The 57,671-nt window shown below is 40.9% G+C and carries 56 protein-coding genes and 2 pseudogenes; 14 read left to right on the plus strand and 44 right to left on the minus strand.

Translation table 11 applies throughout. The annotated features are described in order from the left end of the window. Positions 1-116: 116 nt before the first annotated feature. A complete protein-coding gene (locus RCG24_RS12130; protein WP_308077082.1) occupies positions 117-725 on the minus strand; it encodes an exonuclease domain-containing protein in 609 nt (202 codons plus the stop codon). Between the two features lie 381 nt (positions 726-1,106). Here RCG24_RS12130 and RCG24_RS12135 point away from each other — a divergent pair, with 381 nt between their 5' ends. From RCG24_RS12135 to RCG24_RS12155, 5 genes are all read left to right on the plus strand, one after another. Beyond that, positions 1,107-1,616, plus strand: a complete 510-nt coding sequence (locus RCG24_RS12135) for a DoxX family protein (protein WP_202652797.1) — start codon at positions 1,107-1,109, stop codon at positions 1,614-1,616. Positions 1,617-1,840: 224 nt separating this feature from the next. After that, the gene (locus tag RCG24_RS12140) at positions 1,841-2,950 is read left to right on the plus strand and encodes an ABC transporter ATP-binding protein (RefSeq protein WP_308077083.1); all 1,110 of its coding nucleotides are present in this window, start codon (positions 1,841-1,843) and stop codon (positions 2,948-2,950) included. Next, complete coding sequence (locus RCG24_RS12145; protein WP_202652799.1) at positions 2,940-3,743, plus strand: ABC transporter permease; 804 nt, start codon at positions 2,940-2,942, stop codon at positions 3,741-3,743. The genes RCG24_RS12140 and RCG24_RS12145 overlap by 11 nt, the downstream gene beginning before the upstream one ends. A 1-nt stretch (position 3,744) precedes the next feature. Continuing rightward, positions 3,745-4,551, plus strand: coding sequence for an ABC transporter permease (locus RCG24_RS12150; protein ID WP_308077084.1), 807 nt, complete (start codon positions 3,745-3,747; stop codon positions 4,549-4,551). Continuing rightward, positions 4,548-5,621: an ABC transporter substrate-binding protein gene (locus tag RCG24_RS12155; protein ID WP_308077085.1), complete on the plus strand. Its 1,074-nt coding sequence runs from the start codon at positions 4,548-4,550 to the stop codon at positions 5,619-5,621. The genes RCG24_RS12150 and RCG24_RS12155 overlap by 4 nt, the downstream gene beginning before the upstream one ends. Positions 5,622-5,833: 212 nt before the next feature. Here the strand turns inward: RCG24_RS12155 and RCG24_RS12160 are convergent, their stop codons facing one another. The 9 genes and pseudogenes from RCG24_RS12160 to RCG24_RS12200 form a co-directional block, all read right to left on the minus strand. Then, complete coding sequence (locus RCG24_RS12160) at positions 5,834-6,055, minus strand: hypothetical protein (protein ID WP_308077086.1); 222 nt, start codon at positions 6,053-6,055, stop codon at positions 5,834-5,836. Between the two features lie 269 nt (positions 6,056-6,324). Beyond that, positions 6,325-7,095 (minus strand): energy-coupling factor ABC transporter ATP-binding protein, encoded by a 771-nt coding sequence (locus tag RCG24_RS12165; RefSeq protein ID WP_308077087.1) that lies wholly within the window; start codon positions 7,093-7,095, stop codon positions 6,325-6,327. Continuing rightward, positions 7,092-7,937: an energy-coupling factor ABC transporter ATP-binding protein gene (locus tag RCG24_RS12170; RefSeq protein WP_308077088.1), complete on the minus strand. Its 846-nt coding sequence runs from the start codon at positions 7,935-7,937 to the stop codon at positions 7,092-7,094. Before RCG24_RS12170 ends, RCG24_RS12165 begins: the two co-directional genes overlap by 4 nt. Next, positions 7,934-8,701: an energy-coupling factor transporter transmembrane component T family protein gene (locus tag RCG24_RS12175; protein WP_202652805.1), complete on the minus strand. Its 768-nt coding sequence runs from the start codon at positions 8,699-8,701 to the stop codon at positions 7,934-7,936. The genes RCG24_RS12170 and RCG24_RS12175 overlap by 4 nt, the downstream gene beginning before the upstream one ends. Positions 8,702-8,892: 191 nt before the next feature. After that, entirely contained in the window at positions 8,893-9,495 is a 603-nt protein-coding gene (locus RCG24_RS12180; RefSeq protein ID WP_202652806.1) for an ECF transporter S component, read from the minus strand. 217 nt (positions 9,496-9,712) lie between these two features. Continuing rightward, positions 9,713-10,327: pseudogene (locus RCG24_RS12185) on the minus strand (DUF5643 domain-containing protein); the annotation flags it as partial. A gap of 78 nt (positions 10,328-10,405) precedes the next feature. Continuing rightward, positions 10,406-11,125 carry a LutC/YkgG family protein gene (locus tag RCG24_RS12190; RefSeq protein WP_308077089.1) on the minus strand — a complete coding sequence of 240 codons (720 nt, stop codon included), beginning with the start codon at positions 11,123-11,125 and terminating at the stop codon, positions 10,406-10,408. 2 nt (positions 11,126-11,127) lie between these two features. Then, positions 11,128-12,555, minus strand: coding sequence for a LutB/LldF family L-lactate oxidation iron-sulfur protein (locus RCG24_RS12195; RefSeq protein WP_308077090.1), 1,428 nt, complete (start codon positions 12,553-12,555; stop codon positions 11,128-11,130). Between the two features lie 162 nt (positions 12,556-12,717). After that, positions 12,718-13,434, minus strand: coding sequence for a (Fe-S)-binding protein (locus RCG24_RS12200; RefSeq protein WP_308077091.1), 717 nt, complete (start codon positions 13,432-13,434; stop codon positions 12,718-12,720). Between the two features lie 192 nt (positions 13,435-13,626). On the opposite strand from RCG24_RS12200, the gene RCG24_RS12205 reads away from it, so the two are divergent. Then, positions 13,627-14,784 (plus strand): pyridoxal-phosphate-dependent aminotransferase family protein, encoded by a 1,158-nt coding sequence (locus RCG24_RS12205; protein ID WP_308077092.1) that lies wholly within the window; start codon positions 13,627-13,629, stop codon positions 14,782-14,784. 239 nt (positions 14,785-15,023) lie between these two features. On the opposite strand, the gene bioB is transcribed toward RCG24_RS12205, so the two are convergent. From bioB to lepB, 3 genes are all read right to left on the minus strand, one after another. Then, positions 15,024-16,031: a biotin synthase BioB gene (bioB, locus tag RCG24_RS12210; RefSeq protein WP_308079167.1), complete on the minus strand. Its 1,008-nt coding sequence runs from the start codon at positions 16,029-16,031 to the stop codon at positions 15,024-15,026. An 875-nt stretch (positions 16,032-16,906) separates the two neighbouring features. Then, positions 16,907-17,617, minus strand: coding sequence for a Type 1 glutamine amidotransferase-like domain-containing protein (locus RCG24_RS12215; RefSeq protein ID WP_308077093.1), 711 nt, complete (start codon positions 17,615-17,617; stop codon positions 16,907-16,909). 18 nt (positions 17,618-17,635) lie between these two features. Continuing rightward, a complete protein-coding gene (gene lepB / locus RCG24_RS12220) occupies positions 17,636-18,157 on the minus strand; it encodes a signal peptidase I (RefSeq protein WP_308077094.1) in 522 nt (173 codons plus the stop codon). Positions 18,158-18,329: 172 nt separating this feature from the next. On the opposite strand from lepB, the gene RCG24_RS12225 reads away from it, so the two are divergent. After that, the gene (locus RCG24_RS12225; protein ID WP_308077095.1) at positions 18,330-18,509 is read left to right on the plus strand and encodes a hypothetical protein; all 180 of its coding nucleotides are present in this window, start codon (positions 18,330-18,332) and stop codon (positions 18,507-18,509) included. A gap of 34 nt (positions 18,510-18,543) precedes the next feature. Here the strand turns inward: RCG24_RS12225 and RCG24_RS12230 are convergent, their stop codons facing one another. The 12 genes from RCG24_RS12230 to RCG24_RS12285 all read right to left on the minus strand — a co-directional run bounded on the left by RCG24_RS12230 (position 18,544) and on the right by RCG24_RS12285 (position 30,017). Beyond that, on the minus strand, positions 18,544-18,948 hold the full coding sequence (locus tag RCG24_RS12230) for a hypothetical protein (RefSeq protein ID WP_308077096.1): 405 nt from the start codon (positions 18,946-18,948) through the stop codon (positions 18,544-18,546). A 113-nt stretch (positions 18,949-19,061) separates the two neighbouring features. Next, positions 19,062-19,472 carry a vWA domain-containing protein gene (locus RCG24_RS12235; RefSeq protein ID WP_308077097.1) on the minus strand — a complete coding sequence of 137 codons (411 nt, stop codon included), beginning with the start codon at positions 19,470-19,472 and terminating at the stop codon, positions 19,062-19,064. Between the two features lie 160 nt (positions 19,473-19,632). Beyond that, the gene (locus tag RCG24_RS12240; protein ID WP_308077098.1) at positions 19,633-21,018 is read right to left on the minus strand and encodes a sensor histidine kinase; all 1,386 of its coding nucleotides are present in this window, start codon (positions 21,016-21,018) and stop codon (positions 19,633-19,635) included. Then, entirely contained in the window at positions 21,015-21,695 is a 681-nt protein-coding gene (locus RCG24_RS12245) for a response regulator transcription factor (protein WP_308077099.1), read from the minus strand. The genes RCG24_RS12240 and RCG24_RS12245 overlap by 4 nt, the downstream gene beginning before the upstream one ends. Positions 21,696-21,735: 40 nt before the next feature. After that, positions 21,736-22,410: an ABC transporter ATP-binding protein gene (locus RCG24_RS12250; protein WP_308077100.1), complete on the minus strand. Its 675-nt coding sequence runs from the start codon at positions 22,408-22,410 to the stop codon at positions 21,736-21,738. Between the two features lies 1 nt (position 22,411). Further along, positions 22,412-23,446: an ABC transporter permease gene (locus RCG24_RS12255; protein ID WP_308077101.1), complete on the minus strand. Its 1,035-nt coding sequence runs from the start codon at positions 23,444-23,446 to the stop codon at positions 22,412-22,414. Between the two features lie 161 nt (positions 23,447-23,607). Then, positions 23,608-24,861, minus strand: a complete 1,254-nt coding sequence (locus RCG24_RS12260; RefSeq protein WP_308077102.1) for a cation:dicarboxylate symporter family transporter — start codon at positions 24,859-24,861, stop codon at positions 23,608-23,610. A gap of 447 nt (positions 24,862-25,308) precedes the next feature. Continuing rightward, positions 25,309-25,878 carry a PepSY domain-containing protein gene (locus tag RCG24_RS12265; RefSeq protein WP_308077103.1) on the minus strand — a complete coding sequence of 190 codons (570 nt, stop codon included), beginning with the start codon at positions 25,876-25,878 and terminating at the stop codon, positions 25,309-25,311. Between the two features lie 70 nt (positions 25,879-25,948). Beyond that, positions 25,949-27,310: a sensor histidine kinase gene (locus tag RCG24_RS12270; protein ID WP_308077104.1), complete on the minus strand. Its 1,362-nt coding sequence runs from the start codon at positions 27,308-27,310 to the stop codon at positions 25,949-25,951. Then, positions 27,307-28,002, minus strand: a complete 696-nt coding sequence (locus RCG24_RS12275; protein WP_308077105.1) for a response regulator transcription factor — start codon at positions 28,000-28,002, stop codon at positions 27,307-27,309. The genes RCG24_RS12270 and RCG24_RS12275 overlap by 4 nt, the downstream gene beginning before the upstream one ends. A gap of 157 nt (positions 28,003-28,159) precedes the next feature. Beyond that, the gene (locus RCG24_RS12280) at positions 28,160-28,612 is read right to left on the minus strand and encodes a DUF2269 family protein (protein WP_202652818.1); all 453 of its coding nucleotides are present in this window, start codon (positions 28,610-28,612) and stop codon (positions 28,160-28,162) included. Positions 28,613-28,772: 160 nt separating this feature from the next. Then, the gene (locus RCG24_RS12285; RefSeq protein ID WP_308077106.1) at positions 28,773-30,017 is read right to left on the minus strand and encodes an MFS transporter; all 1,245 of its coding nucleotides are present in this window, start codon (positions 30,015-30,017) and stop codon (positions 28,773-28,775) included. 413 nt (positions 30,018-30,430) lie between these two features. On the opposite strand from RCG24_RS12285, the gene RCG24_RS12290 reads away from it, so the two are divergent. Further along, the gene (locus RCG24_RS12290; protein WP_202652820.1) at positions 30,431-30,664 is read left to right on the plus strand and encodes a hypothetical protein; all 234 of its coding nucleotides are present in this window, start codon (positions 30,431-30,433) and stop codon (positions 30,662-30,664) included. Positions 30,665-30,798: 134 nt separating this feature from the next. Here the strand turns inward: RCG24_RS12290 and RCG24_RS12295 are convergent, their stop codons facing one another. From RCG24_RS12295 to RCG24_RS12310, 4 genes are all read right to left on the minus strand, one after another. Further along, a complete protein-coding gene (locus RCG24_RS12295) occupies positions 30,799-32,223 on the minus strand; it encodes a sensor histidine kinase (protein ID WP_308077107.1) in 1,425 nt (474 codons plus the stop codon). Continuing rightward, on the minus strand, positions 32,193-32,867 hold the full coding sequence (locus RCG24_RS12300) for a response regulator transcription factor (RefSeq protein ID WP_308077108.1): 675 nt from the start codon (positions 32,865-32,867) through the stop codon (positions 32,193-32,195). Before RCG24_RS12300 ends, RCG24_RS12295 begins: the two co-directional genes overlap by 31 nt. Further along, entirely contained in the window at positions 32,860-33,837 is a 978-nt protein-coding gene (locus RCG24_RS12305) for a YncE family protein (protein WP_308077109.1), read from the minus strand. Before RCG24_RS12305 ends, RCG24_RS12300 begins: the two co-directional genes overlap by 8 nt. Before the next feature lie 123 nt (positions 33,838-33,960). Next, a complete protein-coding gene (locus RCG24_RS12310; RefSeq protein WP_308077110.1) occupies positions 33,961-34,392 on the minus strand; it encodes a FixH family protein in 432 nt (143 codons plus the stop codon). Positions 34,393-34,770: 378 nt separating this feature from the next. Here RCG24_RS12310 and RCG24_RS12315 point away from each other — a divergent pair, with 378 nt between their 5' ends. Both RCG24_RS12315 and RCG24_RS12320 read left to right on the plus strand, forming a co-directional pair. After that, positions 34,771-35,151: a GntR family transcriptional regulator gene (locus RCG24_RS12315; RefSeq protein ID WP_202652824.1), complete on the plus strand. Its 381-nt coding sequence runs from the start codon at positions 34,771-34,773 to the stop codon at positions 35,149-35,151. Between the two features lie 14 nt (positions 35,152-35,165). Next, positions 35,166-36,269, plus strand: a complete 1,104-nt coding sequence (locus RCG24_RS12320) for a DUF1648 domain-containing protein (protein WP_308077111.1) — start codon at positions 35,166-35,168, stop codon at positions 36,267-36,269. Between the two features lie 365 nt (positions 36,270-36,634). Here the strand turns inward: RCG24_RS12320 and RCG24_RS12325 are convergent, their stop codons facing one another. From RCG24_RS12325 to RCG24_RS12340, 4 genes are all read right to left on the minus strand, one after another. Further along, the gene (locus RCG24_RS12325) at positions 36,635-37,351 is read right to left on the minus strand and encodes a YjjG family noncanonical pyrimidine nucleotidase (protein ID WP_308077112.1); all 717 of its coding nucleotides are present in this window, start codon (positions 37,349-37,351) and stop codon (positions 36,635-36,637) included. Positions 37,352-37,463: 112 nt separating this feature from the next. Next, positions 37,464-37,952, minus strand: coding sequence for a prolyl-tRNA synthetase associated domain-containing protein (locus tag RCG24_RS12330; protein ID WP_308077113.1), 489 nt, complete (start codon positions 37,950-37,952; stop codon positions 37,464-37,466). A 209-nt stretch (positions 37,953-38,161) separates the two neighbouring features. Next, positions 38,162-39,526 carry an FAD-binding oxidoreductase gene (locus RCG24_RS12335; protein WP_308079168.1) on the minus strand — a complete coding sequence of 455 codons (1,365 nt, stop codon included), beginning with the start codon at positions 39,524-39,526 and terminating at the stop codon, positions 38,162-38,164. A gap of 172 nt (positions 39,527-39,698) precedes the next feature. Then, the gene (locus tag RCG24_RS12340) at positions 39,699-40,406 is read right to left on the minus strand and encodes an MOSC domain-containing protein (protein WP_308077114.1); all 708 of its coding nucleotides are present in this window, start codon (positions 40,404-40,406) and stop codon (positions 39,699-39,701) included. 271 nt (positions 40,407-40,677) lie between these two features. On the opposite strand from RCG24_RS12340, the gene RCG24_RS12345 reads away from it, so the two are divergent. Further along, positions 40,678-41,226, plus strand: coding sequence for a M15 family metallopeptidase (locus RCG24_RS12345; RefSeq protein WP_308077115.1), 549 nt, complete (start codon positions 40,678-40,680; stop codon positions 41,224-41,226). A 154-nt stretch (positions 41,227-41,380) separates the two neighbouring features. Next, positions 41,381-41,971 carry a guanylate kinase gene (locus tag RCG24_RS12350; RefSeq protein WP_308077116.1) on the plus strand — a complete coding sequence of 197 codons (591 nt, stop codon included), beginning with the start codon at positions 41,381-41,383 and terminating at the stop codon, positions 41,969-41,971. Between the two features lie 353 nt (positions 41,972-42,324). On the opposite strand, the gene RCG24_RS12355 is transcribed toward RCG24_RS12350, so the two are convergent. From RCG24_RS12355 to RCG24_RS12385, 7 genes and pseudogenes are all read right to left on the minus strand, one after another. Next, entirely contained in the window at positions 42,325-43,155 is an 831-nt protein-coding gene (locus RCG24_RS12355) for a pentapeptide repeat-containing protein (protein WP_308077117.1), read from the minus strand. 81 nt (positions 43,156-43,236) lie between these two features. Beyond that, entirely contained in the window at positions 43,237-46,425 is a 3,189-nt protein-coding gene (locus tag RCG24_RS12360) for an SNF2 helicase associated domain-containing protein (RefSeq protein WP_308077118.1), read from the minus strand. A 243-nt stretch (positions 46,426-46,668) separates the two neighbouring features. Beyond that, positions 46,669-46,953 (minus strand): RpnC/YadD family protein, encoded by a 285-nt coding sequence (locus tag RCG24_RS12365; protein ID WP_308077119.1) that lies wholly within the window; start codon positions 46,951-46,953, stop codon positions 46,669-46,671. Between the two features lie 19 nt (positions 46,954-46,972). Beyond that, complete coding sequence (locus tag RCG24_RS12370) at positions 46,973-47,629, minus strand: RpnC/YadD family protein (protein WP_308077120.1); 657 nt, start codon at positions 47,627-47,629, stop codon at positions 46,973-46,975. A gap of 284 nt (positions 47,630-47,913) precedes the next feature. Continuing rightward, positions 47,914-49,330, minus strand: a pseudogene (locus RCG24_RS12375) (NAD-dependent succinate-semialdehyde dehydrogenase). A 34-nt stretch (positions 49,331-49,364) separates the two neighbouring features. Next, positions 49,365-50,732: a 4-aminobutyrate--2-oxoglutarate transaminase gene (gabT, locus tag RCG24_RS12380; RefSeq protein ID WP_308077121.1), complete on the minus strand. Its 1,368-nt coding sequence runs from the start codon at positions 50,730-50,732 to the stop codon at positions 49,365-49,367. A 25-nt stretch (positions 50,733-50,757) separates the two neighbouring features. Next, the gene (locus RCG24_RS12385) at positions 50,758-52,134 is read right to left on the minus strand and encodes an amino acid permease (RefSeq protein WP_308079169.1); all 1,377 of its coding nucleotides are present in this window, start codon (positions 52,132-52,134) and stop codon (positions 50,758-50,760) included. A gap of 516 nt (positions 52,135-52,650) precedes the next feature. On the opposite strand from RCG24_RS12385, the gene RCG24_RS12390 reads away from it, so the two are divergent. Then, a complete protein-coding gene (locus RCG24_RS12390; RefSeq protein WP_308077122.1) occupies positions 52,651-53,709 on the plus strand; it encodes a sigma-54 interaction domain-containing protein in 1,059 nt (352 codons plus the stop codon). A gap of 38 nt (positions 53,710-53,747) precedes the next feature. After that, positions 53,748-54,047, plus strand: a complete 300-nt coding sequence (locus RCG24_RS12395; protein WP_308077123.1) for a helix-turn-helix domain-containing protein — start codon at positions 53,748-53,750, stop codon at positions 54,045-54,047. A 58-nt stretch (positions 54,048-54,105) separates the two neighbouring features. Here RCG24_RS12395 and glaH read toward each other — a convergent pair whose 3' ends face one another. The 4 genes from glaH to RCG24_RS12415 form a co-directional block, all read right to left on the minus strand. Beyond that, positions 54,106-55,044, minus strand: coding sequence for a glutarate dioxygenase GlaH (glaH, locus tag RCG24_RS12400; protein ID WP_308077124.1), 939 nt, complete (start codon positions 55,042-55,044; stop codon positions 54,106-54,108). A gap of 364 nt (positions 55,045-55,408) precedes the next feature. Next, positions 55,409-55,735 carry a DUF3870 domain-containing protein gene (locus tag RCG24_RS12405; protein WP_308077125.1) on the minus strand — a complete coding sequence of 109 codons (327 nt, stop codon included), beginning with the start codon at positions 55,733-55,735 and terminating at the stop codon, positions 55,409-55,411. 29 nt (positions 55,736-55,764) lie between these two features. Next, a complete protein-coding gene (gene lhgO, locus RCG24_RS12410; RefSeq protein WP_308077126.1) occupies positions 55,765-56,982 on the minus strand; it encodes an L-2-hydroxyglutarate oxidase in 1,218 nt (405 codons plus the stop codon). Positions 56,983-56,996: 14 nt separating this feature from the next. Continuing rightward, positions 56,997-57,656 carry a GntR family transcriptional regulator gene (locus RCG24_RS12415; RefSeq protein ID WP_308077127.1) on the minus strand — a complete coding sequence of 220 codons (660 nt, stop codon included), beginning with the start codon at positions 57,654-57,656 and terminating at the stop codon, positions 56,997-56,999. Between the last annotated feature and the right edge of the window lie 15 nt (positions 57,657-57,671).

Consider the following 57,671-nt stretch of genomic DNA (forward strand, 5'->3'; position numbering starts at 1 on the left):
AAATAATTTTACAAAAATCAGGTGCTTTTTTACATTACTCACACACATTTTTACACAATCCCGTCTCTTTTTTACAAAGTCTGGAACAATTTGGATCGTAGCAACTATACAAAATGTTAACCCAGCCTTGATTGTGAGGCGGCCGGTTGATATTTTCTCATCGGTCCGTAGTCCAGAACCTCTTGCAGATAAAGATTTCCCTTCGGACTTGTCTTCTTCAGCAGTTCCATCAAATATGTAATATCGTCCATCGCCCTATGTGTTTGGAAGTTTGTTATATTGTGCCCCTCTAAAAGAGTGATCAGTTTACCATTGGGAAACCCGTATTGTTTCCATGGAATATTCCTCATCGTACAAAACCAATTTAGCTCATTCACTTCCGGGTACATCTGATATAGGAAACTGCGATCAAAGGAAGCATTGTGAGCAAGCACCGCATCAGCATGATGAAAATACTTTTTGACCCTCATATCATAAAAACTTTTTCCTCGTACGGCTTCATAAGGAATCCCATGAACTTTAAATGCCCGGTTATAATTCCTGCGGGCCGAATTCGACAGCGGCTCGCGTAAAAAAGAGTCTTCCTCCAACACCTCAATAACCTCACCAGTATCTGACCGAAAGGAAAATAACTTCAAAGCCAGTTCAATCACTTCATCCGTTTTAGGTCCCAATCCAGTTGTCTCAACGTCCAGCAGCAATCCCAATTTCTTCTCAATATGCAAAGAGATCATCCTTTAAAAAGTGATATTTTCCTTCATTATAGCAAAATTGGACAAACTAAGTGCATAGCAAATTAACGATTGCCATTCCAAATTTACCAGAAAGGTCAATTAAAGTAAGTATTCACTGGTAGAACCGGCAGTATTAATTTCGCCCTACCAAGTCTCCTTCTTTTATGAATACTTTGGCCCTCGTTGTGAAATTTTTCAATGTCTTTCCATTTTTTATAAAGAACCTTTCCAACATCCCTATGTAACAAATCGTTCATATCTTTTTTACGGAAATGTGAATTCATGAACAAACCACTCCCATAAAAAAATAATCCTGCTATATTAAGAGTGTAATAATTATTTTAATCATATTTAACTAGGGAGTGGTTTTAAATGTTTTCAAAATGGTTAAGGGAAAATAAAGTTGCTGCAGGAATTTTAACCGTTTTACGTTTATATCTTGGTTATACTTTCTTTACTGCAGGATTACACAAACTTACAGGTGGATTTGATGCTTCTGGTTTCTTAAAAGGCGCAATTGCCCATCCTGTAACAGGTCCAACTGGTGCTACAGAGTATGGCTGGTATGTATCTTTCCTAAAAGGCTTTGCCCTTCCAAACGTGGATATTTTCAATGTTGTTGTTCCAACTGGTGAAGTACTGATTGGTTTAGGCTTAATCCTTGGCTGCCTAACAACAGCAGCTGTATTCTTTGCCTTAGTAATGAACTTTTCTTTCATGTTTGCTGGTACCGTCTCAAGTAACCCATTAGATATTTTATTAGGCACCATTATCCTAACTGCAGGTTATAACGCTGGTCACTTCGGCCTTGACCGCTGGGTGATCCCATTCATCCGCCGTACTGCTTTTAAAGGAAATAATGCTATCAAACAAAATGGATAATAGATAAACATGGGCGCCTCACTTTTTCTTAAAAGTGGGGTGTTATTTTTTTGTAGAAATTTAAACAATTATTGAATTTTCCGGTGCATCCTGTATAATTGTTCCCGAATCATCGAAAGCGGAAGTTAACGGTATTGTACCGACAGGACTGAACCCTGGTGATGACAACACTTTATCAACAATTTTGATAACATTTTTATACTACTAAGATGGGGGAGGTTGCTATGGAAAATAACACCATTATTCAGTTCAAACATGTGACAAAACAATTCGATAACGATCCACCTGTTCTTGACGATGTCAGCTTCGAGATTGAGCGTGGAAAGTTTTACACACTCCTTGGTCCTTCAGGCTGCGGCAAAACGACAATCTTAAGACTGATTGCCGGATTTACCGAACCGTCAAAAGGAGAGATTTTTTTTAATGGAAAAAAAATCAATGATTTACCGGCAAATAAGCGGCAGGTAAATACAGTTTTCCAGGATTATGCCCTCTTTCCACATTTAAATGTATTTGAAAACGTTGCCTTTGGGCTGCGCATCAAAAAATTAAAAAATGCGGAAATACAAGCTAAGGTGAAGGAAGCACTCAGCTTTGTGAACCTTTCCGGCTATGAAAATAGAGAAATTCGCGAAATGTCCGGTGGTCAGCGTCAGCGCGTCGCCATTGCTCGCGCGATTGTCAACGAACCGGAAGTCATTCTTTTAGATGAACCGTTGTCCGCCCTAGACCTTAAACTGCGGACCGAAATGCAATATGAATTACGCGAACTTCAGCGCCGTCTTGGAATAACCTTTATTTTTGTCACCCATGACCAGGAAGAAGCGCTGGCCATGTCCGATGAAATCTTCGTCATTAATAAAGGAACAATTCAGCAAAGCGGGACTCCAACAGATATTTATGATGAACCGATTAACCGCTTCGTTGCTGATTTTATCGGAGAATCCAATATTGTTAGTGGAAAAATGATTAAAGATTACCTCGTAGAATTTGTTGGGCGGGAGTTTGAATGTGTCGATGGCGGCTTTGACGCAAACGAACCGGTTGAAATTGTGATCCGCCCTGAAGACTTGGAAATTACCTCTTTGGAACGCGGCAAATTACAGGTTCGCGTCGATTCTCAGCTATTCCGCGGTGTCCATTATGAGATTTGCGGAATTGATAAGGACGGGAACGAATGGCTGGTTCATTCAACAAAGAAGGCAAAAGTCGGCGATGAAATTGGACTTTATTTTGACCCGGAAGCCATTCATGTCATGCGCCTCGGGGAGACCGAAGAAGAATTTGACCGGCGTATAGAAATCTACGCGGATGTGGACCGCCATGGAAAATAAGCTGACCCGTAATTTATATAAAATACCGTATTTACTATGGATTTTGCTGTTTGTAATTGTTCCAATTGCCCTCGTTCTCTACTATTCTTTTTTTAATATTGAGGGCGATTTTACGTTTACTAATTATCGGAAGTTTTTCACGCCGGTATATTTGCAAATGACGCTTAGCTCTTTCTGGTATGCATTTTTAATTACGGCCATTTCCCTGATTATCGCCTATCCCACGGCCTTGTTATTAACAAAAACAAAGCATAAACAATTATGGCTGTTATTAATTATCGTTCCATCCTGGATCAACCTGCTGTTAAAAGCTTATGCTTTTCTCGGTATTTTCGGGACGTACGGAATTGCCAACAGCTTTTTGAAAATCATTGGGATTGGCCAGCAGCAAATATTATTTACCGACTTCAGTTTTGTCTTTGTATCGGTTTACATTTTTATTCCATTTATGATTTTGCCGATTTTTAACTCGCTGAATGAATTAAACCCAACCTTGATTGATGCTGCCAATGACTTGGGAGCGTCAAAGTGGACGACGTTCCGCCGGGTTATTTTTCCGTTAACAATCGACGGGGTTAAGTCCGGCTGCCAGGTAACGTTTATACCAGCACTTTCGTTGTTCATGCTGACACGGCTAATCGCCGGAAATCGGGTGATTACTCTTGGTACGGCGATTGAGCAGCATTTTCTGGTAACGCAAGACTGGGGCATGGGTTCGACGATTGCCGTATTTTTAATTATTATTATGGTGTTGATCATGCTCATGACGAATACCAAGAAGCGGGGTGTGTAATATGGATAAAAAAATATCTCCCTTATCCAGGCTGTTTTTAGTCGTGATCTTTTTTATCTTGTATGCCCCAATCTTCTTTCTCATTTTCTACTCCTTTAATAAGGGAGAGACAATGTATAACTTTGAAGGCTTTTCTTTAGAGTGGTACCGCGAGCTGTTTCACGATACTAGGCTGCTTATCATTGTTCTGAACACCGTTGTCGTTGCTTTACTGTCAGCACTTTTTTCAACGATTATCGGCATCTTTGGTGCTTTAGCGATTCATATGGCCAAAAGGCACCAAACAAAAAATGCGCTACTGTCATTAAATAATGTCTTAATTGTCAGCCCAGACGTCATTATCGGGGCATCGTTTCTGATTTTGTTCACGTTGGCGGGAATTAAACTTGGTTTTTACTCGGTCTTGTTGTCACATATCGCTTTTAGCATCCCGATTGTGGTGCTGATGGTGCTGCCAAAGTTAACCGAAATGAGTCCATCATTGATTGATGCTGCACGTGATCTCGGAGCAAACGGCTGGGACGTAATGACAAAGGTCGTCATCCCCTATATTACACCGGGGATTTTTGCCGGATTTTTCATGGCGTTAACGTATTCACTGGATGACTTTGCCGTTACTTTTTTTGTAACCGGAAACGGCTTTTCGACCCTTTCGGTTGAAATCTACTCGTTGGCACGCCGGGGCATTTCTCTAAATATTAATGCCTTATCAGCAATCCTGTTCCTGTTCACAATGCTGCTTGTGGTGATCTACTACTTTATTACCCAACGAAATAAGCCGAGCGGAATGGGGGTGCGTAAACGATGAACCATTTGGTTCGCTTCTTTTTAATTATTGCGGCGGCATCTGCGATTATTTTGTATGCTGTTTCCAGTTTGAACACCTCGCAGGGTTATTCCGGCGCTAATACGCTCACGGTCTTTAACTGGGGAGACTATATTGATGAGGATCTAATCAAACAGTTTGAAAAACAAACCGGCATCAAGGTCATTTATGAAACATTTGATTCCAATGAGGCGATGATGACCAAAATTGAGCAAGGCGGAACAAATTATGATGTTGCTGTCCCATCTGAATATATGATTGATAAAATGCGACATGAGCATTTGCTGGTTCCATTGGATCATTCGAAGCTGCCAAATTTAAAAAACATTGATTCGCGTTTTATGAATCTGTCATTTGACCCAGGAAATAAATATTCCGTCCCCTATTTCTGGGGTACTGTCGGCATCGTTTACAATCCGAAAATGCTCCATGGTAAAAAAATTACCAGTTGGAATGATCTTTGGGACCCTGATTTAAAAAATCAAATTTTGTTAACTGACGGTGCCCGTGAAGTGATCGGGATGGGGCTAAATAGTTTAGGCTATTCGCTGAACGATACGAATAAGCAGCATTTGCTGGAGGCGAAAGCAAAGCTTGATAAGCTCACCCCAAATATTAAAGCGATTGTCGGTGATGAGATTAAGATGTTGATGGCGAATGAAGAAGCGGCTATCGGTCTGGTTTGGTCTGGGGATGCTTCCGAAATTATGTCGGAGAATGGCCATTTAGACTATGTCGTTCCGAAAGAAGGCTCTAACTTGTGGTTCGATAATATGGTCATTCCAAAAACGGCGCGAAATATCGATGCCGCACATAAATTTATTAACTTTATGCTCGATCCAAAAGTGGCAGCTAAGAATACCGATTATGTCGGCTATTCTACCCCTAACAAACAGGCTCTTAAGTATTTAGATAAAGAGGTCGTTGAGGATAAGCGCTTCTATCCAGCACCGGAACTGACGAAAAAACTTGAGGTGTACGAAAACCTCGGCAAACGCAACCTGGCAACTTACAATGAACTATTTTTACAATTTAAAATGCATCGGAAATAACAAAAGCGAAAGCGACCGGTCAACGACGTATGGGCTGGGGCCCGCTTCGACTGAGATAAAGGAAACTCGAAGAACGCTAGTGATTCGAAGTTGACTTATCGTAGGGAGAAGTGGGATGGCCACTAGTCGTTGGGAGCTTGAACTGGACAATAACAAAAGCAAAAGCGCCGCAGCTGGGGAATTCCCAATCATTGCGGCGCTACTTTGATTTTTTAATAACTTTTATCCTCTTCTAATTTGCTCTTGCTGGCAATCCAATTTGTAACCTGTGTGAGAATGGCAAAGGCAAAAAAGAAATTCATTGCCCATACATTAATAAATGGGGCAATACCGCCAAATTCAATTGTTTCATAGCCTTTGAACTTCATCACGATCATCGACTCAATAAAAATGAGCATAAACCCAATTACACCAGCCACTGCCGCTCTTACCATTTCCATCCTCCTGTATTAGATCGATAGTTTAATTCAAGACAAGTGTTAATTTTAACAATTTAGTGAACACTCTAACACCATTATAGGCCTTTTTTCCATAAACACAAACAAAAAGAAAATGGAGGTAGTGCCCATTTTCTTCTCGATAAAAATATTGAGTTTTTTCCTTTATCCCGTCTTAACGAGAAGTAAGACCCCCACCTCGAGAGTCCAAGTCTACGTACTGGTGTATAGGCCTTTTTTGCTATTTTGCGCATTCATGCAAAAATTCATCTGACTGTTAAAATTGTATTCTTTAGCCCTAGTCGGTTAGCCAATTGGGTGATTCCGGGAGGTTCGACGTTCGCTTCCTCAAGGACGTCTTTTTGTGAAAAAACTTCTCTTGTACTGCCATCAAGCAAAACCTTCCCTTCATTAAAGACTATGGTCCTATCAAAATTCTCGGCAACAAAATCCATATCATGAATGATTGTTAACACTAGTTTGTTTTTTTCCTTCAATTTCTGAATGATTCGGCGGATGATTTCCTTACCGGCGTGGTCCTGGGCGATCGTTGGTTCGTCAAAAATCACAATGTCTGTATCCATCGCCACCACCGAGGCGATACAGAGCAGCTTCTTTTCCGATAAGCTTAAGTCATGCGGATTCATGGATAATTTATCGTCTAGTCCGACCAGTTCCAGCGCCTCGACCGCGAGCTTTTCGGCTGTATATCTTCCCATTTTAATATTCAGCAGTCCGAACATGGTCTCGTCCAAAACAGTTCGTTTAAAAATTTGATCGTTGGGATTCTGAAACACCAAACCAATCTTTCGCGCCAGTTCAGCGGCGGTTCTCATTTTTACATCGTATTCTCCAATCAAAATTTCCCCATAAGTTGCTTTTAATAAGCCTTTTAAGAGCTTTACAAAGGTGGTTTTTCCGGCACCGTTTTGTCCGATAATCGCCGTTGTCCGCTGATCAAACTCCAAATTAATATCAGAAAGCACCGGAACCCCTCCGCCGGTGTAGGAAAAGGACAGATTGGATACTTTTATCATCCGAGTGACCCCCTTAAGGCCAGTTCCGCATCCTTCAATGTCACCGGATAGCTGTCACACCCCTGTTTTTTCATACCTAATGCTTTACATACTCTAGTGTACACCGGGGCAGCCACTCCATATGTTTCCAGGTCATCGCGGGAGAATAGTTTTTCAGGGGCAGCAAAATCGACTAGTTTCCCTTCATGCAGCAGTAAAACCCGATTGCAATACTGGGCGACTTTTTCCATTTTATGCTCGGCCATAATGACAGTAATTCCTTGACCGCTTAAGTCTTGAATTGCCTGAAATACTTCCTCGGAACCCGTCGGGTCGAGCTGTGAGGTCGGTTCATCCAGCACAAGAACATCAGGTTTCATCGCAATGATACTGGCGATGGCCATCCGCTGCATTTGTCCCCCCGACAAATCAAACGGACTGCGATCCTTCACATGTTCAATTTTCAGCAACTTCAGCACTTCATGAATTCGCCGGCGCATTTCATCCCGCGGCAGGCCAATATTTTCGAGCCCAAAGGCAATTTCTTCATATACCGTCATTTTCGAGCCTGTTACCTGCGTGAACGGGTTTTGAAACACCATTCCTACCTTTAAGGAAATTTCGGCAATCGTATGAGTCTTTACCTCAAGCCCGTCCACGATAACTTTCCCGCCGTAGGCACCTTTATAAAAATGCGGAACAAGACCAACCAGCGCCTGACACAACGTCGACTTTCCGGAGGAATTTTTGCCAATGATTCCGATGAATTCTCCTTCTTCAATTTGAAAGGAAATATCTTGAAGGGCGAGTACCTCACTCAGTGGATATTTATATTTCAGATGATCGACCACAATCTTTTTCATAAAAACATCCTCCATGCCACGGCACATACAGTAAGGACTAACATTACAGCCTGTATAAATCGGCTATTCGGATAGGTTTTTTCTTCATTCAAATAGGTTTTCGGATTACGGGAATTGAAGCCGCGAACTTCAAGCGCCATCGCCCGTTCCTTGGTATTGATGAGCGACCCCAAGACAACCGGCCCAAGCAACGGAATGAAGGCTTTAATTCGAACAAGCAACTTTCCTTCTGTCTCCATTCCCCGTGACCGCTGCGCGTCCATAATCGTACTCATCGTCGTCATCATCTCCGGAATGATTTGAAAAACCGACACAATGACATAGCCGATTCTTGGCGACATTCCCTTGCGAACGAGCGCTTCCACCAGGTCTGAAGGCTTTGTTGTCAGCACCAAAATCATAAAGGCACTAACAATGTTGGTAACCCGAAAGACAATGGTTAAAGCAAATTGCAGCCCTTCCTTATACATCGCCACCGGACCAAGCTGCAACAGTACTGTTTCATTTCCCGGCTTAAACAACCCCTGGATAATCACGACGGTTATCAGGACAAAAAAGACAAAACTGTAAACCGGCAACGTTTTGCGCATTACCTTGGCAAAAATCAATAAGATTATACTAGTTCCTAAACAAATGGCGGAAATCGTGAACGATGGCAAAATAATCGGAATGATGATAGCAAATAAAATATAGTAGAGTTTCGTGATCGGATCGATCCCATGTACAAACGATTCCCGCTCGACAAACAAGCTAATCGATTTCAAACAGCTTCACCAGCTTTCTTTTTCAGAGGCATTTCTACAGATTGCTGCTTTTTTGATTCGCTAATAAAATTCTTCAATTCGCTAATAAATGTCCTGGATTCGCTAATAAAACTTATAGATTAGCTAATATATCTAAAAAATTCGCTAATATTTTACAAGTATAAAAAATGATAAAACAATTTTTATACGGCTTAATCCAAAGTTTCTACCTTATCGTTGTTATTGTATAATTGGACAAAATTACGCGGTAATCCTTTGTAAATCCCATAGCTTATTAACACGACCAATAATTTATCAGGCACATCAACAACGAGTTCATCAAGTAGAGAGGCAAGCCAGGTTGAATCCGTGTTTGCCAGTATGAATGCAAACAGGGCATCCCCCCAAACATTTCCTGTTTGACCTCCCCAAAAGCCGATATTTAATGGTGTGGAAACAACCGTGGCTACCAATCCGATGATGAGTCCGGCGACCATTGCTTTTCCCCAGCCGGAAATAAAGCCCTTATAAAACAAAATCCCTACGGCCAATCCAATCGCCACGCTCGTAATCGCATATACAAAAGAAATAGGATCCGTAAACCCATAAATAATGTTATTAATGGCTCCAGCTAATGCTCCGACAATCGGACCGCCCAGCATCGCTGCCAGCACCGTGCCGATGGAATCAAGCCACAAAGGCAGTTTCAACACCCCGGCTATGAATTTACCAATATAGTTAATGCCTACGGCAACAGGGATCAGAACAAGTGCCGCCGTTGAAAACTTTAAAGACCACATACTCTGGTTATTCATAAAGAAAAGCCTCCTTTTTCATTTTCTTGTTCACTACTAGTATATTAACTGTCTTGACATATGACAACTCTATTATAACCGAATATTTCCACTTTTCTAGTAATCCTTAGGCATTTATATATTTCTATGTACCATTCTTTTGGCTTATTCTTTACACGAATACCCACTTAAACTCAAAAAAGGCACCTGATTGGTGTCAGGCATCTTCATTTCATCCTTATTTTATCTTTATTTTTTCATTGCCTTTGATCCAGGAAGGGTAGGCGGTTAGTTCTAAGAAAATTGGATTTGGCCGTGTGTTCAGATTGGGAATGTTAACGTGCAGTTCGGTGACTCCTTCTTCATCGCTTGCAAGTATTGAACTGTATTTAGAGAGTATTTCTCTTCCACTGGCATCGGTTATTTTTGTAAATGGAAAGGAACGGAATTCCTTTTTCGCATGCATATCAAAAATCAAATCATTTCCCTCTACGCGCAAATTGCTTAAGAAACGGCCTTTTGGCTGTTTCAAGATTTTCTGATTTTTTGGATCGACGATGACATGGTCTTCATCCTTATCGACCGCTTGGATTTTGTTCAGAACAAGATACAGTTCCTTCGGTTCACGGAAATAATTACTTTGCAGATAAATAATCGCTTCCTCTGGTGAAATCTGATTAGCAGTGATTCCGTTAGCAATTTTATTCCATGTCTCGCCATTTTCATCCACAAGCCTTAAATCGTCGAAACTGAAGATTCGCTTACTGTTATTGGGATCCATTTTCACATGGATGGCTGCCCGCAACGGATAGATATCCGCCTTAAAAAATGATATTTTTTGCCCTTCAATTGAAACAGTCTTGTTTTGAACACTCTTTCATAAAAATTAACACAACAAAGAGCCGACCCCAGCAAGGATCGACCCTCAAAATTACAGATCATGAATCACAATATAAGTAGCTTTGATCGGACCATGGACACCGACGACGAGGTTTAATTCAATATCGGCCGAGTTGCTTGGACCGGTAATAAAATTGATGCATGATGCCACATGTCCAGTTTCTTGAAAAATTTCTCGCATTTTTACTGCCGCCTGAGTGATTCTGGGGACAAGGCTGCTCTTGGGAATCAACATAATCGATGTGGCCGGCAGGAAACTTACCGTCCGTCCCTTGTCCTTATCGCTAAACAACACGACGGTTCCTGATTCGGCAAGGGTAATCTCGCTAATCGTGATGCCAACATTTGCATTCTCCGCCTTATGTATATTTTCGTCTCCCAACGTATAATCCCACTCAAACAGCTCAATATTGTGCGCTGGCCACTGTTGTTTCATAAGCGGATCGAGCCCCCACTTGGAGAAACGCTCATCCTTCCAGGTCACAACCGGGCCGCCGCCATATTCCGTAACGACATCATTCACAACCCCGGGAAGCCCTGCCAAATCCGTCGTAAAAATCTTGGTGTGGATTATTTTACATTGTTTTTTTAAAATTTCTAGCAGCTCATCCTGAGATGTATCCTTAAATACCTCATATTGCGGCTGATATTTCCAATTGGGTCTTTCGAGCGGAATGGTAATCCGCGGCCGATTAAGACGATTAGCAATTTGATTTAAAAATTGATCACGATTTTGAATGGTACCGACCATGGTTATTTGTCTCCTTTCTCACGGCTTTTAAACCAATCCCTAAATCTCTCCTTATTGGGAGCCGGGAAATCCCGAGCCTCGGTCCAGGCCTTTAACGGCCCCACACCTTTTGAAATTTTATCCCCTGATGTAAAAGGATTTAGGGCAGTTGGGGCAAGTTTTGAACCTATTTTATAAAGGGTTGGAGATGCTGCACCAAGACCAAACGCCTTCATTAACAGTTTTTCAGAAACAGGTGCCTTTCCTTCCTTTTCAACAATCATTTCGCGATGCTTCAAAAGCAGATTGTGGAGCGGAATTTTTACCGGGCAGACTTCTGTGCAGGCACCACAAAGGGTAGAGGCATAAGGAAGTTCCTTATACTCATCATAACCGCCCAACAGCGGCGTAAGCACAGCACCAATCGGTCCCGGATAAATCGAACCGTAAGAATGACCGCCGATTTGCCGGTATACCGGACAGACATTTATACAGGCAGCACAGCGGATACATTGCAGGACAGATTGGAACTCGCCGCCGAGAATATCGGACCTGCCATTGTCCACAATAACAAGATGAAATTCCTCTGGCCCATCAACATCCAGCTCCTCACGCGGACCTGTTAACACAGTAATATAACTTGTCAGCTTTTGTCCGACAGCATTTCTTGTTAACATACTGACGAGGATTTCCATTTCTTCAAAGGTAGGCACAATTCGTTCCATTCCCATAACAGTAATTTGTGTTTTTGGCAGTGCTGTCACTAAATCTGCATTCCCCTCATTTGTAACTAAGCTGAAGGAACCTGTTTCAGCAACGGCAAAATTACAGCCGGTTATCCCCAAATCCGCTTGTAAAAATTTTTCCCTTAAGGTAACACGAGCCTGATAGGCAAGCTCTTCCGGTTTGGATGTTTTCGTGTAGCCTAATTTCTCGGCAAAAACTTCCCGAATTTGTTCTTTGTTTTTGTGTAAAGCAGGGACCACGATATGTGACGGCGGATCATGGTCATCCAGTTGAAGAATATACTCGCCCAGGTCTGTCTCGACCACTTCACAGCCTTCCTCCTGCAACATTGCATTTAGGCTGATTTCCTCCGTTACCATTGATTTTGATTTAACAATCTTTTTTGCCTTTTTCTTTTGGACAACGCTGCGGATATATTCATTGGCGTCTTCCTTTGTTTGGGCAAAAAAGACGTGACCGCCGCGTTTAGCCACATTTTCACTTAATTGTTCCAAATAAAAATCCAGGTATTCCAGAACATGCTGGCGGATTTCTTCTGCGTGATTGCGCCACTCTTCCCAATTGCCCAGCTCATCAGTGGTAACCGCTCTGCGCTTCAGACTCATCCCATCCTGGGCACTTGCCACTGCACCGCGCATGAATTCATCATTTAATCCATTATCAACACGTTCCTTAAACTGTTCCGTGCCAATCTTCATTGCCATGGAAATCCCTCCACTTTTTCTTGAAAGTAATTCTGCGGATATAATTGAAAAGATACAGATATCCTGTCCGAAATTGCAGATATAATTGAAAAATTGCAGATATCCTGTCTAAAATTGCGGATATAATTGAAAATTACAGATATCCCTTCCAAAATTAATCTATTATCGGCTGTTTAAGACCTCTGCAATATGCATGACTTTTATTGGCTTTCCGAGCCGCCCCATTCGGCCACCAATGTTCATGAGACAGGCTGCATCTGCACCAATAAGATATTCGGCACCTGTCTCTTCAACATGACGGACTTTTTCATCCACCATTTGCTCCGAAATTTGGGCCATTTTGACTGAAAAGGTACCCCCAAAGCCGCAGCATTGTTCTTTACCAGGGAGCTCCGTGAATTTTAGTCCTTTAACATTTTTCAATAAAATCATCGGCGCTTCTTTGACCCCCAGCAATCTTGTCATATGGCAAGAGGTATGATAAGTGGCCGTCCCTTCCAGCTTTGCACCAACATCTTCTATTTTTAAAATATCGACAATGAACTGCGTTAGTTCATATGTTTTTTCCGCTAATGCTAATGCTTTTGGCTCCCATACAGGATCCCCTGCAAAAATATGAGGATACTCATGGAACATATAGGCACAAGAACCGGATGGCGAGACAACATATTCTGCATTGCTAAATGTTTCGATCATTCGTTTCATCGCTTCTTTTGATTCTTTTACATAACCGCTATTATACGCAGGCTGCCCACAGCAAACTTGAGATTCAGGAAATTCTATTTCACAGCCAAGTCTTTCAAGCAGTTTAACCGTCGCCTTTCCGACATTGCTCTGGAACATATCGACGATACATGTTGCAAAGAGCGTAACTTTCATTTTTTCTTCACCTCTAAAGATTTGTCGACTACAATTTTAAATGCCAGTCTAATTTTCTGACCAATTTGCGAAAAAGCAAAAACCTAACTCATTATACTCCTTCACCAAGAGAATATATATAACTCTACTAAATGGGTTACATAATTGCTATAATTTAATCGAAGATTCAAAAATCTATGGGAGGAATTTTTTATGTATCCGAATATTTTACGTCATCCTGGTCCTACTCCGATTCCAAAAAAGGTTCAGCTGGCGATGAACCAAGATATGATCAGTCATCGCAGTGAAGAATTTGTTCAACTTTATCGTAAGACGACAAACCGGGTGAAGCCTATTTTTGGAACCAAGCAGGAGATTATACTCATTCCATCCGGTGGTACCGCCGCATTGGAAGCAGTAGCCGTCAATACTGTTTCTCCCGGAGAAGAAGTGGTAGTGATCACCGTCGGCGCGTTTGGCAACTATTTTGTCTCTATTTGTGAAAAGTACGGCTTCAAAGTCCATAAGCTGGAAAAACCTTGGGGCGAAGCTTGTACGGAAGAAGAATTGTCTGAGTTTTTAAAATCATTAACCAATGTGAAGGCGGTCTTTGCTACCTATAATGAAACTTCAACAGGAATCTTGAATCCTGTTAATCGCTTAGCTCAAGTCGTCCGTACGCAAACAGATGCCCTCTTTATTGTCGATGGGGTCAGCTGTATCGGCGGTGCCCCTGCTGAAATGGATCAATGGGGGATCGATATTTTAGTGACAGGATCGCAAAAGGCGATGATGCTGCCGCCTGGACTTGCACTGTTAAGCGTGAGTGACAGAGCCTGGAAGGTGATCGAAAAAAATCAAACACCATCCTATTACTTAAATTTATTAAGCTACCGCGAATGGGCCGAGAAGGGCATGACACCAAATACCCCAGCTGTGTCGTTAATTTTTGGCCTATCTGCTGTTTGCGATTTGATCGAGGAGGAAGGCGGGTTTTCCCAAACAGTCGCTAGACATGAACTGATGAAAAATATGGTCCGTCAAGCAATGAGGGCTCTTTCAATCGGTTTGTTGACTGCTGATGAATATGCTTCGCCAACGATTACGGCAATTAAGGCCCCTGAAGGGTTAAACCTAGGAGAATTTTTAGGTCATTTGAAAAAGAAATACCATCTTGATTTTGCTGGCGGGCTTGGACATCTTCAAGGAAAAATCTTTAGATTTGGCCATATGGGTTACTGCTTCCCAAGTGATATTCTTCAAGCCGTGTCTTTGTTGGAAGCAGGTTTACAGGATTTCAACTACTCTTTCGAACCAGGTGCAGGCGTGCTAGCCGCACAGAAAGTATTCTTGGCTGCACAGCAGAAATAAATTGTTTTTTATAGAAAAAGGTCTGTTCTTTTTATGTAAAATGTCCTTTACAAACGGTACATTTCATAAGTTGGAACAGGCCTTTTAGTTATAGGTTATACTTCAAGACTATGATTGGCAATAGAGCTTTATCAAGGACAGTTGCTCTGGTTTGTCCAGTCGATTTGTCCTTAGATGGACCTTTTTAACGATAGTATCCAAAGCTTATTAAGCGATTTTATCCTAGAATAAAACGGCTGTTATGAATGAATCTTGGCAACAGCTTGGCGATCAACCTCAAATGGGTTGTCTTCAATTTCAAATCCAAGATCTTCAATGAGTTGATAATCTTCCTCTGGGCACTGTCCATCTGTGGTTAAGTAATCACCGACAAAAATAGAGTTGGCAATAAACAGCCCTAAGTTCTGAAGCGAGCGTAAATTGAATTCACGGCCGCCCGAGATGCGAATCTCTTTAGTTGGATTGATAAAACGGAACAAGGCTAAAATTTTCAAACAGCGAATCGGTGTTAGATCGTTCATGTCTTCCAGTTTTGTCCCCTTGATTGGGTGAAGGAAATTAACTGGAATCGAATCGGCATCCAGCTCTTTCAAAGCAAAGGCCATATCGACGATATCATCGTCTGTTTCACCCATACCACAAATAACACCAGAGCATGGTGAAATACCGGCACTTTTTACATTTTCTATCGTGGCAACTCTGTCTTCGTAATCATGCGTTGTCGTAATATTGGCATGATGATTGGCACTAGTATTGATATTATGATTAAATCGGTCCACACCTGCAGCTTTTAGCTTGACCGCCTGCTTCTCTGTTACCAGCCCCATGCAGGCACAAATTTTGAGCTGCTCAACTTCATTTTTTATTGTTTCCACAGCAGAAATCACCGTATCGACGTCGTTATTGGTAGGTCTCCGTCCGCTCATGACGATACAATATGTACCAATCCGATTCTTTTTCGCTTCTTTGGCGCCTTCGACAATTGTTTGTTTGCTGATCAGAGAATAGCGGTCAATTTCTGTTTTAGCCTTAATCGATTGGGCGCAATAGCCGCAGTCCTCAGGGCACAGACCGCTTTTTGCATTAATAATCAGGTTTAACTTTACCTTTTTACCGTAATAATATTTGCGAATTTCATAGGCAGCATTGACCAATGATAAAATTTCTTCGTCATTTGAATTTAGAATTTCCGTTGCTTCCTCTTTAGACAGCTGATAACCATCAATCACCGTTTTGGCCAGGCTCATCCAATTCACATCATCACCTCATTTTATATTAGTAAACTTAAGTTAAATATAAGTTAACATTTTAAATTATAAAACAAGTAAATGTAGATTCAAAGAGCTTTTTGTGAAAATTTTCCTTTGTTCATCTAATAAATGAGTAATTATAATATAGCAGGTTTAAAGATTATAGCCCTCTTTTACTTGAAAAAGAGCTGCCATTGAGGCAGCTCCCTTCAAAATTGGTTGTTTTCTATAAAGTTATTAATTTGCTGGAAATGCCCGTGATCATCTTCAATCATCCTGCTTATGAAGGACACTTTCAATTGGTTCTACCACGGTTTTGTCCTTCATACCGCTTATGAAGGACACTTTCAACTGGTTCTACCACGATTTTGTCCTTCATACCGCTTATGAAGGACACTTTTAACCGGTTCTACCACGGTTTTGTCCTTCATCCTGCTTATGAAGGACACTTTCAACTGGTTCTACCACGGTTTTGTCCTTCATACCGCTTATGAAGGACACTTTCAACTGGTTCCGCCGCTGGTTTGTCCTTCATAACTCTTATGAAGGACACTTTCAATTGGTTCTACCACGATTTTGTCCTTCATACCGCTTATGAAGGACATTTTCAACTGGTTCCGCCGCTGGTTTGTCCTTCATAACGCCTATGAAGGACACTTTCAACTGATACCGCCGCTGGTTTGTCCTTCATACCGCTTATGAAGGACACTTTCAACTGGTTCCGCCGCTGGTTTGTCCTTCATAACGCCTATGAAGGACACTTTCAACTGGTTCTACCACGGTTTTGTCCTTCATCCTGCTTATGAAGGACACTTTCAACTGGTTCTACCACGGTTTTGTCCTTCAGCAATAGTAAATCAATGTTATATGTCCTAGATTTCAGCACCCAAGTACTTTGTCTTAAGCTCCGATTCAATTATTTTTCCAGCAAACGAGACCTGGTATGCCTTGGCGTCAGGTCTTGAGCTGACAGCCTGATAAAGATCTTGCTCGATGAAATGGACTGCGGCCCCGTCATCCACAGCTATGCCGGATTGTAATTTTCCTGTTTCTATTAACCTGTGATATGCCGGCCTTCTTTCCGCTTCCCCATCATAATGCGGACAGTTGCTGCCCTTTAAAAAACCCAAAGCTTTAATAGGTTCAAGCTGATCACCATAAGAGTCCGTTACCCCTTCTTCAAACCAGCAAATAGAACCAGCACTGATTCCTGCCAAAATAATTCCTTGATTCCATGCCTTGTTTAAAATTTTGTCGAGTCCCCATTCTTTCCACAAAACTAATAGATTCTTGGTGTTGCCACCGCCGACATAGATAATATCTTTATCTAAAATAAATCCTTCCAGATCCCTGGTGCTTGGTCTAAATAACGACAAATGAGAAGGCTCACAATTTTGGCGTTCAAAAAAGCGATAAAAGTTAGAAATATAGCCATCCGCATCGCCGCTCGCAGTAGCTAAAAAACAAATTTTCGGTATTGGTTTATGAGATTGCTGCAAAATATAAGTATCGAGGAGCGGGTTCTCCGGTTCCATTGAAAAACCGCCACCGCCTAATGCGATGATTTGTCTTACTTTTTCCATTCTCATTCTCCTCCTAAATCATTTGACAACCCTGATGTCCGTTAATGGATAGAAAACAAATTCACTTTTGCCGATAATACTATCTTCATTAATATAGCCAAGCTCGTTACGGCTGTCCCTGCTGTACAAGCGATTGTCCCCCATGACAAAATAATGGTGTTTCGGAACGATAATCGGCCCGAAGTCTTCTGTTAAGCGGCTTCCGTGCTGCTGAGCCAGTTTCAAATTATCTGAAAGATAGGGTTCTTTAAAAATCCTGTTATTGATCCACAAGTGGTCATTTTTCATTTCGATCTTATCGCCGGGAAAACCAATCACCCGTTTCACATAGTTTTCTTTCGGCCCTCTAATAATGACAATATCTCCTCTTGAAAAATCGACCAATTTATTCACAAACATTTTTTCCTCATCGTGAAGCGTTGGTTTCATCGAATCCCCCTTCACAATGTAAGGCGAAAAAAGGAATGTCCTAACCACAAATGTGATTCCAAGCGCAATGATAATTGACTTTACCCATCCAGTCATTTCCTTTTTAGACATTTTATCACCCCTTGATCTGATTTATCCTTATTAAAAAAATTATCCAAATGAAGAACCCACCTCCCTTCAATGTGATTTTTGCAGATTAGTTGAATATAAAAAAGGAAAATCAAGGTTATCTTGCGAAATATATTTGAGTTAAAATTTTTAAATCATTTTCGGGAGGACATTCATGGAACAGTATTTTTTTTGGTTATTGATAACCCCCATACTGGGAGTATTGTGGTTTTTAAACTTAACAGCTATATTAAAAAGAATAAATAAGGATGAGAGTATCCAAAATCAAATCATTATTGGCTCCGCTCTTACCTTTATCATTATTTTTCTATTGATGCTGTTTTCACTATTATAATTAAAACAAATTTAGTTCCGGTCGATTATTAGATTTACTTAATGATGGTAATCGACTTTACCTTTTTAAGTCTTATCCATTGGGTTTTCTTAATACCGTTTAGAAAATCCTCCAATTGATTATCAGAAACCGGTTCTGAACCAATTAATATTTCTGAACTAAGCGCGGAAGCAAAGATGCGATTCTCTAGAACTTTTCCATTCAGCAATTCAACCGAGATGATTTGTCCATACTTTAGTCCCTCCAAAACAGGAAATTTATTAAGAAAGTACTGATGATTATATTGGTTGATTTTTCGGTCAAGCAGCCAGTTGACGAGGACAAAGATGCTAACTGTCATAATCAGAGCCCACCATCCTGCCGTCTTCATGAAATTAATTCCAATGAACATTAACAATGGCAAAACCAATATTTTAAACATCCAATATACAAGTTTCATAACAAACGCCCTTTTCCGATAAATATCTATATACTTATTTTCTCTGAAAATACCCAAAGTGGCAATTTTTAACTAAAAAAGACTGTCCTAACTAACAGAACAGCCTTTTCTATTTATGCAACCTTAATTGCCTTTCCAAATGGGATTCGCGGCATAAAGGTGCCTGATACCAGCCAGAATAATTCAAAATCAACACTTTCCATTTCTTCAGGCAGAAAGCCAGTGACATCAGTGACATAGAACAAAGTGTCAATCTTCTCTTCTTTGGCCCATTCAAGCACAAGAGTATAGGACGATTTCCCGTGAGTATGGTATTTGATAATCCCACTTTTCACCGGTGTAATGCTTCTTATTTTAAAATCAGCTTGCACCAATAGGGTGTCCGGTTTTACTTTTTCAAAAAGTGTCACAATGTTATTGATTAGGATAACCGGAGCTTCATTCGTTGAGGTATCAACTGCTAAAGCGACTTTTTTGTCCTGACGTTCCTGAATCATGGAAAGTATCCGTTTATGCCATTTCAAACTATATTCCCCCTTTGTTTTAGCGAACCAATCTTATTTTAAGATAAACAATAGGGGGTTATGATTGGATATAAACGGAAATAGCGCTTTTTAAACAGTAACATACTTTCGTGTACCCGTTCAGAAAGCACAAAGGCAAAAATTCCATGCTTGTTTTGATTTAATTGGAATGCATCGGTAGCCTCACAATAAAAGTAGTCCCTTCATTTTCCTTACTGAAAACACGAATATTACCGTTATGCAATTTGACAATCGCAGCAACTATCGAAAGTCCTAACCCGGTTCCCTCGGTGGTGCGGGTTCTTGCTAAATCCGCCCGATAAAAACGATCAAAGATCCTGTCGATTTCCGTCTCCTTGAGGCCAATTCCTGTGTCCTTAAAAGTGACGAATACCGTCTTATCTTTTTCCTCTATCAAAATCTCGATAGTGCCATTCGGTTGGTTATATTTAATCGCGTTCGTTAACAGATTATCCCAAACGGTATTTAATAATGAAGGGTCGCCGGTGATTTCGATATCTGGCAAGGAGTAGCTTAGCATGATTTCTTTTTCCCCAATAATCCATTGATAACTTCTCACCAATTCCTTTATTTGCCGGCCGAGATTAAATCGTTTTTTCTTCATAATATCTTCATTTCGATCTAATGAGGCAAGAAGCAATAATTGCTTGGTTAAAGTCGAAAGTCTCTTAATTTCAGCATTAATAATTGAAATGTATCCAGACCGTTCCACCTGACTAATGGTGTTCTTTTCCAAAAGGTTTATATATCCCTTGATATTGGACAATGGGGATTGGATATCATGAGAGATGTTGGAGATAAACTCCTTCCGCATTTCATCCATCTGTTCTAGTTTCCTCGCCATTTGTAAAAAGCTATGGGAAAGTTCGCCCAGTTCATCGTGCCTGGTGATGTCGAGCTTAACATTAAAGTCGCCGCGTGCCAGTGATTTCGTTGCATTGGTTAGCTTTGAAATGGGTCTGACTAAATATTTGGTGCTAAAAACAACCAACACAATGCTCAAAAAAATCGATAATCCAAGCATCCAAGCGAATAGAAAATGCATCTCGTTAAACAGTAGTTTAATGTCCGGCCGAATGAAAAGAGCATAAGTGCTCCCTTTATATGTCAGCGGAACGCCAATGGTATTTTTTAATTCATTAGCAAAAAAACCTGTGACAAAGGTTTTCCGGGGAAACTTCTGAATTCCATGATAAACGTTGCCAGTCAGTACTCGTTCAACTGTTGCATGAGTCAAATGTTTATCTCTAAAGGTGGCTCCAAAAAATGTTCCTTTACCGCTGGGATCAACCAAGTAGATTTGATAGCCAATGGCCGAGATGCTTTCTAGGTAATCATTCAAATCAATTTCTGAATGCTTTCCAGCAAATGCGGCAATATCCTGGGCAATTTTTGTGTTTTTTTGGTCATTATACGGTTTTAATTTTTGCTGGTAATAGACATTAGAGACGATGAAAGCAGTAGTACTGCTTAACATCATAATCCCGATAGTAATGACGATAAATTTTACATAAAGAGACTTCATCGGCCTTTTGCCTCCAGTGAATATCCGACCCCTCTTATGGTTTTAATTTGAAAATCCTCGGTTAGTCCCGCAAAACGTTCTCGTAATCGTTTAATATGGACATCCACCGTACGCTCATCGCCTTCATAATCCACACCCCAAATTTGTTCAATCAAGTGGTCTCGGGAGAAAACCTGTGCTGGATGGGACATGAGAAAATAAAGCAATTCAAATTCCTTCAACGGCAAAAGAAACGTCCGATTCCCAATTGTCACTTCATAGCTTTTTTTATTAATCGTTGTATTGCCAATGCGAACAATGGCATCATCCGGTTGATGATCATATCTTCGCAGCAATGCCTTGATCCGAAAGCTTAATTCTTTCGGTTCAAACGGCTTTACTAAATAATCGTCAGTACCCGCCTGAAAGCCTTGCTCCTTATCATCAATTTGATTTTTGGCCGTTAATAGAATAACTGGAATATCATACTGCCTGCGGATTTCCTTTGTTAGTGAAAATCCATCCATAAACGGCATCATTACATCCACGACGGCTAAATGACAGGTTTCCTTTTTTAAGATCCGCAGCGCTTCGGTACCGTCCTTTGCCTTAAATACTCCGTATCCCAGCTCGGTTAACTGAATCTCTAATAGCTGTAAAATATAAATATCATCATCGACAATCAGAATATTCGTCATTAACTATCCCTCTATTCGTTACGATAAAGTGAAACTTCTCCTACTGCACCAAACCATCACGCATTTTGACAACATGGTCCGCATAGGAAAGCATTTCTTCATCATGAGTCACCATTAACGTTGCCATTTTCAGCATTTTTGTCAGATCCCTGATGAGGAGCATGACATCTTTTGATTTTTTCGAATCCAGGCTGGCAGTTGGTTCATCGGCAAAAAGAATTTTCGGTTTATGGATGATAGCTCGGGCTATTGCCACCCTCTGCTTCTCCCCGCCGGACAATGAAGCCGGATAAGCATCCTTTCTATGTTCCATTCCAACTAATTTAAGGATTTTGGCAATTTCCTTTTTTTGTTGACGTTTTTTCAACTTGGTATCGGCAACATCCAGCATTAGCATCAATTGTTCTTCAACGGTAAGAAACGGTACGAGATGGGCAAATTGAAGCACAAAGCCAAATTTACTTGCCCGTATTTTCCGAACCTGTTCTTGGTTCATAGCAGTGATATTTTGCCCCTCAAATAATACTTTACCATCTGAGGCCGGCTGAAGTCCTGCTGCAATAGTAAGGAGAGTGCTTTTCCCTGAGCCAGAGGCACCTACTAGTGCTGTCACCTCGCCTTCCTTAAGAGAAAGGCTGATTCCTTTAAGGATTTCGTCCTTCATTTCACCATTCATGAACGTTTTTCTAACCTTATCGATTGTAAAAATTGTCATATTAAACCTCTCCTTGTTGGATTGCTTGTAATGGTCCGACTTGCTTAATCTGAATTCCTGAAAGCGTCGCTCCGACAAACCCGATCAACAAGAATGTAAGCGACAATTGAACAGTCGTTCCCACCGTTAAACTAAACGGTAACCCTTTGGGTGCTATGAGATTAAAAACCTGGCCCAGTGCAATAGAAATAGTCAACGCAAAAATGGTAATAAATATCATTTGCGTCCACATCATTGTAAACAGGACACTTGTTTTCACACCGATCGCCTTTAGAATCCCGTATAAACCAATTTTTTGAACGTTCATCATATAAAAAAAGATGGCAAATAACATACCGCTAATAACAACGAGAAACCAAACCATCATATTAAGTGACAGTTGTTCTGCTTTATAACTGGAAATGGTGTTCAGAAACTGATCTTTCGAAAAGGATTTTAGGCCCGCGATGGTTTCTCCGGAATCCCCGCCCGGTATGAAAATCAGCTGCATTTCCTGAATCCGGTAAATTTGTTTGTAATCGGCGACATTAATAAAGGCGACAGGTGCATGACTAAATTTGCTCTGGTCCACAAAGCCTTTGACAATGAATTTGCCATTGTATTGATTATTCGTTAGAGTATCACCAATCTTAATTCCATCATTCTCAAGCGAACGGTCGAGAACAACCTCGCCTTTATTTACCTTCGAAAATAACGGCGAAGCAGTTGAAGAAACAAAAGCAACGCTCCGCTGTTTTCCAGAACCTTCATTGATAAATCCCATTTGAATGGAAAATGCTACAGCATCCTTGTGTTTTCTTAACACGCTAGTTTGGGTCTTATTACTGATTTTTGAAAGATTATAGGTTTGGTTTGCTTCCTTTGTCATGAAAAATTGACCATTTGGCAAATCCTTAATGAGTGCAGCATTATCTTGTGATAATCCATTTGCTAAGCCAGATATAATAAATGTTAATAAACTAACTAGAAAAATGATGGAGCCCAGAATTAAAAATCGTCCTTTATTTTTCTTCATTTCTTTCCACGCCATGTTCATTTTCTTTCCCTCACTTTCCTTTTGACATCACTAGTTTATAGCCGCAATATGAACAGAAAATGAACAAGAAATTACATTTAAAGAACTGGGCTAAGGATCCTGATGGACAAAAAAATAGTGCCTGACACTATCAAAGTGCCAGACACCCAATGTTTTTTGCTTTATGCAGCTAATTTTTCTTCCTGTTTATCAAGCTTATGTCCTTCCCATCTGGAAACAACAATTGCCGCTAATGAGTTTCCGACAATGTTGACACATGTCCGGGCCATATCAAGGATCCGGTCAATCCCAGCAATAAAGGCAAGCCCTTCTGCAGGAATTCCCACGCTGCCTAATGTCGCTAGAAGGACAACGAAGGATACTCCAGGGACACCAGCAATTCCTTTTGATGTAACCATTAACACAAGCACCAAAGTAATCTGATGAGTAATGCTCATATGAATGCCGTACATTTGGGCAATAAACAACGCTGCAATTGCCTGATAAAGAGTAGATCCGTCAAGGTTGAAGGAATACCCGGTTGGAATCACAAACGAAGTAATTGCCTTCGGACATCCTAACTTTTCCATTTTCTCCATGATCCTTGGAAGGACTGTCTCGGAACTTGCGGTGGAATAACCCAATAACAGTTCGTCCTTTAGATATTTGAGAAATTTAAAAATGTTTACTCCGACCATTTTTGCAGTTATACCGAGCACCACAAGAATAAAGAAAGCCATGGCGCCATAAACAACAATCACTAGTTTGCCAAGTGGAATTAACGAAGACAAACCAAACATCGAAACCGTAACCCCAATTAAAGCAAAAACGCCAATTGGCGCCAGTTTCATAATCTGGTTTGTCACATAAAACATGGCATCAGCCGTTCCTCTAAAGAACTTTAAAATCGGTTCCCCTTTTTCTCCAATAGCCGCGACTCCGAGTCCGAACATCACAGAAAAGAATATAATCGCTAACATATCGCCATTTGCCAATGATTGAATAATATTTGTTGGGACGATATTGACGAAGGTATCGACCATTGAATGGGTTTCAGTTGTTTTCGCCGTTTCCACATAAGTATTAATATCCGTTTTGGTTAACTGTGAACGATCAATACCTGTTCCGGGATGAAATACGTTTCCAGCAAACAAGCCAACTACAATAGCAATAGTAGTAATGATTTCAAAATAAATGAGTGTTTTTCCGCCGAGCTTACCTAACGATTTCATGTCGCCAACACCGGCCACTCCGACAATAATGCTTGAAACGACGATCGGTACAACAATCATTTTAATTAAACGAATAAAAGTATTTCCAATAGGCTGTAAAATCTCAGCCACATGCGGGTTTCCATAAAAAATAGCACCAACCATAATCCCCAATGCCAGTCCAATAAAAATTTGCCACGCTAAACTAATTTTCCTCTTTTTCATTCGCACCTCTCCAATCTTTGATGTTTTTTCGAATAACTTTTAACCCTAAAAGTATAGTAAAATAGGATTAAAATAATTTTGTCATTATATCAATATTATATTTTTTATATAAACTTTATTTTATTTGCTTTTTGTTCATTTAGCAACAATGAAGTTCCTGCCAATTAAAAATATCCTTTGTATCCTCCTGATAATTCATTTATATTAAATAGAATTTAATAGTATTAAAAATATTTTTAATATAATAATATTTCGCTCTATTAGTTATGTAAGATCAAAAAAACGGAAGAATCTTCTTCCGCTTCCTTTGGATTTTTTCAGTTAGTGGTCATGTTCTATTTTCACAATTTTTCCGGTATGTGCATCGATTTCTAAGTCCGTTTCGCTTGTTTTAGTTTGCAATTCCAAGAAAAGGAACGAGAGATTAACATTTGCTGAGAAAAAACTTTAATCATCCCAGGTAATTGATATTATTTTTCCGGTAATCGCATGAATTTGCACTAAGGCCTCTTTATCAGCAGCCGTTTCAATTTCAACTAAATAATAGCTAGTGTCTCCAGTGGTTTCTAAATCAATATCATCGACCGTTCCGTTAACCTCTTGCAAGGCAATTTCAGCTGCCGCTTTCTCCGTAATGGCTGTTTGTTGTTTTTTTCCCTTTTCTTCCGTTGTAACGGATGGCTGATTCAGTTGTGGCAGTGATTGGTTAGCGGTAGCTTCGTCTTGGGCACCGCTTTTTTTGGTAAAGGCAAGTATTTCACCATCGTCCATTCCCAGCTTTACCTCATATTTGATATCGGCCCGTTCCATTTCGATTACGTACTGATTATTTACCTGCCTTATCTTCGTGACTTCCCCTTTATAGCGCTGCTCCACCAATTGTCTTGCTTCCGGAATAGAAAGTGCCTCAGCCCTTGTCTTCGAACCAGTCCATCGCTGGAGGTCAATGAAAAATAGCAAAACGCTGATAAGAATAAGGCTGAAAAACAGCATGAACAACCAATTTTTTTTACGCATTCGTAACACCCTCTCACTTCTCTCTTACCCCAATTTTGCAATATGAAAATGAGAAATTGCTGAGAATTATTTAATTTTCCGTTTTTATGAAAAGAGAAACAGTTGTTCCGCTGCCTAATTGACTTTCCAGCGAAATTTCTACATCGAGGGCTGCTGCTATTTCCTTTGCCAATGACAGTCCAAGTCCAGTACCACCGCTTTTCCTGCTTCTTGCTTTATCAACACGATAAAACCGATCAAACACCTTCGGTAAATCCTCTTTGGAAATGCCAATTCCCTTATCAATAATTTGAATCCGCAGTTGATCATGATTTACAGTATCTAAGGAAACAGTAATGACATTGTCACTGTATTTCCTAGCATTATCAAGAAAAATATAAAGCAGCTGACGTAGTTTTTGCTCATCAGTATTCGCAAACAAGGCCTCCATCTCCTCACCAGCAAAAATAACGGTTCGATGATAGGCACTTTGAAAAGCCTTTATGGTCTGTTGAATCAATTCAGTTATATTTATGGGGGACCGCCGGATATCCCACTTTTCATGAAGTTTCGCCAATAATAGAAGTTGTTCTGTTAACTCTCTCATCCGAATGGCTTCAGAATGAATCGCCTCGATCGATTCTGTAAAAATCTTTGGGTCCTGTAAACCGCGTCTTTTTAATAAGCTCGCATAGCTTTCAATCACGGTTAACGGAGTTCTCAGTTCATGTGAGGCATTGGCGGCAAATTGTTTCTGTTTTTCAAAATTTGCTTCCAATAAATCAATCATATGGTTGAAGGTTTCTCCCATTTGATAGAGCTCATCCCTTGATTGATGGTTGATATTCAGCCGCTTAAACTGACCGCTTTCTTTAATATCACTCATGGTTTTAATCATCGAAGAAATCGGACGAATAATAAAATTACTAAGGATACGACTGGAGACGAACGTTGGGAGCAGAACGAGAATGGTCACAATTGTTAAGACGAGACGCAGGGTTCTACTCATCGACACGGTTGCATCAATATTTTTATAAATCTGCAAGCTAGCCAAATCCCCATTCTGTAACAGTATCGGCAGCGCAGAAAAAATATAACTGTGCGAACCGATTTTCAACTGTTTATTTACATCCTTTGAATAATAAACCGCTTTTAAATTCCTTAAGTTTTGTTCGGTTGGCGACGTCGTTGTAACAGTATTTTTTATATCCTCGTGGACAATCCGGATCATCCCGCTAACAGGAACATGGGCACGCAGCAGCTCCTTTTCCGGTATTGCCCGTTTTGAATCATTAAAGGATTCGGCCGTTTTGATCGCCTCTTTTTTAGCAATCTCAAGCTGCGTATTTACCATTAGCCGGCTAAATAAAAAATAAACGGATAGATTCATGACGAGCAGCAGCAGCGCGAAAAGGACGACTGTGGACAAATTGATTTTATTTTTCAGCTTCATTTGGCATCCTTTATCACATAGCCGACCCCACGGACCGTATGAATTAGGGATGGCTGCTGCGGCAAATCAATTTTCTTTCGTAAATAGCGGATGTAGACATCCACTACATTGGTATCACCAAAAAAATCATAGCCCCAGACCGCCGCTAAAATTTGCTCCCGCTGCAAGACTTGTCGTTTGTTTTTTAACAGATAGGCAAGCAGATCAAATTCTCTTGGAGTTAATTCCAGCTCGACACCATCTCTTGAGACCTCTCTTGTTTTTTCATTCAACTTTAAATCGGCAAGGGTCAACCAGCCAGATTCTTCTAGTTGTTCCGCTGCTGGCCTATATCTAAGGGCAGCACGAATTCTAGCCAATAATTCCTCTATCTGAAATGGTTTAGTAATATAATCGTTTGCACCTAAATCAAGACCCGATACTTTATCCTCAACGGAATCCTTCGCTGTTAGTAGCAATACAGGAGTCTGCTGATTATGTACTCTGATTCTCCGCAGCAGTTCAATACCGCTTAACCCCGGCAGCATAATGTCTAATAAAATTAGATCCCATTTACCTTTCCGATAAACTTCCAATGCCTCTATACCATCCAATACCTTCGTCACACGGTAGCCTTCGTATTCCAGTTCCAATTCTAACAGTCTGGCAATTTTCTCTTCATCTTCAATAATGAGAATCGCTTCATTACTCATCAAGAAACCTCCTTGTTCCCCGCTCCAAAAGGTCGTTCATTGTAAGCTTAGCAGAAAGACCTGGGTAATTCATCAGGTTTTTCCCAAAGGGATGTTACACTAAAAGTATCGAAGACGTAAAAAAACCTGGACAGGTAAGGCCCAAGTTTGGTTAAGCTTAGAAAGGTTTTGTTATCATCAGTGCAATAATGATCATAAAAATGATGTTTTCAACATTTTCATAGAAAAACAGTTCTTTTGATAAACGGCGATATTCTTCGGGGATTTCTTCTCCTTTATGGGTTGCAAGCAGTGTTTTAATTGGTTTCGATCTTGGTGTTAACATGATTGGGCCAATTGCCAACGCGGCAAGAAAGAGCACTAAACTTGTGACATACCATCCCATCTGAAATAGGCTTGGATTCATCCACCCCATTAGCAAACCCGTCACAAGGAGCAAAGTACCGCCAATCATTACATAAATATGCAGACGATGGCGAATCGCATAAGAGTGTCTTAACTCTGTCATGTTATCTCCAGATTTAACTACTGTGGTTAGAATAAATCCTGGCCCCATGCCAATAATTGCCGAAAATATATGAATGAAAACTAAAACCTGGTAGAAACTCATTTCATATGCCACCTTCCATTCTTTTCAACAATCCATTCTATCACAAACCTTTTGGCAAAATAATTAACTTAATCACACTTTCCAGATTATTTTTTTCAAAATAAAAGGCGCCAGGAATAATTGAATTACAACATCATTCCTGACCCCCATTATTCAGCCGTTATGCCCTTTCACTTTTACTCAATACAGCAGCCGAACTCCTGAATAGCGGAACAAGAAAGAGGATGCCGATAATGAACAGCAGCGCGGTGGTTTCATACATCGCGACAAGTGAGAAAGTCTTCTTCAGCCAACCGCTCGCGGTCATCATGACCACCATCGTTCCCATAAAGATTGGGTTTAAAATCCCATTCACCCGGCCAATAAATTCAGCTTCGGTATTTTTCAAAATCATCGTATTGATTCCAATCTGTATCGCTGGATTGAATACTCCGCTGAAAAATTCTGCCGCCAAAGTCAGCCAGAACAGTTTGGATATACCCATCACGAAAAACCCGATGGCACATGCCAACATTCCAATAGCGAGTAAGATCTGCGGTGAAACTTTCTTCGATATGCCTATAGTTAAGCCGCCGCCTAATATCATACCGACACCAAACGCCGCCATCAGCCACTGCAGCTGTTCTTTCGGCAGGCCAAGTTGTTCCGTGACAAGAAACACACCAAGCGGCTGTGTTAATCCCAACGCTAGGCCCGCTGTGGCAAAACAGCCGCCGAGTAAAGTCAGCACCCTGCTTTTTAATACATACTGAAACCCGTCCTTCATTTCTTGGACTAAGCTAGTTGTTTCTGCCTTTTTCTCCATTTCAAAGTCGGCTGGCAATAAAAATAAAATTGCCGCCGAAAACAGGAATGCTACCCCCATTACGGCAATCGCAACATCTATGCCGAACTGCTGGTACACAAAGGTGCCGAGAACTGGTCCAAGGATCATAAACAAGGCAAAAATCGTCTGGTAGATGGACATCCCCATTTGAATCAGTTCTTCTTTCACATGCAGCTTAAACAGCTTCATTCCTGACGGCTGGGAAAATTGCGAGAGAATTGAAGACACAAATGTCGCAAAGAAAATCGCCTTCCAGCTGCCAAAAACAAGCGTCAGCAGCACAACAAAAATCGAAACAGCACTGAGAAAGTCACACCAAATCATGGTCCGTTTCGGCTTCCAGCGGTCGGCGAACGTCCCCCCGATAAAAGAAAACAGAAAAATAGGCGCAAACTCAGCAACGGAGATGAATGACACCGCCACCGGGTTTTCATTCGTTTGCTCTACAACAAATAACAAAATCGAGTAATTTCGTACCCATACCCCAATTTGCAGAAAAAGTGTCGAAAGCAATAACGTCTGAATCACTCTATTTTTAAACAATGCCCCAATTGACACATTTGAATCTGCTTTATCCATAAAGAAACCTCCTTATCCACAACATCCGGATAGGAGGTAATTTGCCGCAAAAAGTCATGGTACACCATAAAAAATGCTATACCAATTATAAAAACGCCACAATTAATCCTACCCAGAATGAATTTCGTTTTCCGAATGCTCTCTAAAATAGGATTAATTGATCATCGCCCTTTGGTCACCCTTTCAAAATAACGTAGTTATATCTTACTTGAATCACAAATGAAGTTCAAGGGGTTTTTGTAATCTTATGGAATCTTCATTACCGCCATAAGTGGGAATATTTTTTCAGAAATTTCAAAGGATAGTACCACCAGCTGCTTTGGCAGCTTTTACCTAATCACTGTAACGGTTCATGTATGGACAACAAAAAATTAGCAAATGCTACAACTGAATCTTACGCTGGAGGAATGCAAATGACTGATTTCTTTGACCCAATCGAGTATGACACTGGTACAGCCATCCAAACCTTTAATATCATTGATACATCAGTTAATTCCGAGGGCTATGAAGTACTGCTTGATCTTGAATTGGACAGCGGCTACGACTTGGAAAATGTAAAGATGCGGATTAGTTTTGAGGATATGCAGGCATATGATACAGAGGATATACATGAGGCCGTAAAATATGCACTAGGATTTTTTGGTTAAAAGAGGAGCAGTTTAAAAAATGAAACAACCGAAAAAACAACAATGGAATATGCCCCATAAGTACAATCAGTCAAAACAATCTGAAAGATACCTGGAGCATGGGAAGATGATAAAGATCTCTCCCCATGCTCTTCTTATCCGACAAATAGGGGCAGTTTCACCATGACTGTTGTTCCACAGCCGATATCGGAATCTATCAGGAATTCCCCATGATGTTTTTTCACAATTTGATAAACAATTGCCAGCCCCAGTCCTGTACCGCCTTCTTTTCGTGTTCTGGCGTGGTCAACACGATAAAAGCGCTCGATAACCTTTGGCAATTCTTCCTTTGAAATCCCCGGTCCCGAATCCTGAATCCTTAATACGGCAGTCATACGCTCTTTCATTAAAGTAATTTGAATCGGTTTTCCCGGAGGTGTATAGCGAAACGCATTGGCAAGAAGATTGCTGACCACTTGCTCGAGCCGATCGGAGTCCCCATTGACAATAATTTCATCATCTAGATTCTGTATCAACTGAATCCCTTTTTGACTGGCTGTTAATTCAAAGCGGTCAACCACATCGGTAATCAATTGGGCAAACGGCAATGGTTCATTCCTCATCGGATAGGAATCATCCTCCAATTGCGCCAAATCTAGTAAATCATGAACGAGCCGTTGCATCCGATCTGTTTCATTGTGAATGATGGTAACATACTTTTCGACTGCCGCCGTATCTCCTGCGACCCCATCGAGAATTGCTTCCGTATATCCTTTCATATAACTAAGCGGTGTCCGTAATTCATGGGAAACATTTTGCAGAAACTCCCGGCGCTTTTGATCAACCGCCTCCAACGATGAGGCAAGAGTATTAAAGGATGCTGCTAGGTTGCCTACCTCATCCGATTGCTGAACTTCAATCCTTTGGGAAAAATCGCCCTGGGACATTTTTTTTGAAATAGCTTCCATTTCTTTTAATGGTTTAATCAGTCGATTCGTCATTTTGTGTCCCAGCCAGAGCACGATGGTCAAGAGGACAATCAATGATAATATCAGAACAGGTCGAATGGATTTAAACGGTTCATAAACATCTGCAAGCGGCATATAAAGAAACAGTGCCCCTGCCAATTGACCATTTTTCAATAACGGGATCGTAACCGCCAGAATATCCTGATGAAAGCGCGGATGCTCCCTGATAAAAATGACCTTTTTCCCGGCAAGCAGCTTCTGTCTTTCATCAAATGTAATTAAACTATTATCAGCAAACTCCTCATAAGGAATTCCAGCGCTTAATAGCATTGGGTCTTCGGTAAAAATCACCTTGGCATCGGAACTCTCGTCTGTCCATTTGACGCGTTTGTTAAACTCTGTTTTATTGGCAGCTTGATGATAGAATTTTTTCAGTTCTTCCCCTTGCATGATCAAGATTTCTTTTTGCTTTTCAACATAAAATTTTTCATATAAGTAGTAGGTTAACCCTGTTCCAAAGATGATCGTGATGACTGCTACAATCGAAATGGTTGTCCAAATTTTTTGCTTTAGACCATAGTTTATGCCTCGAATTTGTACCCCACTCCCCAAACCGTTTTAATCAAATCACCTGAAGAGCCAAGTTTTATTCGCAGCGTTTTGATATGAGTATCGACAGTTCTCAAGGTTCCAGTACTCTCCAACCCCCACACGTGCTCTAACAGCTGCTCTCTCGAAAACACCTGTCCTTGGTGGTTAAAAAAGAATTCTAACAGACTAAATTCTTTCCTTGTTAAATTCAACCGGTTTCCTTTTACTTCTGCCGTATGACCATCCAAATCAATGATCAAATCACCAAGTTCCAGCACATGCTTTTGTGGTCGGAAATTATTTGACCTCCGCAGCAATGCCTCTACACGGGCCATTAATTCCTTAGGGCTGAACGGTTTCACAATATAGTCATCAGCGCCCAATTTCAAGCCGCGAATTCGATCGAGCTCCTCACTTTTAGCCGTCAACATAATAATCGGTACATTGGACACCTCACGAATTTTTCGACAAACGGCAAAACCGTCCAATGTCGGCATCATGATGTCTAGTATCACTAAATCATACGACCCTTGGCTCCAGCGGCTTAACACTTCTGCTCCGTCTTCAGCGGTAACAGTTTCATAGCCTTCCTTTTCCAAATAGGAGCTGACTAACATCAGCATTTGTACTTCGTCATCTGCGATCAATACTTTATATTTACTCATTTCCCTCACCTAAAATCATCATATGGGGCCCGTTTTTCAGCCGAATTTCCCTGTTAATTGTAAATGTGGTGCGATCAATTATCGCTAGCGAGTCTCCGTCCAAACTTGACACGTAAATCCTTTGCTTGTCTCCAATAATATCATATGGGTTGGCCCCCACCTCCAAAGGCTCGCTCACCGATCTGTTTTTAATATTAATTCTGTATACGCTGCTCGAGCCGTGGCAAATCGCGTATACATAAGCACTGGAATCGTCTCCGTAGAAATCTACCGGCATCACCCCAACCTTTACACGGTCTACTTCCTTCCCAGTATCGGGATCGTAAATATATATATTTTCATTTAGTGACCCATAGGGCCCGTGTCCCCCGATCCAAACATAGTTCCCGTCGAAAAAGATCCCATTCGGTCTTGTCACGATGGGAAAATGAGAGATTACCTTTTTGGAACCGATGTCAATGACAGAAAGCGAGGCTGCTTTTACATTTACTACATATAAAAGATTTTTCTTATCATTAACTGCCATTGAGGTCGGAAATTTATCGGTGCTCACTTCGGCGATAACTGTATCCTTTTCAACATCGTAAAATCCGACTTTATTCTTCTTGCCATTGGAGAAAAACAGCAGGTGGTCCTTGGGCCGATATAACAGATCATTCACACCTTTGCCGGTATTCTTTAACTTTGTTAATTCACCATCTTTCAATTGAAGACGATAGAGAGAATCTTCAAGATCCCCAGCCAAAATAATCGTATTTTGATTGATTTTTTCCATAGCGGTAATTCGGAAGTTTAATTTACTTACCTCCGATTTTCCCTTTTGTAAATCAACGAAGGAGATTTCTGGCTTTTTCAAATTGGAGACAATTAACATATTGTTCATGGATGGAGGGACTGGAATTTCTTCCTTACTACAGCCTGCCAGAAGTATGAAACAAATGATAAAAGAAATGATGCCGATCCTTTTCATCGAATCCCCTCAATCTTCCTTTATTATATATGAAGAAGACGCCTGATCATGAAACCAGGCGTAAATATTTGTGAACAGTTAATGTCCCTCATGATGTTCTGCTTCATGGGCTTGGTCGGTTGTTCATTTTTGCTGATCAGCACTGACATCACCTACGGTAAATTCCTTTTTTGGCATGTTGTGCATATCTCTTGCCGTTACATGGGAAATAGCGTAATAGACGCCAGACTCTGAAAAGCTTTTGGTAATCGAATAGACCCCATTTCCTTTCGACTCGCCTTTGATCTTTTCGTGTTTTTCTTGTCCATCCTTCCAGACTTCAAATATCACTTCATCCGCATCGTCAACTTTTTCTTTACCTTGTGTCACCGTTGCACTGATCGTAACTTCTTTATTGGGCTGTGGATGCTCTGGGTCAATTTTCAAGGTCACATCTATCATTTCCGGCATCCCCTGATCTTGACTGCTCTGATTTTTTTCTTTTGCCGTACCGCAACCTGCAGCGATAATCATGATCGTTCCTATTAATAGCATAAGCAGCGATTTCCTTCTCATATTTCCACCCTTTGTCTAGTTTTAATATTAAATGAGCTTTCTGCCTTTGAGTATAAAACATATTTGTGAAATCCCTGTGAAGTATTGTGAAAATTTTATTATTTCCACAGGCTTAATTCGTATACGTCGATCCTTACAGTTGGATGCGCGTTACTTACGGATGAGGGCTGCCTTTACTTGCGATGGAGCCCGCGCTACTTCTTGCGATTAGGCAATCTTTTCTTGCGGATGGAGTTGCGTTACTTACGGATGAAGTTGCATTACTTGCTGCTGGCCGCATGTTACTTTGGGCAGCAGGTTTTTGCTATTTCATATTGACATTATGTTATAACTGTTATACTATAAATATAACAGATAATACAAAGGAGGGTGGTGCATGTGTTTATAACACTTGACCTGGAATCGGAGGAACCAATTTATACACAGTTAAAGAATCAAATTATCGCCGGTATTGCGAAAAAAGAACTGAGTCCTGGTGAAGCCTTGCCATCTGTTCGAGCGCTGGCCGCGGATCTCGGAATAAATCTCCATACCGTTAACAAAGCTTATCAGCAGCTAAAACAGGAGGGATTTATTTTAATCCACCGCCAAAAGGGAGTCGTAATTAATCCCGATGGTGTTCCAAAAGCAGATGCGGTTTACTGGACAGAGCTTTCAGCCAAGATTCGCCCTTTGATCGCGGAATCCGTTTGCAAAGGGGTTTCCGAAGCAGAGTTTCAAGAACTATGTCATCAAATTTTTGCCGAATTTTATCAATAAAGGAGTGATTGACCATGAATTCTTCAATGATCTTATTATTATTGGTAATACTGGTTCCCATGTATATTGCTCTAATTTTTGTTCCTTATTGGACGCGAAAAACAGAAAGCTTTGGGGTGTCCATCCCCGAAGAAGCATTTGAGCGGGCCGATCTAAAAAAAATGCGCAAAACATACGCCTGGGTAACAAGCATGCTGGCTGTTATCATGACAGCAGTTCTTTTGCTTACTGCCAGGGGACAGGACGAAAATTTCGTCGGTATTTTATTTGCGATTTTAATTAGTGCTTATATTTTGGCAAGTTTTATCGTCTACCTTATTTTTCACAGGCAAATGAAAGAGCTTAAAAGTCGATATCCGGAATGGACGAAAAAGCCGCAGGTTATTACCGTTAATACACAATTTCGCCGCCAAAAACTGACTTACTCGAACTACTGGTATATCATCCCATTCCTGATTTCAATCGTGACCATTGTAATAACACTTGTAAACTATCAGCAAATTCCTGCGAGATTTCCAATGCAATATAACTTCAGCGGTGAAATAACCAACTGGGGAACGAAATCATACCGTTCAGTTATGCTGATGCCAATTATCCAAATCTATTTAACTTTGTTGTTTTTGTTTATCAATGTCATTATCTCGAAAGCAAAGCAGCAGGTTTCTGCGGAAAATCCGGAAGAGTCACTAAAACATAATATTATTTTTAGAAGAAGATGGTCGCTGTTTACACTTTTAATGGGTACCGGCCTAATTGCTATGTTGATGCTGCCTCAGTTGGCACTGATCTACCCGATAAATACACAATTACAGCTTTACGTACCAATCATATATGTGATTCTTGTTTGTGCGGGCTCGATCATTTTATCTGTCACTACTGGTCAAGGCGGCAGCAGAATAGGGAAAAAGGCTGCAATGGAAAATGGGAAAGTGATTGATCGCGACGATGACCGTTATTGGAAGCTTGGAGTGTTCTACTTTAACCCGAAAGACCCGGCAATCTTTTTGGAAAAACGCTTTGGCGTTGGCTGGACAAATAACTGGGCCCACCCGCTTTCATGGATTTTTATCATCGTCGTCATTGGTCTTGCATTTGGTTTGCCGTTTTGGCTGAAATAATCTTAAGACGTATCTGGCTTTTTGGTGATCAATCAAGGAGGGAAAGACAAAGGATAAAGAAATAATAGTCATAGGTGCTGAAACAAAGTATCCACTTAATGGAAGTTAGGATATTTCAACTTAGAAAAGCGCAAGCGCCTTGATCAGCGGCGTATGGCCTGGAGCGCTCCAACTGAGATAAAGGAAACACGAAGAGCCGGAGGCGATTCGATGTTGACTTATCGTAGGGCGGAGAGCGAAGGACACTAGCCGCTAGGCGCTGGAGCTGGACAATTCTCAAAGTCGAAAATTTATACTTATCTTTTAAAGAAAGCCCGTCATATTGGGCTTTCTTTTTGAATGACTGGTTATCGCATAACGTTTTTTCATGAAGATGCCGTTAACAGATAATCCATGTTATCATCAACTATTTCCAAGAGATCCTGCAGTCTATGAATTTCATAAGTTGGCTTTACGCCACTTGTGTTTTTCTTATGGTGCGGATTGAACCAACATGTGTCGAGCCCAAAATTCAATCCACCCTGAATATCGGAAGTCAGCGAATCCCCGACCATCAGTACTTTGTCTTTGTCAGCAATTCCTAATTTGGAAAAAGCATACTCAAAAATACCCGTTTCCGGCTTTTGAAAACCGGCTTCCTCCGAGACAATAATCTGTTCAAAAGTATCCGCCAAAGGCGAACCAGCAATTCTAGCTTTCTGTGCCTGACCAAAGCCGTTCGTAATCACTGCCAGTTGGAAATCTTCAAGGCTGTTGCACAATTCCTCCGCTCCCGGGACTAGATAGGTTCCCTGACCCAAATATTCCAAAAACACGCGAGAAAACTCAGTGGCATCGATTTTAAGTCCATGGTGAACGAACAACCGCCTAAATCTTTCTACTCCTAACTCCTGCAGTGTAATAAGCCCCTTTTCCAAATCCCGCCACAATGGCTTATTAAATTCCTTATAACTCATTTTGTACTGCGTGGCCCCAGAAGGCAAGCCAAATTGTTCAAAGGCCTTTCGCAGAGCATGATCCTCGGCCTTACCAAAATCAAACAAGGTATCATCAATATCAAATATAATTGTTTCGTATTTCATCGTTGTCTCCTCATCCTCTTTTCTATGATTCTAGTTTATCATTTTTTTATCATAAACGTTACATGGCTCTGTTTTGCTGGATACTCCCATTTTTTTAATTAGAATCCGATGATTACAACTCCAAAATGGTATATTCGTAGCCTAACACCAGTAAGAATTTATACATATCTTCTATTGATATAAAAATTGTCTTTGTACTGTCATTTGGAGAAAAACTTATATATTTTTCGGATAGCATCTCGTTATCTAAGTAAACCTTTAAATCATGATCAGTATTATTCAGCAATCCAAAGATTGAAACTATGCCGGGGATTAATCCCATTTTTTCCATTAATCTTTCCGGCGAACAAAAGCTGAGCCGTTTTTCTCCAACCATTTCCGCCAGTTTCTCCATGTCGAGCCGTTTGGCATCATCCATAATAACTAAATAATAGGCCGTCTTCTTTTTATTGCACAGTAAGAGTGTTTTGGTCCGCACCCCTTCCTTGCCAACAATATAACTGTCTGCTTCCTCTGTTGTAAAAACTGGCGGATGCTCCACTACGTCATAGGGAATATTCATTTTATTTAGTGCATCATAAACAAGCTGATACTGTTCCATCTCGATCTCCTCTAAACTTTAAGCTTTATGTTACTTTGTTTCCAAAAATATTCAAGTTCAATCAAAAAGTTATGATATGATATACTTCCTTCATGGCAACCAGTGCAGCAGCATTATTGCCTTTCTATTGATTTTTTCTAGCGTCACCATGCTTTTATTGCAAAAAGAAGCGTACTTTTTTAAAAGCCGCCTCACTTCTTTTAAATGCATCAGTCTGTAAGCTTCATAATCTTATTCGGGTTCAAAAGGTTATCCGGGTCCAGAGCCCGTTTAATCTTTTCCATCACCATTAAGGCTGCTCCGTGTTCTTTCTCCTGATATTTTTGTTTACCAACGCCAACACCGTGCTCGCCTGTGCACGTTCCACCGCGCTCGAGTGCATATAATACAATCGATTCATTAAATTTGTCTGCCTTTTTGATTTCCTCTTGACTGCTCACATCAATCATTAACAATGCATGAAAATTACCGTCACCTACATGGCCGACAATTCCACCTGGAAGCCCAAATCTTTCAAGCTCCTCCCGTGCATGTTCAATCGCTCCTGCCAACTCGGAAATTGGCAGACAAACATCCGTTACCATTAGTTTTTTGCCCGGATAGCCGTGAATATAGGCATAAGCTAAATTATGGCGAGCTTCCCATAATCGATTAAGTTCCGCCTGATCGGTCTCAAATTCAATGCCTTGACAACGATAGTCAGCGACAATTTCTTTCATAAATTCAACATCTTGCTTGAGTCCGTCCTCATTTCCATGGAATTCCATGAATAAGGTTGGTACTTCTTGATAATCTGTTTCGCTGAATAAATTGGCTTGTTTCATCGACTGTTCGTCTATAAGCTCAACCCTGGCAATTGGTATTCCTGCAGATAATATCCCAACCACTGCAGAAACGGCATCGTGAACCGTTGGAAAGGAGGCCCTGGCAGCCATTACGTATTCCGGTATCCCATAGACTCGCAGTGTTAATTCGGTAAAGCAGCCAAGCGTACCTTCAGAGCCGACAAATAGACCGTTTAAATGAAGGCCTGATGATGATTTTGCCGCTAAATTTCCTGTATGGATGACCGTTCCGTCTGCCAGCACAACCTCCAAATCCCGGACTTGATCACGCATCACTCCATACCTGACAGAGGTGGTTCCGCTAGCATTGGTGGCTGCCATGCCTCCCAGGGTTGCATCCGCCCCCGGATCGACGGAGAAAAACAGGCCATATTTCTTCAATTCTTTATTTAACTGCGTTCGGGTAACTCCAGGCTGGACTTTTACAAGAAAATCCTCTTCCTTTATCTCTAAAACCTTATTCATTAAGGAAAAATCAATCGTAATCCCTTTGTTATACGGAATCACGTGGCCTTCTAGGCTTGACCCTCTGCCAAACGGAACAACCGGCACTTTGTATTGATAGGCTAATTTCATAATTTTAGAGACTTCTTCAGTCGTCATTGGAAAAACCACGATGTCCGGCAAGCTAGGAGTATGATATGATTCATCTTTACTATGCTGTTGTAGAATCGTTTGGTTGATCGATACCTGTTCCGGGGATAGGATATTTTTGAGAGCCTTAAGCATTTCTTCTGTTCCTGCCAAAATAACTTCACCTGTTTCATTTTTTAACTACATTTTCCTACTATTCGGAAATTTGTCAAACATTATTATTTAAAACCATTTACGTATTGTTTTGCCCCCCTCTATCAATATCTTCTTTTCCTATTGGATTTCACGGACAAAATCAAGACAGCAGTCATTCATTTGGTCCAAATACACGTTTCCTAATATCCAAGGCCCCACCAGTTTTCAGCCGTTTTTCCAGCGTATCCCGGAAACCTGATGACAGCAGATCGCACTCCGCCAACTCTTTCATTAACTTCAAATCCGGTTTTTTCGCATGGACAATCTCATTGCATTTTTGAATCGTCCAGTTCGGATACGGCCGGTCAATTAAAGTGAAGGTTTGTCCTTCTTGAACCTGCCCCTCCTTCAACACGCGAAAATACCAGCCGGTTCTGCCGGTATTCTGCAACAGCAGTGCCAATGTTTTTACTTGAAAGCGACGCGCCGGTTTCCAGCATGGCTGCCGCGGCTGAGATACCTGAACAACTGCATCACCAATTTGCAAGGTATCTCCAACCGAAATCGCATCCTCCAAGACATGCTCCATCACAAAATTTTCTCCCATACCACCAGCTTTGATTTCAGGCAAGTCCAATTCCTTTTGCCAATACAAATAGTTTTCATATGAATACGCAAATACGGCTTTTTCCGGTCCGCCATGGTGTTTCTTATCTGCCTGGTCATCACCAGTTAAACCTATTTTGCTGACCCAAACAGCCCCTTGAACTGGCTCCTTAAAAATCGCACTCGTCCACTCACGATCCATGACATTTGCGGCGTCTTTTCTTCCGACTGTTTTTGGCGCGCCGACAAAAACTTGTTTTAATAAAATATCCATTTTCCTGCTCCTCAATTATGATCTTTTACAAAATATTATCAATCTTGTGGAACTCCTCTGCAACCATTTCTTATCTAACGCTTTACAAGATAAGGGAATTTTCATGCAATGGCTTCATTTTGGCCGAATTGAAATCTCGCTTGGCTAACCAAGCGTTAAAATGATGAAACCATTGAGCTATATTTTTCGTCTAAGAAAGTAAGGATTATAGATGTGAAAGGACAAGAAAGTTTTGAATCGAAAAAGAATGGGCAACACTGTTTATATCCTTATGGTTCTAGTGATGGTATTTTTCTTTATAAAAGCATCCGGGTTTTTTTCCGACCCAAACATAGATCAATCTGTACCATTACCGACGAAGCTAAATCCAGTTGTGGAGGAACAAAGCCAAAACTTAATCCGGCAAGCGGCGAAAAAAGGAATTAGGGTCATGATCACGGATGGTTTCCGAAGTGCGGAGGATCAAGACTCGCTTTATGCACAAGGAAGAACGGCAGCGGGAGAAGTAGTAACCTATGCAAAAGGGGGAGAATCATATCACAATTTCGGATTGGCGGTTGATTTTGCCTTGAAGACACCCTCTGGCAGTATCATTTGGGATCGACAATATGATGGAAATAAAAATGGAAAACCGGATTGGAACGAGGTTGTCCAAATCGCCAAAACTTTAGGGTTTGAATGGGGCGGTGACTGGGCGCAGTTCAAAGATTATCCCCATTTACAGATGGATTTTGGCTTGACAATTGCTGATTTACAAAAGGGAAAAAGACCTCCTAAAGAGGGGGCTGCATTAACAGCGGATTCGGATCAAACTAATTAGTTTAGAAATTTAGTAAATTTATCATGCAAAACCATATATTCCTATTATAACGAAATTCTGATATAATAGTAGTTATCCCCTTTATTTCCATATTCATCCCACAAGGAATAGGGTCATCTTATTATTCCCATTACACTAAAAAGGAGGAAAATCTATGTACAAAATCAAAGGAAAACAGAAAATTTTCGTTTACACTGGTCCCGATGGCTCAGGAAGAAAGACAATTGCCAAAATGGCTGCAACCGCATTTGATATGGAAACTGTTCTCTCTTATACCACCCGTTCTCCCCGCCATTATGAAAAAGATGGCGAAGATTATCACTTCGTTTCCGAAGAAACCTTCAAACAGATGGAAGCAAACCAGGAATTTCTTGAAAGCGTTGAGATTGATGGCATTCACTACGGTATTCGCGAGCAGGACATTGCTGATGCATTCCAAAACCATGAACTAATTTATTTAACCTTGAATCCGGAAGGTGCGGAAAAATTAAAAACAATGTATGGCGAGAGTATCATCCGCATTTTTGTCTACGCAGATCGGGATACCGTTATTCAAAGACAGCGTGAACGGCAAGATTCCGAGGAAGTCATTAAGCGTCATATGAGCCATTATGACGAAACCATGAGTTATAAAAACAGCTGTGAGCATGCCTTCGAAAATTTTGACTCCCCACAGGTTGCTTATCAGGTTAGTGAGCTAATTGAATCCTATTTGGATCGAAATCTTACAGTTACAGATTATTAAATACAATTAAGGCGACGAGTGCATGACACCAGTCGCCTTTTTACTGAAAAATTTTTAAAAATTTGTCTCTATTATTTAACTGATGATTAACAACTAGTTCATATTTTATTAATAATCGATCACTATACTTCAGGGTAGTGGGGATAGCACGGGTGGCTATCATGGTATTTGGCGTAGGCGGAGCCAATACTGCATGTTACGAAATATTTGTTATAAAAAATTGCTACAGCTTTTGGGGTCGATATCTACACTAATTATGACGATATCTACATTTTTGGGATCGATATCTACACTATTTGGGACAATATCGACAATTTTTAGGCGGGCGCCTACACTATTTGTGCCGGCATTATTTAGGAAGTCTCCAACCAATGTACCGGCATTGTGATGGAAGGAGGTAATTTCGTATGACGGTCGCCCTTAGCCGCGTTCATTTGTGCTTGTGTAAGAAAGATACTCCCCCTTAGGTCTGCCCCGCTAACATCAGCTCCTCTAAAATCAACACCAATCAGATCGGTCATTCTCATATCAGTTTTTCTAAGATCGGCCGCAATCAGCAACGTACCGCGCAAATTGGCGCCGCGCAGGTCGGCTCCTGTTAATTTGGCGCCGATTAAATCTCTTCCCCGTTTAATATTTTTCGGTGGGATCTTCGCACGAACAAGTTCACTTGTCTTTATTAGCAACTCATTTACTTTCGTCCGATGAGACGACACATTAATCTCTTTGATCGATTCGGCAGATAGATTCGTAAGGCTCTCCGTTTCCTCCAGCGCCTCCTGTAATTTTGGATAAATTGGTTCGGTTTCTTCCCTGCTCAGGGCTTCATTTAAATAATAAAGCATTTCGTGAAGCTGCTGCATAATCGGAAAGACCGCAAACATCTCCTCCGCCAGTCCGGGATGTTTCCGCCAATCATTGCCATGGAAAGTGACTTGTGATACTTTTTGTCCGGCACCAAAACATTCGTAGGCGACACAGCCTTGAAACCCTTTTTTTCTAAGATGTTGATGGATGCCGCAGCGAAAGTTGGATTGCAGATGAGGGCAAGAAGTCCCGCCCACTTTATCAAAAGCAAAGTCAGCAGATTTTGCGAAAGGCAGTGCAACACAGCATAAAGCAAAACAATTTTCACAATCAGAACGATATTCTTTTGGAACTTTATTATTGACTGATGCAGGCATTTCCTTCACATCCTTTTTATTGTCGGTTAGTACGTCCAGGTGAACGGGCTCCGTCCGACACCTCAATCTCTTTATTAGTAATCATACCATCAGGATCTCGCGAAGATCTTCTTCTGTCAGAGTAGACATCATTTTCTCATCCGAATCAATGATTTCTTTGATAAGATGCCTTTTCTGCTCCTGCAGTTCATTCATTTTTTCTTCAATGGTCCCATGGGCCACCAGCTTGATCACCTGGACGGGATTTTTCTGGCCGATTCGATGGGCGCGGTCAGCAGCTTGTTCCTCGACAGCAGGATTCCACCATGTGTCATATAAAATGACAGTATCGGCCCCCATCAGGTTTAATCCAGCCCCACCCGCTTTCAAGGAAATCAGGAATAAATTTCGCTCCCCCCGGTTAAACCGATCACAAATTTTCACCCGTTCTTCTGCTGGCGTCTGCCCATCTAGGTAAAAGTAGGACATCCCTTGTCTCATGAACGCCCTGCCAATTAAATCAAGCATTTTCGTAAACTGTGAAAAAATTAATACCCGTCTATCGGACAGCCTTACTTCCTTCACAATCCGCAGCAGCTGTTCAAATTTTGCCGAACTCCCTTTATAGCCATCGACAAACAAGCCAGGATGGCAGCAGATTTGCCGCAAACGGGTTAAACCTGCCAAAATTCTAATCCGGTTTTTCCGGATGGTATCCTTGTCAAGATGCTTTAAGGTATCATGCCGTAGTTTTGCCAAATACGCTGCATAAAGCCTTTTCTGCTCAGGAAGCAGTTCCACTGTTTCCAGTGAATCTATTTTTTCCGGCAGCTCAGACAGAACATCCTTCTTCATTCGCCGCAGCAAAAACGGGCGGATTCTGCGGGCAATTTGTTTTCTTGATAGCTTACTGTAATCCTTCAACCCCCGGAAAAGCTCCGGAAAAACAACGTGAAATATCGACCAGAGCTCCTCTGATGAATTTTCCAGCGGTGTACCGGTAAGTGCAAAACGATGGCGGGCGTTTACTTTTTTTACTGCCCGTGCTGTTTGCGTTAACGGATTCTTGAAGGCTTGCGCCTCATCAAAAAATACGGTATGGAATGTTTGTTCTTCAAACCAATTGATTTCCTGCCGTAATAATGGATAAGAGATGATGACTACATCGACACCCGTTAATTTTTGTAGTCGCTTGGTCCGTTCCACTTTTGTCCCATCAATGACCACCGCATCCAGCTCATAACCGACAAATTTCCTGAATTCGCTAAGCCAGTTATAGGTCAATGATGAAGGGCAAACAATCAAGGCTGGCAGCTTTTCTTTTCGTATCTCCGGCAGGACAGAGACGATAAAAGTAAGACTCTGAAGTGTTTTTCCGAGTCCCATCTCATCCGCTAAAATTCCCCCAAAACCATAATGAGCCAGCGTTTTCATCCAATTAAATCCAACTTTTTGATAATCCTTAAGGATCGGGTCTAACCTATTCGGTATCTCAAATACCAAGCTCCCGGGATGATGAAGATTCTCGAGAAATTGCCGGAATGATTCCTCTAATGCAAAGGAGTCGCTAACCTCCACGGTATCAAGCAGCTGCAGACATTGTTCCATGGGTAAATCCAGGCCATTTATTAAATCCTTATGGACAACATATGGTGATTGCAGGAAACGCTGAATTTCCTCAACCTCTCTTGTCTCGAGGGAAAACAGTGAACCATTCGGCAATCGGTAATATTTCCGTTTCTCCTCCAACGCTGCCAGCACGTCACGAATTTGCTGTTCATTAATACCATCCATGGTAAACTTGAATTCCAACCAATTGGTCCGTTCCTTTTTCAGCTTCACCCTTATCTTTGGGAACAGATTGCCTCTGAATATTCGATTTCTAACGGCTGTCGTCGCATAAATTTGAACCATTTTTTCCAGTTTGGGTAGGACATGATGCAGGAACTCATATTCCAGTTCTTCATTATGAAGGAAAAAGCCACTATCCGTTTTGGTAAATGAGCTGTCCTCCATCATTCTTAGAATATCGTCTTCCTTTTCAATATCTCGGATGATGAATGAGCCATCAGGAAATTCCCTGCCTTCCAAGGGATTGATGACCCAATTTTCATAGTGAAACTCAAGGCCGGCAAGAAGACGGGTTCTGACACGGTCCAAGTAAAGCTTAGCTTTCAGAGGGGTGCTCATCAGCTGCTTCCTGACCGATTCCGAAAAAAAGACCTGACCGAGCCTCTTTAGGCCTGGTATCACTTTTTCCAGAAAAAATGGTATTTTCTCTTGGGAAATCGGCACTTCGTTTGTACCGGAATCTGCGAGCATCTGTTTTAGCTCGATAAGCCTCCCACAGTCTTGAACTTCTAATTTTTTTAGTTTTCCTGCAAATAAAACGGAACTATAGGAGGCGAGAACCAATAGCCTGTCAAAGCCGTCGACTCGCAGTCGATAACCGGCCCCTTCTTTTTCAAAAAAATGAAATTGTAATGGCAGTGATTCCTCTGTAACCTGTAAACCATTAAAGACTTGTCCAGCATATTTCAGCTTCACGTGCGGTGTCTTTTGCAACAAAGGCAGAAGCCGGTGCCAAGAGGTCGCTGGAATGAGGAGGATTTGATTATTTACATTGTTTTGCGCTGTCACACCATACACTTTTTCATCCTGAACCACCTGACTCAGCAGATGAATCACAGCGTCAGTTTCAGGTTGAAAGCATTGCAGACTGGGGTCGTATGTCATTGTCTCGGATAGTTTGATCGTCTGTCCTTCTGTGACCTGTTCAAGAAAACACCTTAAATGGCCCACTTTCTCTTTCCCGCCAAGGTTCAACTCAATTCCAAATAGATAGCTATCCTTGCCGGCAGGAACCGGTCTACATATCAATTCAACATCAAGGACAGTTCTTTTTTCAAAATGAAGCTGATGACCGCTGGAGCGCACTGGCTGATCATCAAAAAGTGACAATAGCCCATCTGTCAGTTCCGACTTGAATAGATCCGGTGTGATGCCTTGCTGCCTGTAGTCATGAATGGCGATCAAAACAGCGGCAACGTGCTGACAAGCCTTATCAAAAGAAGCAAGCTTAGGACAGGTACATTCAGTATGAATCTCCCCAGTTGCACCCGCTTCAACTGTCACATGAAACTTTTCCTCTCCGATAACAGTTGCCCTGTACCGGTCTGGAAGATATTCTTCAAATGAAACTTTATTCGAATGATAAAAATAATCCCCTCTTTTGAAGGAGACAGTACCGCACATTTCTTTAATGCGTTTATGAGTTAAGCTTATATTCACTTGACAATCTCCTTCTTAAGCAAGATCTTATTGTATATTGTACATGTTTCCACCAGCTTTTTAAAACTTTTACTAGGTGTTATCCCCCACTTCTAATACTGGGTGTCAGGCACCAAAAAAGGCGCCTGATACTCATACCAGGCACCTCATTCAAGCTTATTTCAAATATGATTAGCAACTTCGTAGTTTCACAAAAAATAGGGCCTGACCTTAACGTAATAAACAGGCATCAGGCACTAACTCCTATATTTGTTTTCCTAGTTCTTCAATTTCGGCATAATCTAGATTTGTGACTTTGGCGATAAATTCAATTGAGAATCCTTCTTTTAAAAGATTGAGGGCTATTTTCCGTTGTGCATCGTGTTCGCCTTTTTGCTGTCCTTCCTGCATTCCCTTCTCCATTCCCTCTTTCATTCCCTTCTTAATTCCCTCCTTCATTCCCTCCAATATTCCCCGTTCTCTCCATGAATTTGGTAATTTTAAAATTTGCTCCGACTCATCCCTGTCTAATTGTTTGATCTCTTCCATCAGTTTTTTCTCCTCACTTTCATTTAAGGTTAAATATGTTCTCAAAAAATCCAATAATAAGTTCCATTTTTGCTGGGTTAATTTCCATTTTTGCCAACATCCTCATGAATTCCTTTTTTACCTGCACTCTTTCTTTTAGAGAATAGCCCATTTTGCTTAATAAAGCAGCAGCAGCAGGATTATTGGAATGAATGAAGTTCCGCCAATTTAGTTTCCGCAATTCCAGCATTAAAAAATGAAAAGATAATACATGAAAAAAAGGAAAGCTAATAGAAAAATCATTTCGTTCGACCCGCTTCTCATCATAGCTGAAAATCGCAATGGGAATGATTGGCTTTCTATATCTATTATAGAGTAAGCCAAAATAATGATACATTCTCTCATTGAAATCTGACTGACCGTAACTTTGTGGTTCTACATGAATGATAATGAGCGAATCCGTCCCTTTAACTTTGGCTTCAATGACGATATCCGCTCTCTTGCTTTCACCTTCAAAAAGATCTGTGAAAACCTCTTCTGACAGCGGTTTAATGAACGAAAAATCAATATAATGATGAACTTCCGGGAAAAAAGCTTCTAAAAATTCAGCGAAAAACGTGTGGATTAACTGCTTGAATAATTGATCGTGGTGAATATACTGACTGGGAGCTTCTCGTACTAACATTTCTAAAGACATTTTAACACATCCTTCTTAATTGATTAAGAGGACTGTTCATGGATGTCTAACTGATGTTAGTATATCACAAAAACATTTCGCAAACAAATGTTCCTGTTGTTTAATATTATTTCCCACCAATTTGCCCCATGTTTCCCTACCTTAAAAAGGATAAAAAATATTAATTTTGTCCTGTGACTAGAAAATTTGAATCCTAATTCAATGAATTATTAGATCCTATCACCCCAAATATAGGTGCCAAAACCTTGGCACCTATTGCTCCATCACCGTAAGCCTTGTATATATTAAAAGGCAACCGAAATGTATTTCACTTCAAGATATTCTTCTATTCCGTGATGTCCGCCTTCTCTTCCTAAACCGCTCTCCTTTGTTCCTCCAAACGGGGCCTGAGCAACTGTTGGGAGTGCATCGTTAAGCCCGACAATTCCATATTCCAGCTGTTCACTAATTCGAATCGCTCTGCCTAAATTTTGCGTATAAACATAGGCTGCTAACCCGTATGTTGAATTGTTTGCCCTCTTAATGACTTCTTCTTCTGTTTTAAATGTTGCCACCGGTGCAAGTGGGCCGAACGTCTCCTCATACATGCAAATCATATCATCCGTTACATTTGAAATAATGGTCGGTTCAAAGTAGTAACCATCCTCAAGGCTTGCTCTGTTGCCTCCCATCAGGACTTTGCCGCCCTTCTTGACGGCATCATTTATTTGCTCTTTTACCTTATCAATTGCATGCAAATCAATCATTGGTCCGACATCCGTTCCATCATCTAATCCATTTCCAATTTTTAATTGCTTGGCAGCTTGACTAAACTTTTCATTAAATTCGGCCTCAATCGACTCGTGTATATAAATTCGATTTGTACAAATGCATGTCTGACCTGCATTTCTGAACTTAGAACTGATAACACCTTCTACCGCTTTATCAATATCAGCGTCATCCATTACAATGAATGGAGCATGGCCGCCTAACTCCAAAGAGATTTTCTTTACCGTATCAGCCGCACCTTTCATGAGCTGTTTACCAATCTCGGTGGAACCGGTAAATGTAAGCTTTCGGACTCGGTCATTCTTGGAGCCATGTATCACCAATCGCTCTTGCATCCCCAGTGACCACATTCAATACCCCTTTAGGAATACCAGCCAAATGACCAAGCTCCACAAGTTTAATCGCTGTCAGAGGTGTTTGCCCTGCTGGCTTGATGACCGCAGTACAACCGGCTGCCAGCGCCGGAGCCACTTTCCGGGTTATCATCGAGGCTGGAAAATTCCATGGGGTAATCGCTGCAACAACACCCACTGGCTGTTTTAGGACAAGAATTCTTTTATTCGGGTGTGAGGAAGGAATGGTTTCACCATAAATTCGTTTTCCTTCCTCCGCGTACCAGGAAATATAACTGTTAGCATTATTGATTTCAGCAATGGCTTCCTTTAGCGGTTTTCCTTGCTCGCATGTCATAATGCGGGCGATATCCTCAATGTTTTCTCCTATTAATTGAAACCACTTCATCAGTAATTGACTGCGTTCACCCGCGGTTTTCACCGACCATTCCTTAAAAGCAGCATAAGCAGCGTCAACAGCTTTTTTCGCTTCTGCTCGGCCCCCTTTCGGAACGGTGGCAATCACCTGATTAGTAGCGGGGTTAATCACCTCAATGATTTCCTTGCTCTCACTATCTACTCTTTCCCCATTAATATGCATTAATTGCGTACTCATTTCAATTCTCCATTCTTCTTTAAAATTGGTTCATCAGCTGATGCTTATGGAACAAAGACATGCCTGCTTCAATTGCATGCTCTAAAATAGTTAAGCCTTCTTGTAATTGTTCGTTTGTAATCACTAACGGCATAAGGAGCCGAATCACATTCCCGTATACACCGGCACTAAAAATCAACAGTCCTCTTTTGTTTGCTTCCTTGATAATCAGATTAGTCAATTCCTTGGATGGTTCCTTCGTTTCCCTGTCAGATACGATTTCCATGGCACACATCGCGCCAAGCCCTCTTATATCACCAACGCATTCATACTTCTGATAAAACTCTTGAAATTTATTCATGACGATACTGCCAATCTCAGTTCCGCGCTCATTTAGACCTTCTTCTTCAATGATATCCAATACTGCCAATGCCGCACTACACCCTAATGGGCTTCCGCTGTAAGTTCCGCCAAGCTCTCCTGGTTCGGCGGCATCCATGACTTCTTTTCGCCCAATCACACCACTGATTGGTACTCCCGCTCCCATAGATTTTGAGATCGTAATTAAATCTGGAGTAACACCAAAGTGTTCAATCGCAAAATAACGGCCGGTTCTGGCAAACCCTGTTTGAATTTCATCTGCGATAAATAAAATTCCATGTTCCTTACATAATTCATAGACTCCCTGTACAAAGCGTTTACCTGGAACGATAAAACCTCCTTCCCCCTGTACCGGTTCCATTGCAACAGCAGCAATTGTTTCCGGAGCAACTTCACTAATAAAGAAGTTTCGAAATTCTTGAAGCACATACTCTTCATACTGCTCTTCCGTTAACCCATCAGGACGACGGTACATGTATGGAAATGGTGCTCTATACACTTCAGGAGCGTATGGGCCAAATTCAAATTTATATGGCTTAACTTTACTTGTCATCGTCATTGTCATTAATGTCCGGCCATGATACCCTCTGGAAAAAGAAATGACTCCTTGTCTTTTAGAATATTTGCGGGCAATCTTTACGGCGTTTTCGACTGCTTCTGCCCCGCTATTTTGCAACAGAACTTTCTTGTCATGATCTCCAGGAGCCAAGCTAGCGAGCTTTTCCGCCAGCTTAATATAGGATTCAAACATCATGACATTAAATCCTGTATGGATAAACTGATCTACTTGTTGATGGAGAGCTTGTTTCACTTTTGAGTGTCCATGCCCTACATTCATTACTCCAATTGCACCAACAAAATCAATGAAAGTATTGCCGTCAACATCCTTGATTAGCGCCCCTTCCGCTGACTCCGCAAACGCAGGAACACCATAGCTGACTCCCCTTGGCACAATATTTTCCCTTCTCTCTACTAAATTTTTAGACTTTTCTCCCGGTATACTAGTCGAAATTTTTGCATAATTCATGGTAAATCTCCCTTTCATGTATTAGTTAATATTTAATTGGAGTCTGGCGTGTTTTGTTTGATTCGACTGTTTCTAAATGGATCTCAGCTGGATTATAAGCCAAGCCGCGTTTATGATAAAAAACAAAGTAAGAGCCGATCACCAAGATGGTCAGGATGGAAGTTAGATAGAATTGTAATCTCATTGAGTCGATAAAGGCTTGGGCAATAAAGATTGAAAATATGATGAGAATCGTGGCATAAGTTAGGTAGGGGAATAGCCACATTTTCACTTTCAGCATACCCGGATTTTCTTTTTCTCTTTTTCTTCGCAAAAGAAGATGGGAGATAGCGATGAATATGTACATCACAATGGTCACTCCGCCTGAACTGTTAGCCAAAAAGGAGAATAAGGTATCGGGTGAAATAAATTTAAACAAGGTGAATACATAAGCAAAAAACACACTTGCCGCTAAAGCCCAAATCGGCACCCCTCCTTTATTGACATTTGCAAGAAATTTTGGAGCAGATCCTTTTTTGGCCAGCGAGTACAACATGCGGGAGCTTGTATACAGTCCCGAATTTAATACAGAAAGCAACGAGATAAAAATTACCGCATTCATAATTTGGGCTGCAGCGGGAAGGCCTGCCATATCAAAGACACTGGCAAACGGACTCTTCAGTAAGTCTTTTGCATTCGGCGGAATCACCATTACCAGGACTGCTACAGAACCAACAAAGAAAAGCAGCAGCCGCCACACAACCGCGTTTATCGCTCTAATAATATTTTTTTGTGGATTTTCAGATTCACCAGCAGCAATGGCTGCTACTTCACTCCCTGAAAGTGAGAAGGTAATAAAAATCACCCCAAGAATCACCGGAAGCCAGCCATGGGGCATAAAGGCACTTACCGAAGCTAAACTGGATAAACTTTGTGTTTCAACCCCGGGAACGACACCAATAATGATTGCAGCACCGAGCCCGAGAAAAATAACGATCGCTGCAACTTTCATTAAGGCCAGCCAGTATTCAAATTCCCCATAAGATTTTACAGAATAGATATTGGTAATTGCCATTAAAATAGGAAATAAAAGTGTTGCTGACCATGCAGGTATCATTGGCAGCCAAGTATTCACCATCTCTCCCAGTAAAGTGGCCTCAATTGTCACGATAATAACCCAATTAAACCAATACAACCAGCCGATGGTATATCCTGCCCATGGACCGATGGCTTGATGGGCATAGGTGGAAAACGAGCCGCTATCAGGTTGTATAGCTGCCATTTCACCAAGCATCCGCATAATCAGAACGATGACCAGCCCTGCCACGATATAAGACAGCAGCGCTCCCGGCCCTGCAGACATAATCATGGTGCCGCTTCCTATAAACAGCCCCGCCCCGATCACACCGCCAATCGAGATCATTGTGACATGCCTGTTTTTTAAACCATGTTTCAATTCACTATTTTGATACTCCAATTTACATTCCCCGCTTTCAAAGTTAATATTTTCTTCTTTATTCTTAACTTTATATGCTGCACATTAAATCTTTGCTGTTGCTTTGTAAGCCCTTTCGTTTTATGCATCACCACCGTTTTTATTAAATTAACAACATGAACATGTTGTTTTATTCGCAAGAATCATGCCAAAAATTAATTTGTCGTAATTTCAGTAATTGGGCACAAAGCAGATGGAATAGTGATTCATTTTTGAATTAAATGAAGAATTTATTGATTCGTTTGTTGATTATTGATTCATTTTTGAATCATATGATCCCTGCAAGTAAAAAAATATCTCCCCATGATTATGAAGAAACTCCGAAATCATCGTTATTCACTTTTGAATGAAAAAAATTTCCTATTTCATTGATAAATATCAGGAATTTTTGGAATTGTGTTATAATTGGTAATAAGAAATTAAATTTTAATGAAGGAGATTCCGATGTCCGTCACAGAAAAGATATTAGAAAAAATCATTGAAACATCCAACAACAACATCACCATCACAGATGGGAATGGCATTATTTTGTATACCAACCCAGAACATTGGTCTGTTTATACAGATGATCCCGATTCATATATTGGAACGTCTATTTATGATCTTCAAGAGCAAGGGATTCTATCACCTTCCATAACTGCGCTTGTGCTAAAAGAAAAAACGCCAATCCAAATTATGCAACATACGAAGAAGGGTAAAATTATCATGTCAAATGCCTATCCCCTTTTCAATGAAAAGGGGGAAATTGTCCGCGTCATCAGCTATGCCATTGATCAAACAGAAATTAGCAACCTGCAGGAACAATATGAACAACTAGAACGAAAATTAAAAGGCTATCAGGCAGAAGTAGAGGAATTGAGAGGAAAAGAAGAAACACTGTACCGAAGCAAGCAAATAGAACATATTGCAAAAACTATTCAAAGGTTGGCCAACACAGATGCCACTGTATTAATGCTGGGTGAATCCGGTGTTGGAAAAAGTATGTTCGCCCGAAAACTCCACACCCTCAGCCACCGTAAAAATGAACCGTTTATCGAAGTGAATTGCAGCACCATTCCACCAAGTTTATTTGAATCGGAAATGTTTGGTTATGAATCTGGCTCCTTTACTGGCGCTCAAAAACAAGGAAAACAAGGACTAATCGAACAAGCCAGAAATGGTACCTTATTTTTAGATGAAATCGGAGAGCTTCCTTTATCCATCCAGGCAAAGCTATTAAAAGTTTTACAAGAAAAAAAGTTTACCAGAATTGGCGGCTACAAAGAACGGTATGTAGATTTCAGGCTGGTCACAGCCACCAATAAAAATTTAGAAGAAATGGTCGAAAAAGGGGAATTCCGTCTTGATTTATATTACCGATTACATGTCATCCCGCTGCATATTCCTCCTTTACGCGAACGAAAGGAAGATATTTCTTTATTGATTAATCACCATATGAAACAATTAAACAGGAAATATGAGACCAAAAAAAATTACATCCCTCCGTATATGAAATCCTCCTAACCTATAAATGGCCCGGAAATGTTCGTGAGTTGGAAAACTTGATAGAGCGGCTCATCCTAACTACCGAGGACACCATCATCCGCCCGAATTCATTACCTTCTTACATTGTTAACTCTGAAACAGCTACATATGATGGTGCTACCCAGATGGAACATTTCCTAATCGAGGAACAGGATTTAAAAACCGTCATGGAGCGTGTGGAAAAATGGATGATCAAGAGAGCTTACAAAGAATGTAATTCAACATATGAAATGGCCAAATATCTTGGCATCAGCCAACCTTCCGTCATCCGTAAACTAAAAAAATATAAAAAATCATTACCTCCAAAAGGGGAATAAAGCAACAAATCCATTTCCCTTTATGGAAAATGGATTTGTTGTCTCTGTTTAGTTCGAATTATTCATGAAAACGCCCCCGCTGCCGCATTAGTTCACGGTTTAAGTTTGGATCCTTTTCAAAAGCTGCCCGGCCGTGAAGCCAAAAGATATTATTAACGATGACCAGATCGCCAACCGGAAGTTCCAATTCAATGACACTGCTATCATTTTCCAAGGAATAAGACAGATCGTGTAAATATCTTGCTTGTTCAATTGTTTCAGGGTATGCGAATTGATCAATGAAACAGATACCCGGCTTGTTATTGTAGTTAAAGAATGTTGGCCGCTCTACCTCTTGGCTTACATTTTTACTGCTTGGTGCCTTATAAGTAAATTTATGGCTTGCTAACGGATGTTTCACAAAAACGTCTAAATCCTTCCAATCGTCAAGGTGTAAGAGCCTTGATTCACCACCGCGGGCATTTTGTTCTACCATTTTCATCATTAAAAGCCAATCGGTCGGTTCATCAACAAACGTTCCATCTGTATGAAAGGTGAATAAACGGTATGCCTGGCGCAAATAAGAATCGCTGTTATCCGTGTCTTTTACGGTAAAACGTGCATAATATTTACCGGACATCGCATCAAAGTTTGGCGTACCAATCAAATGGGAAATAGCGGTTGCAAAAATAACATACTCATCCGTGTCCTCAGTCACCCCTCGCAAACCTAAAGTAAAGCCGCCGGACTCTCGATCATTAACGATACCCTTAAGAAGTTCGCCAAATTCTTCCCCCACTTGATCCAATAAATAGGAAGCAACCAGAAAGCGTGCATAAGGCGTGTACTCCAACTGCTGCACAGAAACGCCTTCCAGCTTTACTTTATCAAGAAAATTAGCAAGGCTGTCTTTTGACAATTCAATGTGGTACAAACGGTTGGTTTGCGGATGGCTCTTAACTTCATACTGTTCCGTTTTCTTTTCAAATTTCGCTTGGACTTTTTCTGCAATACTCATGTTTTCTTCCTCCTGTTTTCAGTAAAATATTATTTTGTCAACAGGAAATATAAAAAGCCAGTCGCATAAAGCATTCCTAGTCAATCTAGGAACCTCTTTATACAACTGGCTTATATTCACTTCACTGCCCTATTGGAATATAGAGTCACAGCGAATATTACAGTCTTCTGTTCATTTACTTTCCCGTTTGCCTATTCCAACTGTCTACGGTTTTGAAATGGCATTTTTCAAAAGATAAACATGTTGTAAATAGTGCTTATTTGGTACTTTATCATCTCATGTTATAGTTGTCAAATCATTTCTAATGTTTAAAAAATTCTTTTGATGATCCGGGTAATGACCAACACTATTTTCTATCTCTATATTACTTTTCATCCGATTTCATTTGTTCATAATGAACATGAAGATCCTTTAATGCGGCGACTAATGCATTGGTTCCCTTGCCATGATAATAGTTTTGAATGGCGTGTATCGCATCATTGATTCCATCATTCAAACTATGCCCCTTTAATATCTCCCCAATAAACCGCCGTCCATATTCGGTAGCCAATGTACAAGATGCCTCGAGGATGACTCCGTATTTTCGGTCGATTTCGGCTGTAATCGTTAAAGTTTCAAACACATTTTTAGCTGCCATTCCTTGTGGCAAACGTGCATGTCCCGCAATAAAAAGAGTTTTTCCAGTAAACATATGAATCTACCTCTTCCATTCAATAATATTTAAATGATCTGCTTTGTTTCTATTAATTTCGTTTGCGCAGGAATACGTCTTACCACTTCTTTCCCAATTTCGATAGATGCTGTGGCTGCAGGCGAAGGTGCATTACAAACATGAATCGACTGCTTCCCCATGATAATATGGAAGTCGTCTACCATATTGCCATCATACTTCAATGCTTGAGCTCGGACTCCCGCTGGTGCTGGAATCAGATCGTCCTCCTGAATTTCCGGAATTAGCTCCTGAAGACTTTTGGTGAATTGCTTTTTACTAAAAGAGCGAACATACTCCTCCAGTCCCTCTTTCATAAATTTACCAGCCAGCTTCCAAAAGCCTCCATAAGTTAACACTTCGGTCAGATCCTTTGCATTAAAATCTGTCTTTTTGTAGCCTTCCCGCTTAAAGCTTAATACCGCATTTGGGCCGGCATCTACCTCACCACTGATCATCCGCGTAAAATGAACCCCAAGAAACGGGAATTTAGGATTCGGAACAGGATAGATCAGATGTTTAACAAGATACTGTTTTTCTGGTTTTAATTTAAAGTATTCACCACGGAACGGCACAATTTTCATGTCTGTTTTATACCCTGCTGCCTCCGCGACACGATCGCTATGCAGGCCGGCACAGTTAATCACCATGTTTGCCGTTATCGTTCCCCGGTTCGTTTCAATCGTTACTAGATTTAATTCCTCGTGAATCTTTTCAACCTTTGTATTTAAGCGAATCTCACCGCCATTTTCTTTAATGATCTCAGCAAATTTTTCGCTTACTTGACGGTAATTCACAATCCCTGCCATTGGAACACGAATGGCAGCAAGGCCATTGACATGCGGCTCAATTTCCTTTAATTGATCCGGAGTAATTTTTTGAATCGTTAATTCGTTTTCCAATCCTCGTTGGTATAAATTTTCAAGCAGCGGCAGTTCTTCAGGCTTGGTTGCGACAATAACTTTCCCACAAATATCGTGTTTAATCCTGTACTTTTGGCAAAATTCTCTCATCGACTGGCTTCCTTGGCGTGCAAACCGCGCCTTAAAGCTACCTGGCTTATAATAGATGCCTGAATGGATAACCCCGCTATTGTGGCCAGTTTGATGCTGCGCCACAGCCGGCTCCTTTTCAATCACCACTACCTTTGCATTCGGAAACCGTTCATAAATTGCCATTCCTGTTGAAAGGCCAACAATTCCTCCCCCAACAATTGCAAAATCAAACACTTACATTCCCCCCTTTATTTTTTGTTCAGCTCTTCCATATACTCAATCAAGTTATTTTTTGTTCGTAAAATATGGTATTCAACGACAGCTCGCAGTTCAGAAGGATCACCCCTTAATACCGCTTGATAAATCATCCGATGCTCTTGCAGCGTTTCCGCGTAATAATCAACGAGCAAATTCGGGGCAATCGGTGAAATACCAAGTGTTTCAACCATTTTTTGAACCCTTGGCCATGGACAACCTTTTCTTAATGTTTCATGAAAAGCGCTATTTAGCTGAGTATATTGATCATTGGTTGCATCCGATATTTCCAATTCTTCCATTTCCGAGAGTATTTCTTCTAATCTTTTTTTATCGGCCTCTGTTAAAAATGGAAGGGATTTTTCAACTGCTAGCCCCTCCAATAATGCACGGGTATGGTATATTTCCTCAATGTTATCCCGGGTTATAGGAGTGACAATCGCTCCTTTATGCGGGACCATCTCTACTAATCCTTCCATCTGGAGCTGTGTTAAGGCTTCCCGGATCGGCATACGGCTTACTTCCAGCCGTTCAGCCCATTCTTCCTGAATCAGACGGTCTCCCTTTTTCAATGTTCCATCTAAAATAGCTTTTCTGAGACGATTCGTCACATATTTTACGACTGTTGACTTTTCTTCACTATTTTTACTCAAATACATCCACCTCTA

Source organism: Neobacillus sp. OS1-32, assembly GCF_030915425.1.
Lineage (GTDB): Bacteria > Bacillota > Bacilli > Bacillales > Cytobacillaceae > Neobacillus > Neobacillus paridis.

Excerpts from the sequence above, each read along its gene's own strand:
- RCG24_RS12135 (WP_202652797.1), top strand. The coding sequence starts at position 1,107 with ATGTTTTCAAAATGGTTAAGGGAAAATAAAGTTGCTGCAGGAATTTTA.
- RCG24_RS12140 (WP_308077083.1), top strand. The coding sequence starts at position 1,841 with ATGGAAAATAACACCATTATTCAGTTCAAACATGTGACAAAACAATTC.
- RCG24_RS12145 (WP_202652799.1), top strand. The coding sequence starts at position 2,940 with ATGGAAAATAAGCTGACCCGTAATTTATATAAAATACCGTATTTACTA.
- RCG24_RS12150 (WP_308077084.1), top strand. The coding sequence starts at position 3,745 with ATGGATAAAAAAATATCTCCCTTATCCAGGCTGTTTTTAGTCGTGATC.
- RCG24_RS12155 (WP_308077085.1), top strand. The coding sequence starts at position 4,548 with ATGAACCATTTGGTTCGCTTCTTTTTAATTATTGCGGCGGCATCTGCG.
- RCG24_RS12160 (WP_308077086.1), bottom strand. The coding sequence starts at position 6,055 with ATGGTAAGAGCGGCAGTGGCTGGTGTAATTGGGTTTATGCTCATTTTT.
- RCG24_RS12165 (WP_308077087.1), bottom strand. The coding sequence starts at position 7,095 with ATGATAAAAGTATCCAATCTGTCCTTTTCCTACACCGGCGGAGGGGTT.
- RCG24_RS12170 (WP_308077088.1), bottom strand. The coding sequence starts at position 7,937 with ATGAAAAAGATTGTGGTCGATCATCTGAAATATAAATATCCACTGAGT.
- RCG24_RS12180 (WP_202652806.1), bottom strand. The coding sequence starts at position 9,495 with ATGAATAACCAGAGTATGTGGTCTTTAAAGTTTTCAACGGCGGCACTT.
- RCG24_RS12190 (WP_308077089.1), bottom strand. The coding sequence starts at position 11,125 with ATGGTCGGTACCATTCAAAATCGTGATCAATTTTTAAATCAAATTGCT.
- RCG24_RS12195 (WP_308077090.1), bottom strand. The coding sequence starts at position 12,555 with ATGGCAATGAAGATTGGCACGGAACAGTTTAAGGAACGTGTTGATAAT.
- RCG24_RS12200 (WP_308077091.1), bottom strand. The coding sequence starts at position 13,434 with ATGAAAGTTACGCTCTTTGCAACATGTATCGTCGATATGTTCCAGAGC.
- RCG24_RS12205 (WP_308077092.1), top strand. The coding sequence starts at position 13,627 with ATGTATCCGAATATTTTACGTCATCCTGGTCCTACTCCGATTCCAAAA.
- bioB (WP_308079167.1), bottom strand. The coding sequence starts at position 16,031 with ATGAGCCTGGCCAAAACGGTGATTGATGGTTATCAGCTGTCTAAAGAG.
- RCG24_RS12215 (WP_308077093.1), bottom strand. The coding sequence starts at position 17,617 with ATGGAAAAAGTAAGACAAATCATCGCATTAGGCGGTGGCGGTTTTTCA.
- lepB (WP_308077094.1), bottom strand. The coding sequence starts at position 18,157 with ATGTCTAAAAAGGAAATGACTGGATGGGTAAAGTCAATTATCATTGCG.
- RCG24_RS12225 (WP_308077095.1), top strand. The coding sequence starts at position 18,330 with ATGGAACAGTATTTTTTTTGGTTATTGATAACCCCCATACTGGGAGTA.
- RCG24_RS12230 (WP_308077096.1), bottom strand. The coding sequence starts at position 18,948 with ATGAAACTTGTATATTGGATGTTTAAAATATTGGTTTTGCCATTGTTA.
- RCG24_RS12240 (WP_308077098.1), bottom strand. The coding sequence starts at position 21,018 with ATGAAGTCTCTTTATGTAAAATTTATCGTCATTACTATCGGGATTATG.
- RCG24_RS12245 (WP_308077099.1), bottom strand. The coding sequence starts at position 21,695 with ATGACGAATATTCTGATTGTCGATGATGATATTTATATTTTACAGCTA.
- RCG24_RS12250 (WP_308077100.1), bottom strand. The coding sequence starts at position 22,410 with ATGACAATTTTTACAATCGATAAGGTTAGAAAAACGTTCATGAATGGT.
- RCG24_RS12255 (WP_308077101.1), bottom strand. The coding sequence starts at position 23,446 with ATGAACATGGCGTGGAAAGAAATGAAGAAAAATAAAGGACGATTTTTA.
- RCG24_RS12260 (WP_308077102.1), bottom strand. The coding sequence starts at position 24,861 with ATGAAAAAGAGGAAAATTAGTTTAGCGTGGCAAATTTTTATTGGACTG.
- RCG24_RS12265 (WP_308077103.1), bottom strand. The coding sequence starts at position 25,878 with ATGCGTAAAAAAAATTGGTTGTTCATGCTGTTTTTCAGCCTTATTCTT.
- RCG24_RS12270 (WP_308077104.1), bottom strand. The coding sequence starts at position 27,310 with ATGAAGCTGAAAAATAAAATCAATTTGTCCACAGTCGTCCTTTTCGCG.
- RCG24_RS12275 (WP_308077105.1), bottom strand. The coding sequence starts at position 28,002 with ATGAGTAATGAAGCGATTCTCATTATTGAAGATGAAGAGAAAATTGCC.
- RCG24_RS12280 (WP_202652818.1), bottom strand. The coding sequence starts at position 28,612 with ATGAGTTTCTACCAGGTTTTAGTTTTCATTCATATATTTTCGGCAATT.
- RCG24_RS12285 (WP_308077106.1), bottom strand. The coding sequence starts at position 30,017 with ATGGATAAAGCAGATTCAAATGTGTCAATTGGGGCATTGTTTAAAAAT.
- RCG24_RS12290 (WP_202652820.1), top strand. The coding sequence starts at position 30,431 with ATGACTGATTTCTTTGACCCAATCGAGTATGACACTGGTACAGCCATC.
- RCG24_RS12300 (WP_308077108.1), bottom strand. The coding sequence starts at position 32,867 with ATGAGTAAATATAAAGTATTGATCGCAGATGACGAAGTACAAATGCTG.
- RCG24_RS12305 (WP_308077109.1), bottom strand. The coding sequence starts at position 33,837 with ATGAAAAGGATCGGCATCATTTCTTTTATCATTTGTTTCATACTTCTG.
- RCG24_RS12310 (WP_308077110.1), bottom strand. The coding sequence starts at position 34,392 with ATGAGAAGGAAATCGCTGCTTATGCTATTAATAGGAACGATCATGATT.
- RCG24_RS12320 (WP_308077111.1), top strand. The coding sequence starts at position 35,166 with ATGAATTCTTCAATGATCTTATTATTATTGGTAATACTGGTTCCCATG.
- RCG24_RS12325 (WP_308077112.1), bottom strand. The coding sequence starts at position 37,351 with ATGAAATACGAAACAATTATATTTGATATTGATGATACCTTGTTTGAT.
- RCG24_RS12330 (WP_308077113.1), bottom strand. The coding sequence starts at position 37,952 with ATGGAACAGTATCAGCTTGTTTATGATGCACTAAATAAAATGAATATT.
- RCG24_RS12335 (WP_308079168.1), bottom strand. The coding sequence starts at position 39,526 with ATGCTTAAGGCTCTCAAAAATATCCTATCCCCGGAACAGGTATCGATC.
- RCG24_RS12340 (WP_308077114.1), bottom strand. The coding sequence starts at position 40,406 with ATGGATATTTTATTAAAACAAGTTTTTGTCGGCGCGCCAAAAACAGTC.
- RCG24_RS12345 (WP_308077115.1), top strand. The coding sequence starts at position 40,678 with ATGGTTCTAGTGATGGTATTTTTCTTTATAAAAGCATCCGGGTTTTTT.
- RCG24_RS12350 (WP_308077116.1), top strand. The coding sequence starts at position 41,381 with ATGTACAAAATCAAAGGAAAACAGAAAATTTTCGTTTACACTGGTCCC.
- RCG24_RS12355 (WP_308077117.1), bottom strand. The coding sequence starts at position 43,155 with ATGCCTGCATCAGTCAATAATAAAGTTCCAAAAGAATATCGTTCTGAT.
- RCG24_RS12365 (WP_308077119.1), bottom strand. The coding sequence starts at position 46,953 with ATGGAAGAGATCAAACAATTAGACAGGGATGAGTCGGAGCAAATTTTA.
- RCG24_RS12370 (WP_308077120.1), bottom strand. The coding sequence starts at position 47,629 with ATGTCTTTAGAAATGTTAGTACGAGAAGCTCCCAGTCAGTATATTCAC.
- gabT (WP_308077121.1), bottom strand. The coding sequence starts at position 50,732 with ATGAATTATGCAAAAATTTCGACTAGTATACCGGGAGAAAAGTCTAAA.
- RCG24_RS12385 (WP_308079169.1), bottom strand. The coding sequence starts at position 52,134 with ATGATCTCGATTGGCGGTGTGATCGGGGCGGGGCTGTTTATAGGAAGC.
- RCG24_RS12390 (WP_308077122.1), top strand. The coding sequence starts at position 52,651 with ATGTCCGTCACAGAAAAGATATTAGAAAAAATCATTGAAACATCCAAC.
- glaH (WP_308077124.1), bottom strand. The coding sequence starts at position 55,044 with ATGAGTATTGCAGAAAAAGTCCAAGCGAAATTTGAAAAGAAAACGGAA.
- RCG24_RS12405 (WP_308077125.1), bottom strand. The coding sequence starts at position 55,735 with ATGTTTACTGGAAAAACTCTTTTTATTGCGGGACATGCACGTTTGCCA.